Here is a 44,548-nt window from a genome sequence, read left to right on the forward strand (position 1 = left end):
CGCAAACGACGGCCTCTTCCAAAACCATTCGGCATAGTGCGGCAGTCGGCATAAACGGCAAAGCTCCACGAACTCGATCCGCAGGCCTATCTGGTCGATGTGCTGGAGCGCATCGTCTCCGGTCAGACCAAGAGCCACCAGTTGCACGAACTTCTCCCCTGGAACTGGAAGGCGGCCCGCGAGCTCAGCGCACGGGGCGCCGCATGAGCCGGCGCCGCCGTTCATCATCATCTTCATCATCGATGGCGGCAGCCGCGATGCCGCTCGACGAGCTTGAGCCTTGGCTGCAGGCTCGCGCCGAGCAGCATCCCGTCGCCACGAGTCTTCCCATGCTCGACGGCTATGTCGCCGCGATCGTGGCCGGGCCGGTGTCGATGAGTGCGCCCGACTGGATCTGTCCGCTACTCGCCATCGACGCCGACGCATTCAACCACGGCGGCACGCCGGAGTTCGCTGCGATTTCGGCCGTCGCGCTGCGCCACAACGACATCAGTAACGTTCTTTCCACCGCACCACATCGGTTCGCGCCGGTCCATGGCCGCAAGCCGAATGGCGACGTTGACGCGCGGCCCTGGTGCCGGGGATTCTATGCCGCCATGCGGCTGAGACTATCGGCCTGGGCCCCGCTGCTCGACATCAGCAACATGCACCACGGCTTGCTCCTGCCCATCCTGCTGCATTGCGTCGACGATCAAGGGCGTCCACTGCTTGGACCACCAAGGACAGGCCGCGAGACCGAGGAATTCCTGCGCAACGCCCATACCGACATTCCGGACGTCGTCGAGGCCATGCGCCAGTACTGGATGCCGACCCGCTACGCTCGCGCGCGCTGATCACTGCAGACGTGGGAGCTCATGCCGGTTACGCACATGCTGAAGGGTGGCATTAGCCGTTACCACCCTGATCCACCGGCGGCGTTGCACGAATGAGCTCGGCGCAGCATTGACAGTGGAGACCAAATCATTAAATACTGATCGCGCCTTGAATGGCCTCCTCTTTCCCTTGAGTGGGACAAACCAAGAAGGCTGACGCCTTCACCACACGGTTTTTAGGAGCAAATCCAAATGAATACCATTCATCGTCCGGCGTTCAGTTCGCCGGACCTTCAAGCTGCGCTCGACAAGGCACATGAGGCATTGGAAGGAGCCGACGAGGCTCGCAACCGTGTCTCGCAAGACATCAAAGCCCTTGAGAGCTATCTCGTCAGCCTCCGGTTGACCCCGCCGTTCCGATACGGCTTGGGCAAGGCCTTCGTGGCCGACGACGAGCAGCACGTCACCGCGTCGTTGGAGTACGGCTTGTCCGCCAGCGGGAAGATCCAGGAAGAAGCACTCGTTCTCGACGAGGACGCGCATGGCAAGGTGCGCTTGCTCTACGAGGTGAGCGAGTGGGACGGGTATGTTGACGTTGACGTGCCCGGAGGCCCGTTGTTCTGGGACGAGAGCACCCTTCAGCGAGACGACGTCAAACCTCTGATCGAGGCGAAGTTCGAGGTTCGCAAGCGGGTGTATAACCAACTTCCCGCGTTCGTTACCGCGCTGGCCAAACACTACGCGATCGACCCAAACAAACTGACCGATTGGGACGAGGAGATTCCGTTCTAGGCGATGCAACTACGAGCCGGGCGCTGTTCGCGCCCGGCTTAGCACTACTGATGGCATTCGCGTCGATTGCTCGAAAATGGCGTATGTCCGCCTAAGTCTCACAGAATGCTCGCTAGATGCGGCCCATCGCTGCAAGCTTCCGATAATGAGCGCCCAGAGCGCTCAGCCGACACGCTTTCGATTCCATTGCAGCGTAGTACATGTGGGTCGTACCGACGGGCGTAACCAAGCCGTGACGATAGCATTGCTGTAACTCCGCGAGCACCGCTTGGTGTGTCGGGTTTACTGGATATTTGTTCTTCGTCTCTTCGGTGAAGTTCGATCTATCCGGCTCGAAGGAAGGATCGAGCGGAAAGACATAAGCTGCATCAGGAAAGTATTGAGGGAGGCGGCGAAGCACGTCCATTGATACCTTCGGACTGACCTCCCGCAGGGTCACGAACGTTTGGACATTGGCTTTGTAGATGGGGCGCTGCTCCCATGGTCCCAATGTTTGATCAACGTGCGAATATACAGAAGCAGGGGTAATCCTCCCGCATACATCAGCAGATCCGCCGCTCAGCGCATCCAAAACAATGCTCGAGAACAAGCCGTATCCATTCAACTCGCTAGCGGTCTGCTCGCGATGACATGCCGTAAGGATTGTTACGCCTTCCCCAATTGCAGCAATGGATTGATTGCCGATGCCCTGGACTTCACCTGCGTAGCCAGAATGGCAACTGTCCAGAATCATGACGCTGGATTTGATCCGGGGTGCCGCTGCATTGGCCAAGCCTAAAATGTCTGCCAGCGAGATACCCCACGCTCCCTTCTTTCCGTCCTGGCTTACTAGGTAGCCTGCATTCGTCACGGGATCGATGATACCGTGGCCTGCAAAGAACAGGAGCGCGGTGTCGGCATCGCCCTTGAACAATTCGCCGATGGCATCATTCAATACGGCTGAGGTGATTTGGTCCTTGTCACTGGTCAGGAGTTTTATCGAAAAATTCGGCGACCCATCCCCGTTCTTCTCTAGCAGAGTTGCAATCGCCTCCGCGTCATTAACGCATCCGGCGAGAGGAGCGGTTGGATAGTGATCAACCCCGACGACGAGGGCTTTCTTCATTTCAACGGCCACCCCCGATTAAGGTTTTCAAGTTATCCCACGTCCAGTTGTACATTTTGTCGGTGGACTTAGCCGCCTTTGGGCGCTTGTTAGTCTTGTCCTTGTACCCAGCAAGCAGGAAATAGGAGACCTTTTCCTCTGCGATTGTGATTTCTGCACTCACGCCGGTTGCGCTATCGGTATGCTCACCGCAAATCACCGCAACGACATCGACCGATTTGATGCGCGTCCTAGCTTTCTCTTTCCAGTTGCCAGAGAGCGCTTCCTTGATGGACCAATCAGCAAGCTCAAAGGGGCTGTCCTTGAGCTTCGACTGTCCCACCAGAAATTCTTTCAACGTCTCGTCATGATCGTAATCAAAGCTCACAAATACCTTAGTCTTCGCCGCCATTTACGTTTCCCCCTATATTGATTATGTCAAACGTAATCGGATTGAAGTGAATAACTCTCTTTGAAAGCTTGGACGCATACGCAACTATGTCAGCGGTACCACCCAGCCCCTTTGCCCTTTGTCCGTCCCAAATAGCGAACAGAACATCGCAACGATCAACGACGAATTTCCCCGCGTCGAAAAAACTCTGCTCGTCATTTTCGGAGCCGGCCAACTGCACGATCTCTGAAGAAGCAAGCAGCCTCCTGTATTCAGTAAGACCGTCTCCGGAGAACAACCGCTCATATGCCAGCGTGGGAATGACGGCGACGTGAGGGATGCCCAAGGACATGGCTGTGCGCGCGAACATCTGATCGCTGCCTACAGCAAGCGAGCTAAACGCCTTCGTGACGAGCTGAAGCCGCGATAGCTCACTGCGAAGCCGATCCGCCACCCAATCCCAATCCAGGCCTTCGCGCTTCTGATGCCCCGTGACAGAAACTTGCATGGATGCTCAGATACAACCTTTGTTGGCATTAGTCCGCAGCTTTCTGGAACCCATCCACAGGCCCTACCCGCAACCCACAAGATGCGGGCGTGCGCGGGCCGCCGCGGTGGCGAGTGCAGCGGGTTCAACGGCGAAAAATCGCCGCTCTATACCCGGTCAATACCTGGTCGTTTGTTTCAGTGGAGGTGTATGGCCCAGCTAAGTGATTGTTTTTGCTGGCGCTCCCTAGGGGTATCGAACCCCTGTTTCAGCCTTGAGAGGGCCGAACTTTGATCCGTTTGATGCCAATCGCAAAGCGGGATCCGCGATTGAAAAAATATATCACTTCGACCCTGCCGACCATTCGTCCTATTTGTACGCCACAGCTACTCAGCCGCCGCACCTGCGGTTTAGATATCTTTTCTTCTTGAGAAACCTCGATCTTAGTTGATCGAAGACCGATCGGAGTTCGGGATTGAGGCATGCACGCGAAGGACGAAGAGACTCACGCCACGGCGTTTGGGTCGCCAGATAGTTGGAAAATACCGCGCGCCGCAAAGCGCCCCCGCAAGAACCGTGGCATGCCTCCGCCCGCGACTTTTGATATCGACACGCTGCCGGGCAGCTCCAATTTGACGGCATTGGAGGCGGCCGCAGTTATCCGGCGCACGCCGGGAGCACTGGAGCAGTGGCGGCGCGATCCGAACCATCCGCTGAAATGGCGCTATGTCGATGGCCGCCCCCTCTATCGTGTCGATGCGGTGCGTGACTATCTGGCCAAGTGCGACAACACGACTAAGACGCCTCAGCCGCATAATGCACGCGGAGACGGCCGAGGAGCTCGGCCTTGATCGGGTCAAGCGGATTCGTCCGCTGCAGGCGCACGATTTTGCCGACCCGTTTCGCGCCGACCAACTCCGCAATGTAGTCGTGAGCCGCTTCGAACGCCATCTTGCGAATGATCCACTGTTCGTCGTGGTTGTAGACCTGATCGATTCCGCTTGGCTTTTGCCCGACACACAGCCGCTGGATTTCGTTGTCGTAGCCGCACCGTGACATGATGGTTCGCAAGCTGCGCCTGAGATCGTGCATAGTGAACTTGGCAACTGCAGCTTCCTTGACCAAACGGTTGACCATTTTGGTGAAGCCCGACAACTGGCAGCCGGTTTTCGGTGAGGGGAAAACATAGTCGGACGTCGCGCGCTGGAAATGTTTCGCGGCCGCGAGCACCTCGTCAACGAGATGGGTGCGGGGCACGTCGTGATGTAATCCCATCTTTGTCCATGCCGCATCGAAGCTGACACGGTCATCCATGACGTGCTTTCGCCACTCGATCATGGTTGGTTCGCTGCGGCGCGGGCCCCCGAGCAGGCACATGCGTGTCAGCAGCCCAAAAGCCCCGAGCTTGCCGGATGCATGCCAGACCTTGATGATCTCTTCATCGGTCAGTGCGCGGCCCTTCGTTCGGCGTCCGACCCTCTGCGCACGGGTTTCCTTGGGTTCTCGATAGCCGGCAAGCGCGTTATGCTCGACGTAACCCTCGCCGACACACCATTCGAGGAAGGTGTGAACGTGCTTGCGCAAGTCCTTGGCGGCACCACGCTTGCCGGTCTTGGCAATCTTGTCGACCGCCGCCATGATCTGTCGCCGCGTAAGGTCTCCCACGCCGCTATCAGAGTGATCCTTCAGCCCGCGCCGAAGCGCTGACATGGCTGGCTTCCAGTTAACGACTTGGCGTCCGGTCAACGACGTCTGGTAGGGACCATCTTCAACGATGAGAGTAACCAGGGTGGTGCGCTGCTTCTCGGCCGCCTGTAGCCGCCTCGCCGCGCGTTTTGCGTCGTTGGGGTCCATGCCCTTGACCACCTCGCCAGCTGCGATGGTGGCGGCCTTGCGCGCGGCCTTCTCATTATACTTGGGCCACGGGCCCAGGGTCTTGCGCTGGGTTCCCCTCACCCCCGGCTTGGTAAAGAGGTAAACCCAAGTCCGGCCGCCAGTGGCGCGCATGCGCAGGGCGAGGCCGGGCAGCGTGTCGTCGTGGAGATAATGTTGCGCCTTGCCGAGCGGCAGCGTGGCGTTGCGGATCACCGCATCGGTGAGTGTCAGCAGATTGGTCGGCTCTGTCATGATCCCTTCCCCGCGTTTTGTGCCCCGGTGTGCCCCGCCGGGAAGCTTATCGTCCCCGATCAGAGAACCGGCCCTTAGAGCTTTCCCTCGCCGTGTGCCCCAAAGGAAAAACCGAAGACCCAAACAGAACCGGATCTCAGGCCTCCCTTCATGCCCCAAGGGAAAATCTGCGGCGGGCACAACGGGGGCACACAAAATGCAGTATGGCCACTTATGGGCCACTGAGGCGCAGATGGCCATAAGCCGTTGTAATACAACAAATTAAATCGACAAAACTGTGGCTACGTGTGGCCAGCCTGGATCTACGGATTGTGGTTCGCGTCGGAGAGGATCTTGCCGTGCTCGGAACTAATAACGGCTGCAAGCTCGTCGATCCGCTCTTCAGCAATCCGAAGGAAGCGATTGAGGATACGGGAGCGGCGCAGCGGAGACGTATCGGCCCAGCCGGGAGCGGCCTTCGCTGCGGAGGCAATTGCCTCGCTGACTTCGGCACTACTCGCCAGGCTGAGTTCGCCGGTCTGCTCTCCGGTGGCCGGATTGAAGACGGGCGCGATGCGCCGGCGCTGGCCGAGTATGCGGCGACCGTCGACATAGTGGGGAATCTGGGTAGTCGTCATTGTCGTCTCCGATTGAGATCACGTGCTCATTGTGGGTGGGACGACCCTTGCGCCTCAACGAGAAGCATTGCGGCTCCGTTGTGCAGAAATTAAAGTCGCGGCATGGACTGGGATCGAATCCGTATCTTTCTGGAAGTGGCGCGCACCGGTCAGATCTTGGGCGCCGCGAAGCGCCTGAAATTGAACCACGCCACCGTTGCTCGGCAGCTCACGGCGCTCGAGGAAGACCTGAAGACGAAGCTGGTAAATCGAGCGACCACCGGCTCGTCGCTGACGTCGGCCGGCGTGGCACTCCTTGGGGCGGCCGAAAGGGCCGAGTCCGAGTTCCTGCGGGTCGGCGCCGAGTTCATCCAGGCATCCGATCGCCTGGACGGCACGGTCAGGGTGGGAGCGCCTGATGGTCTCGGAAACTACTTCCTCGTGGACAAACTAGGAGCGTTCGCGGACGGAAAACCCAGGTTTCAAAATACAGTTGGCGCCGCTTCCCCGCACGTTCTCGCTTGCTAAGCGTGAAGCCGATATCGTGGTCATGCTCGAGAGGCCGGAGGAGGGAAAGCTCATATGTACGAAGCTCACCGACTACACTTTGAGCCTTTACGGAGCCGAAGAATACATTAAGCGGACGCCGCCTATCGCCCATCCGCGAGACCTGTCAGAGCACCTGCTGATCACGTACATCGACGACATCGTCTACAGCCCGGCACTCGACTACGCGTCGGGCTTTGAAACCCACACGAAACGGCGCTTCGAGTGCGGCAGCGTCATGGGTCAGGTCGAAGCTGTTAAAGCCGGGCATGGCGTGGGAATTCTGCATGACTACGCAGCCGCCCGGTACCCGGAGCTGCATCGAATCCTCCCCCACCAGAGCTTCACAAGGAGCTATTGGCTCGTTTCGCATCCCGACACGCATGAAACGCCGCGGGTACGGGCGGTCCATCGGCATATCGTTTTTTCGATCCGTCAAGCCAGGAAGGATTTCTTGGCTCATTAGGGGGCCAGGACCACCTGCTTCGCTTGGAGACTGCCGCGGTCATCCGGCGCACGCCCGGAGCGCTGGAGCAGTGGCGGCGCGATCCGAACCACCCGCTGAAATGGCGCTACGTCGACGGCCGCCCGCTCTATCGCGTCGATGCGGTCCGCGATTATCTGGCCAGATGCAACAAGGCAACTAAGCTGTCCCGGCCGCATAATGTTCGCGGAGACGGCCGAGGAGCTCGGCCTTGATGGGGTCGAGCGGATTCGTCCGCTGCAGGCGCACAACCTTGCCGACCCGTATCGCGCCGACCAACTCCGCGATGTAGTCATGAGCCGCTTCGAACGCCATCTTGCGGATGATCCACTGTTCGTCGTGATTGTAGACCTGATCAATCCCGCTTGGCTTCTGCCCGACACAAAGCCGCTGGATCTCGTTGTCGTAGCCGCAGCGTGACATGATCGTGCGCAAGCTGCGCCTTAGGTCATGCATGGTGAACTTGGCAACACCCGCTTCCTTGACCAAACGGTTGACCATCTTGGTGAAGCCCGACATCTGGCCACCTGTCTTCGGTGACGGGAAGACATAGTCGGACGTCGCGCGTTGAAAATGTTTCGCGGCCGCGAGTACCTCGTCAACGAGGTGTGTGCGCGGCACGTCATGGTGCAGACCCATCTTGGTCCACGCCGCATCGAAGGTGATGCGGTCATCCATAATGTCCTTTTGCCACTTGATCATGGTTGGCTCGCTGCGGCGCGGGCCACCGAGCAGGCACATGCGGGTCAATAGCCCGAAAGTCCCTAGCTTGCCGGATGCATGCCAGACCTTAATGATCTCCTCATCCGTCAGCGCACGCCCCTTCGTTCGGCGCCCGACCCTTTGCGCCCGAGTTTCCTTAGGCGCGCGATAGCCGGCGAGCACGTTGTGCTCGACGTAGCCTTCGCCGACGCACCACTCGAGTAAGGTATGCGTGTGCTTGCGCAGGTCCTTGGCTGCGCCGCGCTTGCCGGTCTTGGTAATCTTGTCCACCGCCGCCATGATTTGCCGTCGCGTCAGCTCAGCAATCGCGAGATCTAAATGATCCTTAAGACCGCGTCGCAGTGCCGACATTGCTGGTTTCCAGTTGACGACCTGGCGTCCGGTTAGGGAGGTTTCGTAGGGGCCCTCTTCGATGATCAGGGTCGCCAGCGTTGTGCACTGCCGCTCGGCCAGCTGTTGCCGCTTAGCCTCGCGCTTCGCGTCGTTCGGGTCCACGCCCTTCACGACCTCGCCAGCGGCGATGGTGGCGGCTTTGCGCGCAGCCCTCTCATTGTATCTGGGCCACGCGCCGAGGGTCTTGCGCTGGGTCCCCCTCACTCCCGGCTTGGTGAAGAGGTAGACCCAGGTCCGGCCGCCTGTGGCGCGCATGCGCAGGGCGAGGCCGGGCAGCTTGTCGTCGTGGAGATAATGCTGCGCCTTACCCGGCGGCAGCGTCGCGTTGCGGATCACCGCGTCGGTGAGTGTGAGGTGGTTGGTCGGCTCCATCACAATCCCTGCCCTTTCCCTATGCCCCAGTGTGCCCACAAGGACGACCAGCCCCGAACAGAACAGGGTCTTAGACCTTCCGCCGCTTATGTGCCCCAAGGGAAAACTCACGAAGGGCACAACAGGGGCATACAAAATGTGGGTAGGCCGGCTATGGCCAACTATGGTCCAGTATGGCCACAAATACCTGTATTACAATGATTTTATAAAGAAACACTGTGGCTTGATTAGGTTCACTCAGGTCTACGGATTGTGGTTCACACGGGAGAGGTCCAAGGTTCGATCCCTTGTGCGTCCACCATCAAAAGCCCCGGAGAATCGGGGCTTTTTGCGTTTTTGGGCCGGCCCCGGGGCGGCTGCGGTGCGCGAGCGTCCGGGCGCCGCTGGCGGCGTCCTGCCCAGATCTAGCCCCCGACCGCCGCTTCACAGATGAGCTTACTGGTGCGTGCGGCGTGGGGATGACGATTGCTCCGACGGGCGGCGGTTGAGTTCGCCGAGCAAGTCGCGGACCGCACCGTCGAATTGTTCGGACTGGAACGCTTGAGCCGGTTGGCCGCGACCTGACGGCTGTTGGCGGCGGCGCCCCGAGAGGTCGTCATTTGCGGCAACCAGAAGCCGCTCGAGATTGATCGCATCATCACGTCCCGTATCGGCAAGGGGTTGAGCCTTGGGAACGTCGCCCCGCGCGGCCCGACGCCGGCGGCGAGAGATCATCTCGCGGATGCCATATCCCGAACCGAAGCCGATCCCCAGCGCGACAAGGATAATCAGAAGTCCCAGCATTGCACCGTCCCATCATCGCCCTGCCGCAACGCAATAAGCCTGAGCAATGCGGCAGGGAGTTGACCGCCGAAGGGCCCTCCTCCGGCCAGGAGCGGCGGCGCTGTCGCCGCTCGCGCGACGCGGAATGCTACGGACTTTTATTTGTAATCCTCCTCGGCTACCTTCCGGGAACTCGCGGGGGCGGGGAATTTGATGCGCAAGAGTAACGACTACATTTTGAGGCTGCGGCCGTGGTCATTGGCCACGTTCGTCGCGGCGCTCCTGGCGGTGATGTTCGCCACCGCGATGCAGGAGCTGGTCGCCACCTTCGGCATGCAGCTTTATTTCGCGGGCTTCGTTCCCGCGATCCTGATTGCGGGGCTGCTCGGGGGTGCGCCGGCCGGCGTGTTTGCAACCGTGATCACGATTCCGATCGTGATATGGGCATTCATGCCGCCCTATTTCGAGTTCTCCTGGCCGACGGCCGCCGATTACGACAGTATCGCGACCTTCCTGTTGTCGAGCGCGCTCTTGGTCTGCTTCTCGCAGCTTTATCGCGAAGCGCTGGTCATTCTCCGGAAGTGAATTTGGATCACGGCTGGGCCGCGCGCGGCGCGGTCGATCAAGCCTGTTGCCGATCGGGATGTCGATGACCGCACGGAAATTGGCCATCCAGTTTGCCACCCTGGCCGGGGGCGCCATCGGGCTGTTCGCGCCGATCGGCGTCGTCAAATGGATCATGCGGGTCGAGCCGGAAGATGCGGGGATCCTGACGCTGTTCTTCGTTCCGGTCTGGTTCGCAATCGTCGTGCTGGGGCTCGTGGTCGGACGCAAGCTCGGCTTGCTTGCCACCGGCGGCAAGCGGGTGATGCAGAGATAGCGGCCCTCAGATCCCGAACATCCAGACCGCGACGATGGTGGCGAGCGTCGCGACCCCGCTGATGGTCCAGCCGGCGGCGTAGAATGTGCCCTCGTTGGCGGTGTCGAGCATCTCGTCCGTCGTTTCCGTCATTGATCGCCACTGCATGGCGCAGCTCCTGGGAACTCCTCCCCAGCCGAACAACGCAACGCCCGGGTTCCGGTTCCATGGATGTCGGCAGTCTCGACCGTGATGTCGCGCGCGCAATGCGCGGTGCCGACATCCCGGTTAAGGAAATCAGGTGCGGAGGGGGAGCGAAGACGAAGCGGAGCCGGTGATGCGCACCGCCATGGGATCGTACTGAAAATTGACCACCAGCTCCATTAATTGCTCCACCTGCCGCAGCTTCTGTTGTGACGTGGTGGTGGAGGCGATGCATGATCCAAACGGGCTATCACTGCAAACAGACGAAAGATTCCGGCCAGACTTAATGCTGAGAACGCCTCTCCGTGAGCCCGGTCACGCGCAGCCGCTCGCCGAACCAGATTGATGCCGGCCGATCGATCGCACCGCCGACATAGACTTCCGACGCGCTGACCCCGTACCGTCCGAGCGTGACCAGCACGCCGATCCAGTAGGCGAACCAGACATTCGGATCGGTCAGTGCCTCCAGCTTGTGCTGGTCGTGCTCGATCGACTGATGGTTGCTCTGCTTGCGCAGCTCGATGGCGAGCAGGTTGTTGGGAATGTCGCGCTGATGCACCACGATATCGGGATAGATCGACTTGCCGAGATGGTCGTCGGTCGAGATGACGCTGCCATGCGGCAGCCGCAGCGTGCGCTCGCCGAGCCGATCGTAGTTGCAATCGACCTGCCAGCCGGAAAACTGTCTCTCGACATACACCGCGAGCCGGTGAGTGAGTGTCCGCTCGCCGAGATCGCGCTCCAGCAGGAAGGTTTCCTGGGCGTAGAATTCCTGCAGGGCGACGATCACCTTGTTCAGCTCGGTCTGCATGAGGCCTCCGACCAGGGAATCGCCGCCGCGGCTACCAAATGGACATCTACATCTGCACTTCGATCAGCCGCGGGCCCGGCTCGGCCACGGCTTCCGCCAGCGCCTTGTTGAACTCGTCTGATGTTGTCACCGCGCGGCCCGGCACGCCCATGCCGCGGGCGAGCGCGACGAAATCGATGGTCGGGCGGTCGATCTTCAGCATGTCCTGCGCCCGCTTGCCCGGCTCGCCGGCACCGACCCCGTCGAACTCGCCGCGCAGTATCTGGTAGATCCGATTGGCGAACACGATGGTGACGACGTCGAGGCCCTCGCGGGCCTGCGTCCACAAGGACTGGATCGTGTACATCGCGCTGCCGTCGCCGACCATGCAGATCACCTTGCGGTCCGGGCAGGCGACCGCAGCACCGGTGGCGACCGGCGTCGAGAAGCCGATCGAGCCGCCCATGTTCTGCAGCCAGTCATGCGGCGCAGCGGCCGCCGTCGGCGGAAAGAAGCCGCGGCCGGTGGTGATGGACTCATCGACGATGATGGCGTTCTCGGGGATCGCACAGGCGATCGCCTGCGCGATCGTCGCGAAATTGAGCGCGCCGGTCGGCTTGGCCAGCTCCTGCAGCTTCTGCGGCTTGACGTCGGTCGGCTTGGCATGGAGCACGTTGGCGAGCGCTTCCAGCGCAGCGACCGAATTCTCGCCCCACGAGGTCATGCGATGCACCTCGCAGCCCTCCGCCTTCAACACGCTCGGCTTGTTCGGATAGGCGAAGAACGCCACCGGATCGTTGGCCTCGACCAGCACGATATGACGGAAATTCTGCAGGATCGGCAGCGCCTGCTCGATGACGTAGGGGATGCGGTTGATCGAGAAGCGGCCGCGGCCGCGCGCCATGCGGGGATGATAGGTCTGGCCCATCACCGTGCAGCCGGTCTTGCCGGCGATCCGCTCGGCGAGCGCGAGCCCGTGCTCGGTCAGCGCGCTGCCGGTGATCAGGAGCAGCGTGTGCGCGGCGTCGCCGTGCAGGATCCTTGCCGCGGTCTCGACCGCCTGCGGCGAATAGCTCGGGCGCTGCTTCTCGACCGGCATCTCGGCAATGCCGTCCGCCTCGTTCCAGGCGGTATCCGCGGGCAGGATCAGGGTTGCGATCTGCGGCGGCGCGCTCTTCGCGGCGGCAATCGCAGCCGCACCGTCTGCGGCAACCGACTTGGCATCCGGCGAGGTCCGCACCCAGGACGACATCGGCCGCGCCAGGCCTTCGATGTCTGACGTCAGCGGCGCGTTGTAGCCGATGTGGTAGGTCGCGTGCTGACCGACGATGTTGACGATGCCGGAATTGGCCTTCTTGGCATTGTGCAGGTTGGCAAGGCCGTTGGCGAGGCCGGGCCCGAGATGCAGCAAGGTCGAGGCCGGCGTGCCCTTCATGCGGAAGTAACCGTCGGCGGCCCCGGTCACCACGCCCTCGAACAGGCCGAGCACGCAGCGCATGCCCTCGACCCTGTCAAGCGCGGCGACGAAATGCATCTCGGACGTGCCGGGATTGGTGAAGCAGACGTCCACGCCGCCCGCGACCAATGTCCGCACCAGACTTTCCGCGCCATTCATGGTCTCTCTCCCGGAGATCTTGTTCGAGGTCAGGTCCAGATCAACCATTGTTCACCCGTTTCGTCAAAGGTTTAGCGGAACAATGCAGGTATCGCTTGCCGTGTGTTGCCTTTTTAAACCGTGTTGTCGGAAACTGCGGCGCTCACGGCTTCGTCGCTTGCGGATGGCGGGCGATTGTGGCCTGTCTTGCTCCATACTTGATGTGTCGCGAGGATGCCGATGATCCGCCCGATTGCCCTGATGTTTGCCGCCTTCACCATGCTGGCAACCGCCGGCCAGGCGCAGGCCGAATTCTTCGACTCCCGCGACATGATGAGCGGCCCGAACTTCTTCGGCACCGGCGCGAGCCCGATCCCGCGCACCACCGTCAACTACCCGACCAATTACGCACCCGGCACCATCGTGGTGAACACCGCGGAGCGCCGGCTCTATCTGGTGCTGCCCAACGGCCAGGCGCTGCGCTACGGCATCGGCGTCGGCCGCGACGGTTTCCGCTGGAGCGGCACCCACCGCATCAGCGCCAAGAAGGAGTGGCCGTCGTGGACGCCGCCGTCGCAGATGCTGCACCGCCGCCCCGATCTGCCGCGCCATATGGCCGGCGGCATCGAGAACCCGCTCGGCGCCCGCGCGATGTATCTCGGCTCGACGCTCTATCGCATCCACGGCTCGAACGAGCCCGAGACGATCGGCCAGGCGGTCTCCTCCGGCTGCTTCCGGATGACCAATGACGACGTCGCCGACCTCTACAATCGCGTGTCGGTCGGCACCACCGTCGTCGTGAAGAACTGATCGCGTCGTATTCAAGGGAACTTGACGCGGCGATGCGGCGCAGCGGTTGATCCGGCCTTGCGCGACCGGGCACCTTGCGGCAGCGTCGCCGGGATGCCCCGACACCGATCCTCGATTCTGCTGCTGCTCGCCGCGGCCCTTGCCGCGGCCGACGCCATCGTGGCGTCCGTCACGGCCGCCGAGATTCCTTCGATCGCGGCGCGGCAGCGCAACGAGAAGAAGGTCTTCACCGACAGCGAGATCGTCGAGGGTTTTCTGAAGACGGCGTTCGGCGCCGAATATCATCTCGCCGGCAAGGTCGACCGCATCCGCAAATATGACAGCCCGGTGCGCGTGTTCGCCGACGGCAGCCGCTCCGACCGCAAGGCCCAGCTCGCCAGGATCGTCGCCGACATCGGCGCCAAGGTCCAGCATCTCGACATCGCGATGACCGAGACCAGCGAGGCCGCCAACGTGCTGGTCAAGCTGGTGCGCGACCGCGACCTCTATCGCACCATCACCACCTTCTACGGCGCCGAGCGCGCACGCGAGATCCGCTCCTCGCTCGATCCGCAATGCCTGTCCGGCTTCCGCAAGAACGAGCGCTACGAGATCGAGCATTCCGACGTGATCCTCACCGTCGACAATGGCGACTTCGTCTTCTTCGATTGCGCCTATGAGGAGCTGTTGCAGTCGCTTGGCCCGATCAACGACACCGCGACCGTGCCCTGGACCATGTTCAACGACAGCGTCTCGATGGGCTATTTCGACGTCTACGACCAGTATCTCCTCAACCTGCTCTACGATCCCCGCATCAGGCCCGGCATGACCGTGCAGGAGGTCAAGGCCGTGCTGCCCGAGGTACTCGCCGACGTCCGCGCCTGGGTGACGAAGGTCAATCATCTCGCGGAGTGAGGTGGTTGAATTGGAATACAGCGGGCGCCGCGCATTCCGCTGTCGTCCCGGCGAAAGCCGATGCCAAACACCGTCATTGCGAGGAGCGCAGCGACGAAGCAATCCATGCCTCTGCATGCGGCGCGATGGATTGCTTCGCTTCGCTCGCAATGACGCTAAGGCATGCTTCCTCATTCTCGCGGCACAGAATGTCCGAGCTTTGCATCTCGTTTTCGCCCTCCTCTCAAGCAGAGGGCGCAGGGAAAGCCGGGGGCCGATTGCACCCATGGGTCCCGTGCAACAAAAAGCACGGGGGGTAGGACCACAGGTGAAACCGGAAAACACGCCGGCTTTCCCTGCGCGATGGTTGTACGGCTTGCTTCGTGCTCTCCCCGGCGAGACCGGGCTTTTTTGTCACCGTCATCCGCAAGACGTTTCGCGTCTTGCGAGGAGACACCTGCCACTGGGGCGTCAGGACCACACGACTTTCACCGTCCGCCTTGCGCGTGCTCGTCAGTCACGCATTCGGCGTCCACCGCATCTCGACCCAACACTCGTGACGATCGCGAAGCGCCCCTCAAGCGAGTGAGACGGGCGAATTCATACACTGATTTTCGATTCCGGAAAACGGAAATATTTCTCGCGCAGGGACTTGCGCCGTCGGGCAAATCAGTGCCAAGGGCCGCGGAGCCGTAGGGTGGGTTAGCGGAGCGTAACCCACCCTTTTCGCTCCACACAAAGCCTGTTGCTCTCCGGGATACCGGCGGCGGGTTACGCCTGCAGCTAACTCGCGCTACACAATCCCTCAACCCGCTTGACCTTGCCCCTGCGGCCGCCCCCATAAGGACGGCGGTCAGACGATGCGAGGTGATTCGATGAATGCTGCCGCAAGATTCCTGAGCCCTTCCGACGCCGCGAACCGGCTCGGCATTTCGGCGAAGGCGTTGCGTCTCTACGAGCAGCGCGGCTTGATCGCGCCACTGCGCACGCCGGCCGGCTGGCGCGCCTACGGGCCCGCCGAGATGGCGCGCTGCGCCGAGATCGTCGCGCTGCGCGCGCTCGGCCTCAGCCTCGGTGAAGTCGCGCGGGCTCTCCGCGGCGACGCCGACATCCTGGCGCGGGTGTTGGCCGCACACGAGGCCGTGCTCAAGGATCGCATCCGCCAATCCGGCGACAGCATCGTAAAGCTCCGCCGTCTCCGCGCCGACCTTGCCCGCGGCAAGACGCCCGCTATCGGCGACGTCATTCGCGCGATCAGGCCGCGGTCCGACATCGGCGTCGCGTTTGACCTGCCGTGGCCGTGGGGCGGCGAACGCTTCGAACTGCGCGAGATCCGCGCGCTGAACTACATCGTCGGGCCGCTCGGCAGCGGCAAGACGCGGCTGGCGCTGCGCCTTGCCGAAGCGCTGCCCGATGCGGCCTTCGTCGGGCTGGAGCGGCTGGCGGACGGGGCTGCGGCCGCTCGCGCGCGCATCGACGCCGACCCGGCGCTGAAGGCGCGGATCGACGAGCGCCTCGCTGCGCTTGTCGTCGACGGCGCGGTGGCGTCGCCCGCACTGATCGCCCTGCTCGCCGCGCTCGAATCCGATGGCCCAATCATCCTCGTGATCGACATGCTGGAACAGGGGCTCGATGCGCCGACCCAGGAGGCCCTGATCGCAAGCCTGCGCCGTCGCGGGCCGCGCGCGCGGCCGCTGTTCTTCCTCACGCGCTCCAACGCCATTCTGGATCTCGATACGATCGGCGACGACGAGGCGATCATCCTGTGCCCGGCCAATCACAGCCCGCCGATTCCGGTTGCGCCCTATCCGGGAGCGGTAGGCTATGAAGCGGTCGCGACCTGCCTGGCGCCGCCCGAGGTGCGCGCACGCACCGAAGGCATGATCGCGTGGCGGCCGGCCTGACGCCGGCATCTAAAGCGCGATGGGATTGGACGAATCGTCATCGCGCTTTTCTTTGCTTGAAAACCGCTACACACTTTTCCGGATCATGCTCTGGTGCAATTGGTCGACGGCAACGTCAGGTTTTGCCGACCAATCTCTGTAACCTTAAAGCGCGGTTCCGCTCTGATGCGCCAGCGGAAGTATGCTATAAGCCGGTGCAATGAACGAGCTCCCACGCACCCAGGCCTTGCGTTGCTTCATCACGGTCGCGCGTGAAGGCACCGTGTCACGCGCCGCGTCGGTGCTGAACCTGACCCAGCCGGCCGTCAGCCTGCAGCTGAAGGGGCTGGAGGAATGCACCGGCCTGCAGCTCTTCAACCGCACGCCGGGCGGCTTCACGCTGACCGAGGCCGGCGCCGCGCTCTTGCCGCTCGCGCACAAGGCGGTGTCGGCGTCGTCGGATTTCAAGGCGACGGCCGAAGCGCTGAAGGAAGCCGAGCGCGGGACGCTGCGCGTCGGCACCATCCTCGATCCGGAGTTCACGCGGCTTGGGCCGTTCGTGCGCAAGCTCGCCTCCGCCGAGCGGCAGACCGAGGTCTTCCTGCACCATGGCGTCAGCGACGACGTGCTCGCGCAGATCGGCCGCGGCGAGCTCGACGTCGGCTACTACGTCGATGCCACGCCACCCGAGCAGCTCGCGCATCACGCTTTCGCCGAGCGCACCATCGAGGGCGGCCGCTACCAGCTCGCGCCGCTCCTGAGCTACGACTACCGGATCATCGCGCCGATCGCGTGGAGCGAGAAGGTGATGGGCAAGGGCTGGGCCGAGCTCGCGCTTTTGCCCTGGCTCGCCACGCCGACGCATTCGGGGCACCGGCGGCTGCTCGACGATATCTTCCGCCCGCTCGGCGCGCTGCCGAAGCGCGTCGCCTTCACCGACCAGGAAGAGGCGATGATCGACTTCGTCGAATCCGGGATCTGCCTCAGCCTCGCGCGCGACAGCGTGCTCGCGCCACGGCTGGCGCGCCCGCACAATTTCGTCATCGCCGACAAGGTGAAGCTCACCTGCGACCTGAGCTTCGCCTGCCTCGCCGCGCGCCGCCACGAGGCCGCGATCGCGCACGCCTTCGCGACGGCGCGGGAGGTCTGGGACATCAAGCCGGCGATCGCGGGCGCCGGACCGGCGCGGACGCGCAAGGTCGCGAAGAACGCTTAGCTTAGGTGGCGGCTAGAGCCTTTTCCGTTCCGATAGAATCGGAACGGGGCTCTAGTTTCCTGTTTTGACGCGTTTTCTTGACGCGAACCGGTATCCACTTCGCTCGAAAACGCTCTAATTGCCCTCGTTCCAAATGTCGGTGGTCAGTTTCCAATCGTCTCCGACCTTCTCCCAAACCACGACGTACTTTCCAGTCACTTCCTTCGGTGTCGGTCCCTTGGTCTTGAGGGCGAACGTCCCAATCTCGCGTGCCGCGGAAGGGCCAAGCGGCTTAACGTCAAGGGTTGCGAGCTTCGGATCGCCAACTTGTTCCGCCATGCTTTTCCACATTGCCTCGATGGCTGATCGGCCGTGCACCATCGCAGAACCTGGCGGGAATGCGGTCGCATCCGTGCTGTAGAGTGACGCAATTCCAGAGAAGTCGCCCTTGTTGAACAATTCAATCCATTTCGCGTTGACGGCCTCAATCTCGGCCTTCTGAGCCGAAGCCGGTGCGGTCAACGAGATCACGAATGCAATTATCAGTGCGATGCTGCGCATGATCATCTCCAAACATAATGTTCGATGCGAATGCAGGGCGGAGGTTGTCTTGACTTGAACTGGATGCGTTGAATGCGGCATCCCAGACCGGGTTTGGCGCACCAGCAATTCCGGGGAATTACCGACAGCGACATTGACTAACCAGCGCAAGGCGCGCCTCACCTGCGACCTGAGCTTCTCCTGCCGCGCCGCACGCCGCCACGAGGGCCGCGATCGCGCACGCCTTCGCGACGGCGTGGGAGGTCTGGGACATTAGCCAGTGGTTGCGGGCGCCGGTTCGCCACGCACGCGGAAGGTCGCGAAGAACGCGTAAGCCGGGCGCGGTGTGGACTCATGGATATGCATGCGAACCGGACACGGCCGCACGGCACCTTGGCCACAGCTCCCCATCGAGCCCGATTGAGCCGGGACCTCATACCACCGAGCAGCTCGTCAAACTTTCCCGGCGCTGACGCTCATGGTCAACCCCGGTTCCCTGCACTTGTACGGCGACGGATCAGCCGCGACGATTCTTCCTTGCCTTCTTGCCGCGCGCGGCTTTCCCGGGCGACGTGTTTGCCCGCTGCGGTTGTCCGCCGTGACCGGACTTGTTCCGATGTTTCTTTTTCTTCCCGAAAGCCAGCTCGCCGGCGAATTTCGACCCGCTTTCACCGTGCGGCTTGCCGCGCTGCTTCGGTCCTGACTCGTCCCGAGAATGGTCCCTTCGACGAGCACGGTGATCGGTGTCGCCGGCGTCGCGCCACGGCGCGTGCGACCGCTTCTCCGAAGGCACCTGATCTCGCGGGATATCCGCCAGCGGCTCGATGCGGATGCTGTCTTCCTTGTCCGGACGTCGAATCTTGACGGCGAAAGATTCCGCGACCCGCTCGGCGATCTCGAACTCGGTGGTGGTGTCCATGATCCGGATCGCGCCGATGTCGCGCTTGTCGATGCCGCCACGACGGCAAATCATCGGCAAGAGCCAGCGCGCCTCGGCATTCTTTCTTCGGCCAATGGCCGCACTGAACCATACGCTGGCCTCCGCCATGCCGTGGCGCGACGATGATTTTCCCGTCTTCGATCGGGGCCCGGCGGGGCGATCATCGCCGCGCGACGTCCGGACGTTGTCTCGACCGCGATCGTCACGCGCCCGGCCGCTCCCCTCGCCGGGATCGAGAATGTCCTCGGGCGAGGGAAGCCGAGCGCGATAAAGCCGTGCGAGCGCCGCGGCGATATCCTCGGGCGAGCGCTCGGCGAGCAATGCCTGCGCCAGGATCAGATCGTCGGCGGTCGTCTCCTCGGTGAACACCGAATCCTTGAGCATGCGTTCACGATCGAGCTTGCGGATTTCATCCGCCTGAGGCGCCGTGCCCCAGATAGAATCAATGCCGGCCAGATTCAGCAGCAATTCCACGCGCCGTTTTCGCGCCGGCGGCACCAGCAGGATGCTGACACCCTTGCGGCCGGCGCGGCCGGTGCGGCCCGAGCGATGCTGCATGACCTCCGCGTCCTTTGGCGGGTCCGCATGAATGACGAGGTCGAGGCTCGGCAGGTCGATGCCGCGCGCCGCCACGTCGGTCGCCACGCAGACCCGGGAACGCCCGTCCCGCAACGCCTGCAGCGCCTGGGTTCGCTCGTTCTGCGTCATTTCGCCGGAGAGAGCTGCAACGGAGAAACCGCGCTCCAGCAACGCCGCCTGCAAATGCCTGACAGCCTCTCTCGTGTTGCAGAACACAAGTGCGCTCGGCGACTCGAAAAAACGCAACATGTTGACGACCGCGTGCTCGACATCGCCAGGGGCGATTCGGATGGCGCGGTACTCGATGTCGGCATGACCACCTTCGTCGCCAGCGACCTCGATCCGAAAAGCCTGTTGCTGATACTGTTTTGCCAGCGCAACGATGCTACGCGGAAAGGTCGCCGAGAACAGCAACGTGCGGCGCGTGTCCGGCGTGGTCGTGAGGATGAATTCCATGTCCTCGCGAAAACCGAGATTGAGCATTTCATCGGCTTCGTCGAGGACGACAGCCTTCAATTCCGAGATGTCGAGATGGCCGCGCCGCACGTGATCGCACAATCGGCCGGGCGTCCCGACGACGATGTGAGCGCCCGCGGCAAGCTCGCGCTGCTCGCGGCGCGGATCCATGCCGCCGACGCAGGAGACGACACGCCCATCCGCATATTGATAGAGCCATGCGAGTTCGCGTTGGACCTGCAAGGCCAGTTCGCGCGTCGGCGCGACGATCAAGGCAAGCGGTGCGGCTGCCTGCTCAAACCGCTCGAGCCTGCCGAGAAGATCATTTGCGATTGCCAGCCCATAGGCGACGGTCTTGCCTGAGCCGGTTCGCGCCGAAACGAGCAGGTCGCGGTCGACGGCTTCAGCCGCGAGCACCGCAATCTGAACAGGGGTCGGCCGATCGTAGCTGCGCTCGGCTAAGGCTCGGGCGAGCGGCGGACTTGTGGTGGGGAATGACACGAGATGGAAAACCTTGGTTGGCGCAGGACGTCGAGCCGAGTGACTTGAAGCTGCGTGGCCGGCAGACGGCACAGCCACTCGGGTGGCGATTTGATTCAGGTGCTTTACGCCAAGCGAGGTCAAATCACCATGCCGTGCGTGCCGCATCGCATGGCTGGCCCCCACCCACCGCTCAAAAAGGGAGCTCCGCTCGCCGCGCCCCCGCGGAGGGAGCGCCGCGACGACACAATCGCCGACGCAGCCCGCCTCACACCTTCCCTGCTCCACAAATCCCCTTCAGCGCCTGCCATTCGGCCGGCGTCAGCAGCGGCGCGCCGGTGACCGCGCCGTCGGCCTTGCTCATGCGGGCGAGGCGATCCTCGGTCAGCGGATGGCTGGAGACGAGCGAGAGGCCCGTGCCGCCTTCCTTGCCGGTGACGCGCAGCATCAATTCGCCCATCGGCTTTGCCGGCCGGCCGAGCCGGTGCATGGTCTCGATCGCGAACGTGTCGGCGTTGGTTTCGGCGTCGCGCGAATAGGACGAGGTCACCAGCGTGCGCGAGGCGAAGATCAGCGCGCCGGAGCCGGTGACGTCGCCGAACAACAGCCCGATCAGGAACGAGGTGCCGCCATTGTGGATCATTTCGCGCATGCTGTCGCGATGGCGGAGATGGCCGAGCTCGTGGGCCAGGACGCCGGCGATCTCGTCGGGGTTTTCGGCCTTCGCCAGCAATCCCTCGAACAGGTAGACCTTGCCGCCCGGCAGCGCGAAGGCGTTCGAAACCGATGATCCCAACACGCCTGACTGCACCGAATTGTCGAGCCCTGCGGTTTCCCTGAGCTTGCCGACCAGCTTCTCGAACGCGGCCTGGCCCGCCGCGTTGGTGCAGGGCTTGCCGTCGAACACCACCTTCACCTGCGCTTCCGCAACGTCGCCGAGCCGCCGCTCGAAGGCGTCGGGCACCAGCGGCGTCAGGCGGTCGGCAGCGAGCGGCACGCCGAACAGCACCACGAGCACGATCGAGGCCGCGGCCGCGATCGACCAGCCGACGATCGCGGCGACGCCGCGGCGGCCTGGCAGGTTGTCGTCCAGGTGCGCGCAGTGCGCGACGAGATCGGCCGCGAGCCGCGCATCGCGGATCTCGAGCCGCGCCAGCGCCGGCGCGGTGAGACAGCTCAGCCGCAGCACGCCGGTCGGGCTGTCGGCGCGGCGGATGTCGGCATAGGCCCAGCGTGCGATCGTCTTCCCGTCCTCGCCGATCTCAAGCGCGTCCGACAGCGTAAGCGCGACCACGCGGCGCCGGTTCGATGTGCCGTCGAAATAGACGCCACCCGGCGGCGCGGCGGAAGCGGCTTTGCTGCGATCCGTCTCCATGGCTCAGAAGCCCGCGACGTCGAGGCCGTCGGCAAAGCCTTCGCCAAGCGCGTTGGCGAGCTCGCCGCGCGCGGTGACGTTGGCGGCCGCCTGGATGTCGTGCACGATCGTCGACGACAGCACGCGGACCCAGAGATCGCGCATCAGATAGACGCGGATCACGACGTTGAGGCCGAGCGCGAAGGCGAGATAGCCGATGCCGGCGAGCACGATCAGGGGAATGCTCCTGGCGAACGCCTCGGTCTTGAAGAAGACGGCGACCGGGGTCGCATCCATGCTCGTGACCAGGACCACGCACAGCGCGAGATAGGCGGCGAACGCTACGCCGAGCAGCGCGATCCAGCCGATCACCTTCCAGTAGAGGCCGATCAACTTGCTGCGGCGGAGCGTCGATTCCAGGCGCACCTCGCCGAACCGGATGCCCGACAGCCACCAGCGCCACTCGATCGCCTTGAACGCCGCGTAGATGAACGGCAGGAAGATCGTCGCGTAGAGCGCAAGCGGCGTCAAAAGCCACAGCCACCAGCCCCGCTTGAAGAAGTCCCAGCCGCGGCCCACGAAGCTGCCCTGAAGATCACCGTAATAGGAATGCCGCATCTTGTAGCGCTCGAGCGCAGCCTCGCGCCACGGCAGCGCCAGGCCAAGCGTGGCGCCGACCAGAACGCCCCACAGCGAGGCCTGCAGGGCGTAGACCCAGCCCGAGCCGCTCATCCAGAAGCGGACGCCGCGCCACACCGTGCGCGTCAGCCGATAGCGCCGCGCGCGGTAGATCGCGAACTGGCCGAACAGATAGAAGAAGGCGACCAGCGGGATCGACGCGAACGCCCGGACGTGCTCGGCCTCGAGGCCAACCAGGAAATAGCCGAGATAGACCGGGACCAGGACCGCGAGCGCGATCAGGAAGCCGATCAGGAGCTCCTTGCCGCGCCCGGTATATTCCGCCGCATCGCCGTCGATATGCGTGTTCGACCACAGGTGACGGCGCATGTCGGTGGCGAGCCAGAACCGGTAGAAGCCGACCGTGACGAGCTCGAGCCCGGCCCCGCGCGCGACGAGGTGGAAGAAGTCGCGTCGGGCGCCGGAAAACGCCACCGGCATCGGCGGCGGCCCTGGCGGTTGCGGCGGTCCCAGCGGGGTCCAGCTCATGTCATTCACGGATCAGCTCCAGGGCTGTGGCGACGTCTGCGGGAACAAAGCACAGATTTGTCGTCGGGAGTGTGATCCAGGTTTCACACATCGTCGAGGGCATGGGTGGGGTTTGGGGCTTTGCATTAACGGGATGTTGCGATGAACAAGAAATCGGCGGCGTCGTGATGGGCTCGTTGATGCACCTCGCTATGTCATGTCAGCCGTCGCCCGGGGCCACCCCTCTCCCCGCCCTCCCCCGCAAGGGGGGAGGGAGCCCTTCCGCCGGTGCGTTCCTGACTGTTTGCGATGCCTCCTTGATCCGCACGGCAACGGGAAAGACGTGACGCGATGTAAGGTGAGCACACTGCTCAGGCTCCCTCCCCCCTTGCGGGGAAGGGTGGGGAGAGGGGTAGCCGCTTGCTCCTCTCTATCGATGAGCGCTTTATTCTTTAAACCCTATGCCGTCTTGTCGAACAGCTCGCGGCCGATCAGCATGCGGCGGATCTCGCTGGTGCCGGCGCCGATCTCGTAGAGCTTGGCGTCACGCAACAGCCGGCCCGTCGGATAATCATTGATGTAACCGTTGCCGCCCAGGAGCTGGATCGCGTCCAGCGCGCATTGAGTGGCCTTCTCGGCGGCGTAGAGGATCGCGCCCGCCGCGTCCTCGCGGGTGGTCTCGCCGCGGTCGCAGGCCTTGGCCACCGCGTAGACATAGGCGCGCGAGGCGTTCATCGTGGTGTACATGTCGGCGATCTTGCCCTGCACCAACTGGAAGGTGCCGATCGGCTGGCCGAACTGCTTGCGCTCGTGGACGTAGGGCAGCACGACATCCAGGCAGGCCTGCATGATGCCGAGCGGACCGGCCGCCAGCACCGCGCGCTCATAGTCGAGGCCACTCATCAACACGTTGACGCCGCGGCCGACGTCGGCGAGCACGTTCTCCGCCGGCACCTCGCAATCGGCAAACACCAGTTCGCAGGTGTCGGAGCCGCGCATGCCGAGCTTGTCGAGCTTCTGCGCGGTGGAAAACCCCTTCATGCCCTTTTCGATGATGAAGGCGGTGATGCCGCGCGGCCCGCCGGCAGGGTCGGTCTTGGCGTAGACCACGAGCGTGTCGGCGACCGGGCCGTTGGTGATCCACATCTTGTTGCCGTTGAGCACGAAGCGGTCGCCCTTCTTCTCGGCGCGGGTCTTCATCGAGACCACGTCGGAGCCGGCGCCGGGCTCCGACATCGCCAATGAACCAACATGCTCGCCGGAGATCAGCTTGGGCAAATATTTGCGCTTCTGCGCTTCATTGCCGTTGCGGCGGATCTGGTTGACGCAGAGGTTGGAATGGGCGCCATAGGACAGCCCGACCGACGCCGAGGCGCGCGAGATCTCCTCGACCGCGATGCAGTGCTCGAGATAGCCGAGGCCGCTGCCGCCATACTCCTCCTCGACCGTGATGCCGTGCAGTCCGAGCGCGCCGATCTTCGGCCAGAGGTCGCGCGGGAAGATGTTGGAGCGGTCGATCTCCGCGGCCCGCGGCGCGATCTCGTTTTGGGAGAACTCATGCACCGTCGCGCGGATCGCATCCGCGGTTTCGCCGAGATCGAAATTGAGCATCGTCAGCGCGTTAGGGATCATGGCGAGCGCCTCCGGCGGACTAAAACGTTGTTTCAAACAGAGTTAGTCCCGCTGCCTGCGCTTGTCACGGCCGAAACGGGTCGGATTCGGCCATTCCGGGGCCGCCACCGCTGCGGCCAAAATGCGCGCTGACGGCCCTTGCCAGAACGGGCGAATGGGAATGTAATTCGGTAAAACATCGCCGCGCCGGCCATGCCCCGGCGGCGGGACCATTGAGGGAGCCGCTCATGCACGGGACTATCGATCTCGCCAATCTGGACGCCGCGCGCGAGCGCGCCAATTCGCTTCCGCTGTCCGAGTTCAATCCGGGCGATCCGGAACTGTTCAAGACCGATTCGTTCTGGCCGTATTTCGACCGGCTGCGCAGGGAAGACCCGGTGCACTATTGCAAGGACTCGATATTCGGGCCGTACTGGTCGATCACCAAGTACAACGACATCATGGACATCGAGACCAATCACTCGGTGTTCTCCTCCGCGTCTTCCCTCGGCGGCATCACCATCCGTGACATCGCGCCGGATCTCCGCCGCGAAAGCTTCATCTCCATGGACCAGCCACGACACTCGGCGCAGCGCAAGACCGTGGCGCCGATGTTCACGCCGACGCATCTCGACGAGCTCGCGATCAACATCCGCAGGCGATCGACGGAGTGTCTCGACCATCTGCCGCGGAACGAGACGTTCGACTGGGTCGACAAGGTCTCGATCGAATTGACCACGCAGATGCTCGCGGTGCTGTTCGACTTCCCCTGGGAAGACCGCCGCAAGCTGACGCGCTGGTCGGATGTCGCAACCACCCTGCCCGGCGCCGGCGGGCTCGTTGCAACGGAAGATGAGCGGCTGGCCGAGTTGACGGAATGCGCGAGCTATTTCGCAAGGCTGTGGAAGGAGCGGATCAACCAGCCGCCGAAGAGCGATCTGCTCTCGATGATGGCGCACAGCGACGCCACGCGCGACATGGACCCGAAGAATTTCCTCGGTAACCTGATCCTGCTGATCGTCGGCGGCAACGACACCACGCGCAACACGCTGTCCGGCAGCATCTATGCGCTCAGCAAGCACCCGGAGCAGTATCGCAAGCTGAAGGAAAACCCCGCGCTGATCGACAGTTTCGTGCCCGAGGTGATCCGCTGGCAGACGCCGCTCGCCCATATGCGGCGCACCGCGCTGGCCGACTACGAGTTCCGCGGACGGCAGATCAAGAAGCGCGACAAGGTCGTGATGTGGTACGTCTCGGGCAACCGCGACGAGGAGGCGATCGAAAAGCCCTACGAGTTCATCATCGACCGCGCCCGTCCCCGCACCCACATCTCGTTCGGCTTCGGCATCCACCGCTGCGTCGGCTTAAGGCTCGCCGAACTACAGCTGAAGATCATCTGGGAGGAGATCCTCAAGCGCTTCGACAATATCGAGGTGGTTGCGGAACCGCAGCGGGTGTATTCGAGTTTCATCAACGGCTACGAGACGCTGCCGGTCCGCATTGCGGCCTGACCTCTCGACACGCCAACCGGGGTCCAAAGCCATGAACGTCCAAGCCGCCATCCGAGCCGACAAAGCCGAGCTGCAGCGCCAGGCCCGCGAGGAGGCCTATTCAACCCCGCTGAAGGATTTCCATCCCGGTGCGCCAAAGCTGTTCCAGAACGACACGCTGTGGCCATGGTTCGAGCGGCTGCGCAAGGAAGAGCCGGTGCATTACTGCACCAACGCGCCGATCGAGCCCTATTGGTCGGTGGTGAAGTACAACGACATCATGCATGTCGACACCAGCCACGGCATCTTCTCCTCCGACTCCACACTCGGCGGCATCTCGATCCGCGACGTGCCGCCGGGCTACGACTATCCGAGCTTCATCGCGATGGACCAGCCGAAGCACGCCCATCAGCGCAAGACCGTGTCGCCGATGTTCACGCCGACGCATCTCGACGAACTGGCAAAACTGATCCGGCAGCGCTCGGCCTCCGTGCTCGACAATCTGCCGCGCAACGAGACCTTCAACTTCGTCGACCGCGTCTCGATCGAATTGACGACCCAGATGCTGGCGACGCTGTTCGACTTCCCCTGGGAGGAACGGCGCAAGCTGACGCGCTGGTCCGACGTCTCGACCGCGCTGCCGAAGAGCGGCGTCGTGGACTCGCCGGAGCAGCGGCGCAAGGAAATGGACGAATGCTACGCCTATTTCTCCAGGCTCTGGAACGAACGCGTCAACGCGCCCCCGAGGAACGACCTCCTGTCGATGATGGCGCATAGCGACGCCACGCGGCACATGGACCCTGACAATCTGATGGGCAACATCATCCTGCTGATCGTCGGCGGCAACGACACCACGCGCAACACCATGAGCGGCTCGGTGCTGGCGCTGCACGAGCACCCCGAGCAGTTCAAGAAGCTGCGCGAGAACCCGGACCTGATCGACACCATGGTGCCGGAGGTGATCCGCTGGCAGACGCCGCTCGCGCATATGCGGCGCACCGCGCTCCAGGATACCGAGCTCGGCGGCAAGACAATCAGGAAGGGCGACCGCGTCGTGATGTGGTACGTCTCGGGCAACCGCGACGAGGAGGTGATCGAGCGGCCCAACGAGTTCATCATCGATCGCGCCCGGCCGCGCACCCATATCTCGTTCGGCTTCGGCATCCACCGCTGCGTCGGCATGCGGCTCGCCGAGCTGCAGCTCAAGATCGTCTGGCAGGAGATGCTGAAGCGCTTCGACCGCATCGAGGTGGTCGGCGAGCCGAAGCGGGTCTATTCCAGCTTCGTGCGCGGCATCGAGAACCTGCCGGTACGGATTCCGGGCTAGGGCGCGCGCTCGCCAAGACGCGGATATCGGGTTTCGGGGATCAAGCAGAAATCTTCTGCTCGATCGAAGGATTGCCGGTTATGGGCCCCTTTTCTGACATGCCGACGGATACTGACAATGTCCGTTGATGGGGGAAGACCGGAAGTGGCTGGCAGAAGGTCAAAACGGCGCTTTTGAACCGATGCGCATTTTTGAGGGAACGCCGCGCGAGGCGGGCGATCGGCTTTCCGGCCAATCTCAATGTCGCGGTCGCCTTGTCGCTCGCAAGGATCGGCGCGGACCGGATGACGCTCGAAATAGGGGCCGACCCGTCGCTCGAACGGGTACGTGCACCGGGTCGAGGCCGTCTCGGATTCCGCAAGCTTCTCGATGTCGATCGAAGACGTACCGTCGGACAATCCAAAAAACGGCCGTATCACCGCGCGTCTGTCATTTCACATTTGCGCAAACTGGGCGCGCCGTTGCGGGTCGGCTCGTGATGGATCGATCGCCAGGCCGCGCCGATCAGGCCCCGGCAGCGGCGCCCGCAAAAAACTCCCTGTTTCGTCCCGGAGCCGCGTCGAACAGCGCCTTGGTGTATTCGTGCCGGGGCGCGGCAAAAACCTCCGACGTCGTGCCCTCTTCGACGATGACGCCGCGCTGCATCACGGCGATGCGGTCGCAGACCTGGGCTGCGACCCGCAGATCGTGCGTGATGAACAGCACGGCGAGATTGAACTTGCGGCGCACCTCGTCGAGAAGCCTCAGCACCTGATCCTGCACCGAGACATCCAGCGCCGAAACCGGCTCGTCGCCGATCAGGAGTTCCGGCTCCATCGCGAGCGCCCGCGCAATGCAGATGCGCTGGCGCTGCCCGCCCGAGAACTGGTGCGGGTAACGGTCGAGCGCATCCGGCGACAGTTGCACCACCGCCATCAGGTCGCGCGCGCGCTGCAAGGCTTCCTTGCGCCCGAGGCCAAAATTCATTGGCCCCTCGATGATGGCTTCGCCGACCGTGCGGCGCGGATTGAGCGACCGGTAAGGATCCTGAAACACGAATTGCACCCGCCGCCGCATGGAGCGGAACTTCGCCTCCCTGATCGACGCGATGTCGACGTTGTCGATCCGGACCGCGCCGCTGGTCGGCTCCACCAGCCGCGCGACGCAACGCGCCACCGTCGACTTGCCGGAGCCGGATTCGCCGACGATACCGAGCGTTTCGCCGCGCCGCACTGTCAGAGAAACGTCGCTGACCGCGTTGACTATCCGCGCCTTCGGCTGGAACAGCGAGCGCCTGCCGTAGGTCTTGAACAATTTCTCTGTTTGCAGCACCACGGCTCCGCTCACCGGCGAGCGCATCGGCGGCGTCATGCTCGGCACCGCCGCCAGCAGCATTTTGGTGTAATCTTCACGCGGGTTGCGCAGCACCTCCTCGCACGAGCCCTGCTCCACGATCGAGCCCAGCCGCATCACCACGACGCGGTCCCCGATCTCGGAGACGACGCCGAAATCATGGGTGATGAACAGTACCCCGGTCTTCTTGCGGCCCTGCAATTCCCTCACGAGGTTCAGTATCTGCGCCTGCGTCGTGACGTCGAGCGCGGTGGTCGGTTCATCGGCGATCAGCAATGCGGGATCGAGCACCAGCGCCGCGGCGATCATGATGCGCTGGCGCTGGCCGCCGGAGAGCTGATGCGGATAGGCGTCGATCATCTGCTCGGGATCCGGCAGATGCACCGCGCGCATGATCTCCAGCACGCGCTTGCGGCGCTCGGTCGGGTCGAGGTCGGTGTGAACCTCCAGCACTTCGCCGATCTGGTCACCGACCCGCTCGACCGGATTGAGCGCGGTCATCGGCTCCTGGAACACCATGGCCATGCGCGTGCCGCGGATCGCGCGCAGCTCGGCATCCGATTTCGTGGTCAGCTCCTCGCCCTGCAACCGGATCGAACCGGTCTCGACCTGCATTGCGTTCCTCGGCAGGAGACCCATCACCGCCTGCGCGGTAACAGATTTTCCGGAGCCGGATTCGCCGACGACGCAGACGATCTCGTTGGCGCCGACCGTGATGTTGATGCCCCGCACGGCGTGAGGCCGGTCGCCACTGCCCCTGATGGCGACGGAAAGATTGGCGATCTCGAGGACGGGTCCGGCCATGTCAGACCCGCTTCGTCATCTTGGGATCGAGCGTGTCGCGCATCCCGTCGCCCAGCACGTTGACCGCGAGGATGGTCATCGCGAGGAACACGCCGGGATAGATGATATTATGGGGGAACAGGCTGAACACCTGTCTGCCCTCGGCCATGATGTTGCCCCAGGTCGGCACTTCCGGCGGCACGCCGATGCCGAGGAACGAGAGGATGGCCTCGACGAGAATGGCGGCAGCGCAGATGAAGGTGCCCTGCACGATCATCGGCGCGATCGTGTTAGGCAATACGTGGCGCCACAGCAATTTCGGGGTCGAGGTGCCGAGCGTCACCGCCGCCTCGACATAGGGCTCCTCGCGCACGCTGAGCACGATGGAACGCACCAGCCGGACCACGCCCGGGATTTGCGGGACCGTGATGGCGATGATCACCGTCAGCACGCTGGAGCGGAACAGCGACACCATGGCAATCGCCAGGAGAATGGCGGGAATCGCCATCAAGCCGTCCATGATGCGCATGATGATGGCGTCGAGAATGCGGAAGAAGCCCGCGAGCAGGCCGATAAACAGGCCACAAGCGACGCTAATCAGTGCCACCGAGACGCCGACCAGGAGCGAGATGCGCGCCCCATAGACTACCCGGCTATAGACGTCGCGGCCCAGCCCGTCTGTTCCGAACAGGGCAATCATCTTGATGCGTTCGCCGGTGTCGGTCCGCAGCGAGAACTCCGCGCCGGGGACTTTGTTGCGCGCGATCGGATTGATCGCGGTGGGATCGATGGTGCCGAGCCGCGGCGCGAGAAGCGCCATCAGCAATACGATTAGGATGACGGTCGCGCCGAACACGACACCCGGATTGTGCACCAGGTTGCGAAATGTCGCGGCGGGCTTCGCCGGTGCCGCGATCGGAGTGTCGAGGATCACGTCGGCCATCAGTAGCGAATCCTTGGATCGAGCAGCGTGTAGATCATATCGACCGCCAGGTTGATCATGACGTAGACGAACGAGAACAGCAGAATCACGGCCTGGATCGTCGGATAGTCGCGCGCCAGCACTGCGTCGACTGTCAGCCGGCCGAGACCCGGGATCGTGAAAACGCTTTCGGTGACGACAACGCCGCCAATCAAGAGCGCAACACCGAGCCCGATCACGGTGACGATCGGAACCGCCGCATTGCGCAGCGCGTGGCGGAACAGCACCTTGCGTTCGCTCTGTCCTTTCGCTCTCGCCGTGCGGATGTAGTCCTCGGACAGCACTTCAAGCATGCTGGTGCGGGTCATTCGCGCAATCAGCGCAACAAAAATGATCGACAGCGTCAACGAGGGCAGAACCAGCCCTCGCAGCCAGCCGCCTAGCCCTTCCGAAATCCGCTGATAGCCCTGTACGGGCAGCCAGCCCAGCCACACCGCGAACAGGTAGATCAGGAGATAGCCGATGACGAAGGACGGCATCGAAAACCCGAGCACCGAAAAGCCCATTACGATGCGATCGATCCACGAGCCGTGCCGATGCGCCGCCAGCACGCCGAGCGGAACGGCCACCAAAACTGCCAGCAACATCGTGATCAAGGCCAGCGAAAGCGTCGGCTCGATGCGCTCGCCGATCAGCGAGGCGACGGTCTTCTTGAAGAAGAAGCTCTCGCCGAAATCGCCGCTCAGCACCTTGCCGGACCAGATGAAGAACTGCTCCACCATCGGCCGGTCGAGGCCGAGCTGACCGCGGATCTTCGCCACCTGTTCGGTGGTGGCGTTGTCGCCGGCGATGATCGCCGCCGGATCCGATGGCGTCAGCCGGAGCATCAGGAAGATGAAGATGGCAACCACCAACATCACGGGGATCGTGCCGAGCAGTCGCCGGAATAGGTAGCCATACATCGATCGACCCTCGAAGCGAGACGGGCGGCGGAAAAACCGCCGCCCGCAGCCGTCACATCACTTCGTGATTTCCATGTTCCAGAATACCGGAACGGGCGCAATCACGAAGCCTTTGACATTCTTGCGCATCGCGGCCGGCTGGACGTACTCGCCGAGCGGAATCTCGGGCGTGTATTCGATGACACGCAATTGCACCGCCTCCGCGATCGCCTTCTGCTTGGCGGGGTCGGTCTCGCGGGCGAAGTCGTCACGCAGCTTCTCCAGTTGCGCGTCGCAGGGCCAGCCGAACGACGCCTTGTCGCAAGCCGCGTTCACATAGGCGGTGGAGACCGGGTTCATCACGTCAGCTGTGACCCAGGCCGTGAGGAAGGCATTCCAGCCGCCGGCGTCCGGCGGGTCCTTCTTGGCACGCCGCGCGACCAGCGTCTGCCAATCCATGGACTGCATGTCGACCTTGAATCCGGCCTTCTCCATCAGCGACTTCGCCACCGGCGCCAGATTGGTCAGGGCCTTGAGGTCGGTGGAGTGCATGAGCACCACCGGCGTGCCGTCGTAGCCTGCGTCCTTCAGCAACTCCTGAGCCTTCTTCGCATTGGAGGTCAGAAGTGCATCCATTCCCTTGGTGGTGGCCAGCGGCGTATCGCAAATGAAAAGCGCCTTGCATGGCTGGATGTAATTCTCGTCCCCGACGGTCGCCATCAGGAAGTCTTCCTGATTGAAGGCGTACCACAACGCCTGGCGAATCTTCGGATTGTCGAACGGCTTGTGCAGCGTGTTGGGGCGGAAGACGTATTGTGCCTTCAGCATCGGCGATGCCACGATATCGACGTTCGGATCCTTCTTCAGGGTCCCGAGCAGGTCGTGGCTGGGCTGTTCGACGAAGTCGATTTCGCCCTTCGAAAGGGCGTTGAGCGCCTGCTGCGCGTCTGAAATGGCGCGCCACTCGACGCGATCCAGCTTGGCGACCTTGCCGCCCGCCAGACCGGATGGAGGCTCCGGGCGCGGCTTGTACTTGTCGAACTTGACGTAGACGGTCTTGTCGCCGGGCTTCCATTCATCCCTGGCGAAGACGAAGGGTCCTGATCCCGTAAAATCCTTGATTTGCTTGTTGGGGTCCGTCTCGGCGACGCGCTTGGGCATCATGAACGGCACGTTGGACGAGGGTTTTGACAGGCCGAGCAGCACGAGACCGGTCGGTTCCTTGAGCTTGATGGTGAAGGTCTTGGCGTCGACCGCCGCGATCGAGTCGACGAAGGTCATCATCTTCTGACCGAGAGAGTCTTTGATTGCCCAGCGCTTGATCGAGGCAATGCAGTCTTCCGACGTCACCGGCTGCCCGTCGTGCCACAACAGGCCGTCGCGAAGCGTGAAGGTGTAGCTCTTGTTGTCGGGCGCGGTTTCGTACTTCTCGACCATCTGCGGTTGGACGACGCCCTTCTCGTCCTGCGCGAGGAGCGTGTCATAGATCATGTATCCGTGATTGCGGACGATATAGGCCGTGGTCCAGATCGGATCGAGAATTTTCAGATCCGAATGCATCACTGCGCGCAAGGTCGTCTGGGCAAGAGCCGGCGTTGTCGCAGCCGCAAGGCCGGCGGTACAGGCGGCAGCAAGAATGGCTTTTCTGAGCACGTGCATTTTTTTCACCTCCATTGTCGTCTCAAAGCCCCAAAAATTCCGCGCTCGGGACCTTGATCCATTTGCCCATCGAACCCGGGAGATCGATCTCCAGCGCCCTGGCCCGGCACGACGATCCCGGCCAATGAACTGACAAGATTGACACAGTACCCAACCGGCCAAGTCTGGCAGCGGCCGGCCGTCATGCTCCTGCACCACGCCCTCACTGCGCAGGTCCCCAACGACCACCAGGCCGGTGGCGATGGCGACCGCATGTGCAAAGCGGTTTCTGCGCCATCATCGAGCTTCGCCTCCGCCTCAATCAATTCCAGGCCAGCGCGCACCGCTCGCTCGGCATCTTCCTCGTGTGCCTGCGGATAGCCGAAATAGGCGAGTATGCCGTCGCCCATATATCTCGCGACGAAACCCCCGGATTTCGCGATGACCTCGGCGCAACGGCGTTGATAGGCGCTGATGATCTTTCGCAAGTCTTCAGGATCGAGCCGGGTCGAGAGCGCTGTCGAACCAACAAGATCAGCGAACATCACTGTGAGCTGACGCCTCTCGGCTTCGTCCCAGCGAGGCGACGCCGGCGTTATTCCAACCTCATCGAGCTCTGCAATCGCGCGCATTATTTTCTTGCGATGTCCCAGCGAAACTCCGATGTTTTCGAGGTCCTCGTCAGTCAGATTGCGGAGAATGCCCGCATCAATGTCGTTGTCGGCAAAACGCTGAGCGTATTGCCCGAGGCCAAGTGCATTGAGCCAGTGCGCAATCGGCTGCATGGCAACCACCGACTATTTCGGCGTGGCCTAAAGGAACCAACACTATATCCCATTCTCTTCTCGATAGCACGTCACGTGCCCGGTCATGGGCTCCCTTCGGGCCCTCGATACCGCGGGGGCCAGTTCGACCCAACCCGCAGACACCGCGAGGCTATGGCCGGCGACTCGATCGCGGCAGCGGGAGCGGCCTCGCCGAGGTCCGCTGATCATCCAATCCTAAACCCCAACGGTGACTCCTTGGAAATGTCCGGAGTTGGCCCCATCGCGACATATTGCACCGCCACAGGACCTCGGTCGCGAACGGGGCACAGCGGAAGTTGACGGATTGCCGAGTGTTGCAAAGGGCGACGCTCGTGCCCAACTCGGACATCGCGGGCAGCAACGACTTGTACTATAGTCCGTTTGAGCAGAGCGGAACGGCGGACCTGACATGAGCAGTCGGCCGTGTGCCGAACTTCCATGGTCACGCGCTTGTGCTCTCAACAGGCTGAGAACGCAGGAAGACTGCACAAAGATTGAGGACGAGCGTTCGATGTACGCTAGCAGTCCGACACCATCCATTTATTGGGCGGCCATCAAATTTAGAGGAAGCAGATCAACGGCGATGCCGCGTTCCCGTAAGGTTTAGAGGATTGGGAGATGACTCGTCGTCGCACCCGTTGCGCATGACGCATTGACCGACGACGCCCACGTCTGCTGCTGACGACTGCTCCACGTTAACTGGCACGCCCACGCCAGGCTGATACGGCTGGGGGATTGAGCGAAGTAGTACGCCCAGCCGCTGCGCCGGGGTAGTGGCGACAGCATGTACACAAGGAAAGCGTACGCAACACGGGAGGCCCTACGACGATGCAGAGTCATTGCGTGGATGGGAGAGCAACATTGACACACTCCACCCTTTCAAGCCGACGATCGCTGCTGGGCGCCTCCACCGGGTATTCGTTCCGCATCATGGCCGCAGGATTGGCCCTGGCGCTAGCCGGTGCGATGGCACACGCGCAGACGGCCAGCGATTCCAAGCCGGCATCGCCATCCACACTGGAGTTCAACAAGAACTCGACGGCCTCACTACCATGGTCTGACAGGGAAGATTTCGCAAACGCAAAGCGCGGCCTGATCGCGCGATTGCCGGACAACGGTGTCATCAGTGACAAGAGTGGTGGGAAGGTTTGGGACCTCTCAAGGTTCACCGGTTTCATCAAGGATGATGCGGCCGCGCCCGACACCGTCAATCCCAGTCTTTGGCGCATGTCGCAACTCCTGATGGAGGCTGGCCTCTATGAAGTGGTGCCCGGCGTCTACCAGGTGCGCGGGGCTGACCTGTCGAACCTGACCATCGTCGAGGGGGAGCAGGGCATCACGATCTACGACCCATTGATCTCAGCGGAAACCGCGCGCGCCGCGCTCGACCTTTACTACCAGAACCGGCCTAGGAAGCCTGTCGTGGCGGTGATTTATTCGCACTCCCACGTGGATCACGCCGGAGGTGTACGCGGCATTGTGGACGAAGCCGACGTGACATCGGGCAAGGTCAAGATTTATGCCCCCGAAGGCTTTCTGGAGAACTACGTCGCCGAGAATCTCTTCGCAGGCACCGCGATGGGGCGCCGCGCGTCCTACATGTACGGCAACCTGGTTCCCCCTGGCCCGCAGGGCACCGTGACGGCCGGTTTGGGCGTCACCACGTCGAGCGGCACGGTCACGCTGATTGCGCCGACCGACCTCATCACCAAGACCGGCGAGAAGCGGGTCATCGACGGCATCGAATACGAATTCCTGATGGCGCCGGGGTCGGAGGCTCCGTCGGAGATGATGTGGTATCTGCCGAAGTTCAGGCTGATCAATACGGCCGAGGATGCCACGCATACGATGCACAATCTCTACACGCTGCGCGGCGCCAAGACGCGGGACGCGCGGCTGTGGCCGATGTACCTGAACCAGGTCCTGCAGATGTGGGGAGACCGCTATGAAGTGCAGATCACGATGCACCATTGGCCGACCTGGGGGAATGCCGAGATCACGCGGCTGATCAAGGTGCAGCGCGACACCTACAAGTTCATCCACGACCAGACGCTGCATTACGCCAACATGGGCTATACCATGAACGAGCTGCCGGGCCTCGTGACGCTTCCCCAATCGCTCGCCAACCAATGGGCGAGCCGGGGCTACTATGGCAGCCAGAGCCACAATGTGCGTGCGGTCTACAATTTCTATCTCGGCTACTTCGACGGCAACGCCGCCACGCTGAACCCGCTGCCGCCGGCTGAAGCTGGAGCGAGGTATGTCGCGGCGATGGGCGGCCCGGAAGCCGTATTGAAGCTCGGGCGCGGGGCATTCAAGAATGGTGATTACCGTTGGGGCGCCGAGCTCGTGAACCACCTGGTGTTTGCCCAGCCCGACAATCAGGATGCGAAGAACCTGCAAGCCGATATCCTCGAGCAGATGGGCTACCAGGCGGAATCCGGCCCCTGGCGCGACTTCTACCTGACCGGCGCCGATGAGCTTCGACACGGTGTCAAGAAGCTGGCCACCGGCAACCCGGCGAGCGCCGACATCGTTGCCAGCATGTCGCCGGAGCTGCTGTTCGGTTACATGGGCGTGCAGCTGGACGCCAGGAAGGCCGACGGCAAGACGCTTGCCGTCAACTGGATCTTTCCTGACATCAACGAGAAGCACGCGCTCTTCCTGGAGAACTCCGTGCTCAACCATTGGCCCGATTACACCGATGCCAGGGCCGATGTCAGCATCACCGTGGATCGTGCTACCCTGACGAAAGTATTGACCAAGCAGCTGTCGTTCGAGGATGCGATCAAGACCGGACAGGTCAGGTTTGCCGGCAATCAGGCGAAGTTCGGCGAGCTGATGAGCTATCTCGTCAATCTCAACCAGTATTTCTGGTTCAACATCGTCACGCCACAACAAATAGGGGCGCGACAATGATACGGTCGCAACCAAGGTGGCGACCGATCTCGAACCTATGACGGATCGGCGGTGGCGCGAGCATGAGCCGCGCCATACGGGGCATCCGCCGTCCACCAGCAATGTAGTAGATTATCCTTGGCTGCAATCGCGATCGGCCCTATGTCTGCCGGGCGTGGTTGGTTGATGCGCCGTCCCAAACCGCCGCCTTTCGGTGTGCTGTTGGGCGGCGTTGCAGTTTGGACCAGTTGGCGGGACATGAACCGAAAAGAACGACGTGCGGCCAATAAGCGAGGCGACGAGGCCGCAAGGAGGCCAAACGCGCCTGCCTTCGGCCCGGCAGGCGCCAGCATCGTCGACCTCGCCGCCGAGGCAAGCCGTTTGCGCGGGGTGGGCCGCGTCAACGAAGCGCAGGAGATTTGCCGACAAATTCTCGCACGCGAGCCCGCACATGTGCAGACCCTGAATCTCCTCGGCCTGATAGCGCAGGCATCCGGCGATCACCGGGCCGCAGTGAAGATGTTCGCCAAGGCGATTGCCTCGGACGAGGTGAACGCCGCCTGCCACTACAATGCCGGCAATTCACATCAGGCGCTGGGCAACCGCAGCAAAGCGGCCGCGCATTTCAGCAAGGCGCTCGCGCTCGGCATGGACGAGAAGGCCGTCAGCTTCATCCTGCAGAGCCCCGTCGTCGCCACCTATGGCGCGCGGATTGCCGGCAAGTGGCCGCTACCGGTAACGACCGTCGAATTATTCGGCAGCGAGAGCGTCATCCCGCTTGCGCGCGACCTCTTCCTCTGCTGTGCGATGGAAGCGACGACGCTGCCAAGCATACAGCTTGAAGTGCTGCTCGGATATGCGCGCGCCGAGCTGCTGCGGCTTGCCGGCGAGCACCGCGAAGACAACGGCGAGATCGACGACGACATAATCCCCTTTGCCTGCGCACTGGCCCGGCAATGCTTCATCAACGAATATGTCTATGCACTGGCCGAAGCGGAAAGCAGACTTGCGAGCGTCCTCCGCGACCGATTGCTGCAGGACCTGGCCTCAGGGGCCGCCGTCACTCCGCTCACGCTGGCGGTCGTTGCGGCCTATTTCCCGCTTCACGCCATGCCGATGGCGGAAGCGCTCCTGCGCCGGGAGTGGCCTGCCAGCGTGGCGGGATTGCTAAAGGTGCAGCTTCGCGAGCCGCTGGAGGAAATGGCCGAGCGCAGCGCCATTGCGGCGCTTACCCCGATCAAGAACAGCGTATCGGTCGAAGTGATGCGCCAGTACGAGGAAAATCCTTATCCGCGCTGGACCATCAACCCGCTGACGGCATTCGCTGCCGATCAGGCGCGGGGAAAGATCATCCCGACAGCGGAACGGCAAGCCGAACTGGATATTCTGATCGCGGGTTGCGGGACCGGCTCGCACGCGATTCAGATCGCGCAAGTCTTTCCGAACGCCCGTCTGCTCGCGGTCGACGTCAGCCTGACCAGCCTCGCCTATGCGCGCCGAAAGACGCGGGAGCTGGGCCTGATTAATATCGAGTATGCACAGGCAGATATTCTGGAACTAGGCAGGATCGGTCGCACCTTCGATAGCATCGAGTCGGTCGGAGTGCTCCATCATCTTGCGGAGCCTGCGGCCGGGTGGCGCGTGCTGGTCTCGCTGCTGCGACCGGATGGCACGATGCGCATCGGCCTCTACAGCGAACTGGCGCGCCGCGTGATCGTGGAGGCCCGCGCCCGCATCGCGGCGCGCGGCTATCGCACGACGGCCGACGACATCAGAAGGTGTCGCCAGGACATCATCCGCGAGGCGGAACAGTGGAAACCGCTGATTGGCGCGAAAGATTTCTACAGCATGAGCGGCTGCCGCGACCTGCTGTTCAATGTCATGGAACATCGCCTTACCATTCCCGAGATCGCTGCATTCCTGAACGATCATGATCTGTCTTTCCGGGCCTTCGAACCCTTTGCTGATCCGACGGTGATCGAACAATTTCGCAAACAGTTTCCGGGTACGGCCGATGAGGCCAATCTCGATCAGTGGCACCGCTTTGAAGCCGATCATCCGGAGACTTTTTGGGACATGTACGTCTTCATGGTGGGCAAGAACGCGCACTGACCGACATTTCAGCGGCATTGATCTCAGTCGAATGTATGTACGATTTTAGACTATTCCTTGAGAATACGTTGGGCTGCAAAGCTTTAAAATGCCCTGCAGCCGAACACTTTGCGGCCAAACGATCATGGGAGATCGGAGGCGCAGGATTGCGGTCAGATCAAGCGCGAGGATACCCGCACCAAGGTCATTCGGGCGATTGGCGCCTGCTGCAGTGATGTGGCCGATTCTTCTCGCTGAGGTGCCGCTTGTGACAAGCGCGTCCGGCTGCTTTGCGAGCATGAACGGAAAGCGCAAGACTGAATTCGGAGCAATCTGTGAGCAAGGTCAAAACACCTCGGGAAAAAAAGCGACTGAGCTACGAACGCGACCGACGCAACACCTATGGCGAGAATCAGAAGAGCAGTCGAAAGAACATTCCGCGCAGCAAACAGCTCTCGCATCAAGGTGAGCGCCGCTCCGTGCGACAAGTTCTCGTCGCCGCGCAGGGGAGCGGTGCGAACGAAGTCGCCGACGAAGTGCAGTCGCAAGCATTGCGCAAAGGTCGGATGAAGCAGCTTAAGGCATTTCGTAAATCGCCGGATCGCCCGCTGGGGGAAGTCATTAAGCGACGAATGCGTAGGCGGACCAGCGGGCATGCTTGACGACGGGCTGCCGCCGTTGGAGCCATCTCATACCGTTTCGCTCGCGATGACGGCCGCCTATAAAATTTCGGCATAGCTGCGCGAACCAGATGCGAAGGGAGTTAAACCGCCCCGCGCGCTAAGGCTTCGGTGTGAGGACGCGTCACCGCGCGCCCCGGACCTGAGGCCAAGATGGACCAGATTGCCGTTCACCAGGACAGCGCGACCAGCCGGGACTGGCCGGTTGCGATCTACCGCACGCTGAAGCGCTTTGGCGTCACCCAGGTCTCCTATGTCCCCGACGCCGGACATTCCAAGCTGATCAAGCTGTCGCACGCGGACACGGCGATCAAGACCACCGTGCTGACGACCGAAGAAGAAGGCGTGGCGCTGGCAGCCGGCGCCTGGCTCGGCGGCGACCGCGCGGTGCTGTTGATGCAATCGAGCGGCGTCGGCAATTGCGTCAACATGCTGTCGCTGATGGCGAGCTGCCGCTTCCCGTTTCTGACGCTGGTGACGATGCGCGGCGAATGGGCCGAGTTCAATCCCTGGCAGATCCCGATGGGCAAGGCAACCGCGCAGGCGCTCGAGATCATGGGCGTCACCGTGCTGCGGCTGGAGGACCCCGACGACACCGAGGAGGTGATCTCGGCGGCCGCCTCGCTCGCCTATGACGGCGACCAGCAGGTCGCAGTGCTGATCGCGCAGCGGATGATCGGCCGCAAGAAGTGGAAGGAGACGCACTGATGTCCGCCAACTTTGGCTCGCTCGACCGCCGCGCCGGCGTGAAGGCGCTGCTCGCCGACCGCAGCGATCTGCTCGTGATCTCCGGGCTCGGCTCGTCGTCCTATGATGTGTTCGACGCCAGCGAGCATCCCGGCAATTTCTATCTCTGGGGCGCGATGGGGGGTGCTGCGATGGTCGGGCTCGGCCTGGCGCTGGCGCAGCCGAAGCGCCCGGTGCTCGTCGTCACCGGCGACGGCGAGCAGTTGATGGGGATCGGTAGCCTGCTGACGATCGCGGCGAAGAGGCCCGGCAATCTCTCGATCGCGGTGCTCGACAACGGCCATTTCGGCGAGACCGGCATGCAGGTCAGCCATTCCGGCCTCGGCGCGAAGCTCGAGGTGATCGCGAGCGGCGCAGGCATCGCCTCGGTTACCGAGATATCCGACATGACAGGCATCGAAAGCTTCCGTGCGAGCCTTCGCGACTTGCGCGGCGGACCGCGGCTGGCACGCATCAGGATTTCGGCCGGCGAAGTCGAGCGCGCATTGCCGCCGCGCGACGGCACGTATCTCAAGAACCGCTTCCGCGGCCATCTCGGCTTCGCGGTGACGTGACGCGCGGTGCGCTCAGGTGAGCTGGATATCCCACAGGCCCTCGGCGCGACAGGCGGCGACCTCGTCGCGCAGCAGCCTTGCGATCAGCGTGATCGCGTTCGAGCCGGGATGCTCGACCGGCGAGGCCAAGGTCAGCTCGCGCCGCGGCGCCGGACGCGCGATCGGCGCGGTCTCCAGCCGCCCCTCAGCGACCTCGCCGCGCACCGAGGACGGCGGCAGCAGCGTATATCCCAGCCCCTCCTCGACCAGGCTCGTCAGCACGCGGAACGAATCCGCCTCGAGCTTGACGTCGAGGTTCAGCTTCTTCTTCGCCGCCGCATGCTCGATCATCGCGCGGAGGCCGTGCGAATGACTTGGCAGCACCAGGCGCTGGCGCAGCAGCCAGCCGATCTCGACCTGCTTCTTCTGCTTCAGCCCAGAGCCGCGCGGCCCGACCGCGACGATGCTATCGCGGCCGAGGCTCTGCACCGCCAGATGCAAATCGACCGACGGTCCGTAGATCACGGCAAGATCCATCTCGCCGCGATGCAGCCACTCGATCAGATGGCCGCTGTAGCTCTCGACGATGCAGAGCGCGATGCCGGGATAGCGTTCCACCGTGCGCCGCGCCAGCCGCGCCGACAGCACGCAGCTCACCGTCGGCACCAGCCCGAGCACCACGCGGCCCGACGGCGCGCCGCCGGCGGACTGGATGTCGTCGCGGATCTGGTCGATCTGCCGCACGATACCGCCGGTGCGCTCGAGCAGGAGCCGGCCCGCATCGGTCAGCACCATGCCGCGCCCGGTGCGCGTGAACAATTCCGTGCGCAGCTCGTGCTCGAGCAGCTTGATCTGCCGGCTCAATGCCGGCTGCGCGACCCGCAAGGTATCGGAAGCTTTGCTCAGGCTCCCGAGTTCCGCTACGCACGCAAACGTCCTAAGCTGGCGGAAATCCATACTTGCCAATCCTGGAAGGCAGGTTCATACGCTATAACAAAAGAGCATAGGGAGTTTACCGGGGCCCCACAACAGCGGGCGCTTGGCCCGCAACAGGCGCAACCTCTCGACAAGAAGCAACAATGACCGCACACGACCCGCAGCACGACGATCATTCCGACATCCGCGACGCCGTCGCAAAGCTTTGCGCGCAGTTTCCCGGCGAATATTGGCGCAAGCTCGATCGCCAGATGGCCTATCCGAAGGAATTCGTCGATGCGCTGACGCAAGCCGGCTACCTCTCGGTGCTGATCCCCGAGGAATATGGCGGCGCCGGCCTGAAACTGTCGGCGGCAGCGGCGATCCTCGAGGAGATTCAGCGCGCGGGCTGCAACGGCGGCGGCTGCCACGCCCAGATGTACACGATGGGCACGGTGCTGCGGCACGGCAGTGACGCGCAGAAGGCAAAGTACCTGCCGAAAGTCGCGACCGGCGAACTGCGCTTGCAGGCGTTCGGCGTCACCGAGCCGACCAGCGGCACCGACACCTCGTCGCTGAAAACCGTCGCGCGCCGCGACGGCGACCATTACGTCGTCAACGGTCAGAAGATATGGACCAGCCGCGCCGAACATTCCGACCTGATGATCCTGCTCGCGCGCACCACGCCGAAGGAGCAGTCCAGGAAGCGCACCGACGGCCTCTCGGTGTTCATCGTCGACATGCGCGAGGTGAAGGGCAAGGGTCTGGAGATCCGCCCTATCAGAACCATGATGAACCATGCCACGACCGAGGTGTTCTTCACCGACATGAAGGTGCCGGCGGAAAACCTGATCGGCGACGAGGGCAAGGGGTTCCGCTACATCCTCTCCGGCATGAACGCCGAGCGCATCCTGATCGCAGCCGAGTGCATCGGCGACGCCAAGTGGTTCATCGCAAAAGCCACCAACTACGCAAAGGAGCGCAGCGTGTTCGGCCGGCCGATCGGGCAGAACCAAGGCATCCAGTTTCCAATTGCAAAAGCCTATGCCTCGATGCGCGCGGCCGAATTGATGGTGAAGGAAGCCACCCGCAAATACGAAGCCGGGCTCGACTGCGGCGCCGAGGCCAACATGGCCAAGATGCTGGCGGCGGACGCCTCCTGGGACGCGGCGAATGCCTGCGTGCAGACCCATGGCGGCTTCGGCTTTGCGGAAGAGTATGACGTCGAGCGCAAGTTCCGCGAGACGCGGCTCTACCAGGTGGCGCCGATCTCGACCAATTTGATCCTGTCCTACGTCGCCGAGCACGTGCTCGGCATGCCCCGCTCCTACTGAGACTGCCGCATGCTTCCGCTTGAAGGATTGACCGTCATCGCCGTCGAACAGGCGGTTGCCGCACCGTTCTGCTCGTCGCGCCTGGCGGACGCCGGTGCCCACGTCATCAAGGTCGAGCGTCCCGAGGGCGATTTCGCGCGCGGCTACGACGCCGCCGCGAAGGGCCAGAGCAGCTACTTCGTCTGGCTCAACCGCGGCAAGGACTCGGTCGTCATCGATCTCGCCACCAACGAAGGCCGCGCGACGCTAGAAAAGCTGATCGCAAGTGCCGACGTGCTGCTGCAGAACCTCAAGCCCGGCGCGATGGACAAGCTCGGCTTCTCGCGCGAGCGGCTGCGCAAGGACTATCCCAAGCTGATCATGTGCACGATCACCGGCTATGGCGATGAGGGACCGTATGCCGACCGCAAGGCCTATGACCTCTTGATCCAGGCCGAGAGCGGGCTCGCCTCGATCACCGGCGGGCCGGAAGGCGCCTCGCGCGTCGGCATCTCGATCGTCGACGTCGCGACCGGCGCCACGGCGCATGCGTCGATCCTCGAAGCGCTGATCGCGCGCGGCCGCACCGGCCAGGGCGCGGATATCCGAATCTCGATGTTCGACGTGATGGCCGACTGGTTGACGGTGCCGCTGCTCAACGCCGAGAACGGCAAGCCGCCACAACGCATCGGCCTCGCCCATCCGTCGATCGCGCCCTATGGCGTGTTCCCCTCCAGGGACGGCAAGGAGATCCTGATCTCGATCCAGAGCGAGCGCGAATGGAAGAAGCTGTGCGCCGAGGTACTCGGCCAGCCCGACCTGCCCGATGATCCCCGCTTTGCCAACATGGTCGAGCGCGTGCACAACCGCGCGCTGACCGATCAGATCGTCAGCGACAGCTTTGGCAGGCTGACGCGCGAGGAACTGCTGGCCAAGCTCGCCGACGCCGACATCGCCTTCGCCGAGGTCAACACCATGGCCGACCTCGCCACCCATCCGCATCTGCGCCGCATCGAGGTCGACACGCCGAAGGGCCGTGTCGCCTATCCGGCGCCGGCCGCGATCTTCGTCGGCGAGGACAGGCCGTATGGCGCGGTGCCTGCGATCGGTGAACACACCAAACGTTAGGATGTGATGACATCAGGCCAGATCGTAACCGCGAACGAGCCGCGCCCCCTCTCCCGCTTGCGGGCAGGGCTATCGCATGTGGCCGAGGAGTTCGAAGAGGAAGGCATCGTTCCACCCGGCG

General features: G+C 63.0%; 40 protein-coding genes, 1 tRNA gene and 3 pseudogenes. 22 read left to right on the top strand and 22 right to left on the bottom strand.

All coding sequences use genetic code 11. The features are described 5' to 3' along the window. Positions 1-54: 54 nt before the first annotated feature. The 3 genes and pseudogenes from ACFFWD_RS36690 to ACFFWD_RS36700 form a co-directional block, all read left to right on the top strand. Positions 55-207: pseudogene (locus ACFFWD_RS36690) on the top strand (transposase domain-containing protein); the annotation flags it as partial. Positions 208-257: 50 nt separating this feature from the next. Further along, on the top strand, positions 258-833 hold the full coding sequence (locus ACFFWD_RS36695; RefSeq protein WP_376974015.1) for a UPF0149 family protein: 576 nt from the start codon (positions 258-260) through the stop codon (positions 831-833). A 231-nt stretch (positions 834-1,064) separates the two neighbouring features. Further along, positions 1,065-1,604 (top strand): hypothetical protein, encoded by a 540-nt coding sequence (locus tag ACFFWD_RS36700; protein ID WP_376974017.1) that lies wholly within the window; start codon positions 1,065-1,067, stop codon positions 1,602-1,604. A 112-nt stretch (positions 1,605-1,716) separates the two neighbouring features. On the opposite strand, the gene ACFFWD_RS36705 is transcribed toward ACFFWD_RS36700, so the two are convergent. The 4 genes from ACFFWD_RS36705 to ACFFWD_RS36720 all read right to left on the bottom strand — a co-directional run bounded on the left by ACFFWD_RS36705 (position 1,717) and on the right by ACFFWD_RS36720 (position 3,875). Next, positions 1,717-2,709: a caspase family protein gene (locus tag ACFFWD_RS36705; RefSeq protein ID WP_376974019.1), complete on the bottom strand. Its 993-nt coding sequence runs from the start codon at positions 2,707-2,709 to the stop codon at positions 1,717-1,719. A 1-nt stretch (position 2,710) separates the two neighbouring features. Beyond that, complete coding sequence (locus tag ACFFWD_RS36710) at positions 2,711-3,100, bottom strand: TIR domain-containing protein (protein WP_376974021.1); 390 nt, start codon at positions 3,098-3,100, stop codon at positions 2,711-2,713. After that, positions 3,084-3,587 (bottom strand): hypothetical protein, encoded by a 504-nt coding sequence (locus tag ACFFWD_RS36715; RefSeq protein ID WP_376974023.1) that lies wholly within the window; start codon positions 3,585-3,587, stop codon positions 3,084-3,086. The genes ACFFWD_RS36710 and ACFFWD_RS36715 overlap by 17 nt, the downstream gene beginning before the upstream one ends. Before the next feature lie 216 nt (positions 3,588-3,803). After that, positions 3,804-3,875 (bottom strand) — tRNA-Glu (locus ACFFWD_RS36720). Between the two features lie 173 nt (positions 3,876-4,048). On the opposite strand from ACFFWD_RS36720, the gene ACFFWD_RS36725 reads away from it, so the two are divergent. Then, positions 4,049-4,417 (top strand): hypothetical protein, encoded by a 369-nt coding sequence (locus ACFFWD_RS36725; RefSeq protein ID WP_376974025.1) that lies wholly within the window; start codon positions 4,049-4,051, stop codon positions 4,415-4,417. On the opposite strand, the gene ACFFWD_RS36730 is transcribed toward ACFFWD_RS36725, so the two are convergent. Both ACFFWD_RS36730 and ACFFWD_RS36735 read right to left on the bottom strand, forming a co-directional pair. Next, positions 4,362-5,693: a tyrosine-type recombinase/integrase gene (locus ACFFWD_RS36730; protein ID WP_376974027.1), complete on the bottom strand. Its 1,332-nt coding sequence runs from the start codon at positions 5,691-5,693 to the stop codon at positions 4,362-4,364. The two genes, ACFFWD_RS36725 and ACFFWD_RS36730, sit on opposite strands and share 56 nt — an antisense overlap. A 317-nt stretch (positions 5,694-6,010) precedes the next feature. Continuing rightward, a pseudogene (locus ACFFWD_RS36735) lies at positions 6,011-6,310 on the bottom strand (aldehyde dehydrogenase family protein); the annotation flags it as partial. A gap of 102 nt (positions 6,311-6,412) precedes the next feature. Here ACFFWD_RS36735 and ACFFWD_RS36740 point away from each other — a divergent pair. Further along, positions 6,413-6,817, top strand: coding sequence for a LysR family transcriptional regulator (locus tag ACFFWD_RS36740; RefSeq protein WP_376974029.1), 405 nt, complete (start codon positions 6,413-6,415; stop codon positions 6,815-6,817). Next, complete coding sequence (locus ACFFWD_RS36745) at positions 6,783-7,301, top strand: substrate-binding domain-containing protein (RefSeq protein WP_376974031.1); 519 nt, start codon at positions 6,783-6,785, stop codon at positions 7,299-7,301. The genes ACFFWD_RS36740 and ACFFWD_RS36745 overlap by 35 nt, the downstream gene beginning before the upstream one ends. Positions 7,302-7,478: 177 nt before the next feature. Here ACFFWD_RS36745 and ACFFWD_RS36750 read toward each other — a convergent pair whose 3' ends face one another. Further along, positions 7,479-8,810: a tyrosine-type recombinase/integrase gene (locus tag ACFFWD_RS36750; RefSeq protein WP_376974033.1), complete on the bottom strand. Its 1,332-nt coding sequence runs from the start codon at positions 8,808-8,810 to the stop codon at positions 7,479-7,481. Between the two features lie 432 nt (positions 8,811-9,242). Next, positions 9,243-9,590 (bottom strand): hypothetical protein, encoded by a 348-nt coding sequence (locus ACFFWD_RS36755; RefSeq protein ID WP_376974039.1) that lies wholly within the window; start codon positions 9,588-9,590, stop codon positions 9,243-9,245. A gap of 192 nt (positions 9,591-9,782) precedes the next feature. Between ACFFWD_RS36755 and ACFFWD_RS36760 the strand changes: the two genes are divergently transcribed. After that, positions 9,783-10,154: a DUF4118 domain-containing protein gene (locus ACFFWD_RS36760; protein WP_376974041.1), complete on the top strand. Its 372-nt coding sequence runs from the start codon at positions 9,783-9,785 to the stop codon at positions 10,152-10,154. Between the two features lie 64 nt (positions 10,155-10,218). Then, positions 10,219-10,449 carry a hypothetical protein gene (locus ACFFWD_RS36765; protein WP_376974043.1) on the top strand — a complete coding sequence of 77 codons (231 nt, stop codon included), beginning with the start codon at positions 10,219-10,221 and terminating at the stop codon, positions 10,447-10,449. Positions 10,450-10,455: 6 nt separating this feature from the next. Here the strand turns inward: ACFFWD_RS36765 and ACFFWD_RS36770 are convergent, their stop codons facing one another. The 3 genes from ACFFWD_RS36770 to ACFFWD_RS36780 all read right to left on the bottom strand — a co-directional run bounded on the left by ACFFWD_RS36770 (position 10,456) and on the right by ACFFWD_RS36780 (position 13,037). Further along, positions 10,456-10,596: a hypothetical protein gene (locus ACFFWD_RS36770; protein ID WP_376974045.1), complete on the bottom strand. Its 141-nt coding sequence runs from the start codon at positions 10,594-10,596 to the stop codon at positions 10,456-10,458. A 319-nt stretch (positions 10,597-10,915) separates the two neighbouring features. After that, positions 10,916-11,443, bottom strand: a complete 528-nt coding sequence (locus ACFFWD_RS36775) for a hypothetical protein (protein WP_376974047.1) — start codon at positions 11,441-11,443, stop codon at positions 10,916-10,918. Positions 11,444-11,489: 46 nt separating this feature from the next. After that, complete coding sequence (locus tag ACFFWD_RS36780; RefSeq protein ID WP_376974093.1) at positions 11,490-13,037, bottom strand: acetolactate synthase large subunit; 1,548 nt, start codon at positions 13,035-13,037, stop codon at positions 11,490-11,492. Positions 13,038-13,256: 219 nt separating this feature from the next. On the opposite strand from ACFFWD_RS36780, the gene ACFFWD_RS36785 reads away from it, so the two are divergent. The 4 genes from ACFFWD_RS36785 to ACFFWD_RS36800 all read left to right on the top strand — a co-directional run bounded on the left by ACFFWD_RS36785 (position 13,257) and on the right by ACFFWD_RS36800 (position 17,798). After that, the gene (locus ACFFWD_RS36785) at positions 13,257-13,826 is read left to right on the top strand and encodes a L,D-transpeptidase (RefSeq protein ID WP_376974049.1); all 570 of its coding nucleotides are present in this window, start codon (positions 13,257-13,259) and stop codon (positions 13,824-13,826) included. Positions 13,827-13,919: 93 nt separating this feature from the next. Then, positions 13,920-14,720 carry a DUF2927 domain-containing protein gene (locus ACFFWD_RS36790; RefSeq protein WP_376974051.1) on the top strand — a complete coding sequence of 267 codons (801 nt, stop codon included), beginning with the start codon at positions 13,920-13,922 and terminating at the stop codon, positions 14,718-14,720. A gap of 854 nt (positions 14,721-15,574) precedes the next feature. Next, entirely contained in the window at positions 15,575-16,603 is a 1,029-nt protein-coding gene (locus tag ACFFWD_RS36795) for a MerR family transcriptional regulator (RefSeq protein ID WP_376974053.1), read from the top strand. A gap of 199 nt (positions 16,604-16,802) precedes the next feature. Further along, positions 16,803-17,798 (top strand): LysR family transcriptional regulator, encoded by a 996-nt coding sequence (locus ACFFWD_RS36800; protein ID WP_376974055.1) that lies wholly within the window; start codon positions 16,803-16,805, stop codon positions 17,796-17,798. Positions 17,799-17,912: 114 nt separating this feature from the next. On the opposite strand, the gene ACFFWD_RS36805 is transcribed toward ACFFWD_RS36800, so the two are convergent. The 5 genes from ACFFWD_RS36805 to ACFFWD_RS36825 all read right to left on the bottom strand — a co-directional run bounded on the left by ACFFWD_RS36805 (position 17,913) and on the right by ACFFWD_RS36825 (position 24,904). Then, positions 17,913-18,338 carry a YybH family protein gene (locus ACFFWD_RS36805; protein ID WP_376974057.1) on the bottom strand — a complete coding sequence of 142 codons (426 nt, stop codon included), beginning with the start codon at positions 18,336-18,338 and terminating at the stop codon, positions 17,913-17,915. Positions 18,339-18,834: 496 nt separating this feature from the next. Continuing rightward, entirely contained in the window at positions 18,835-20,793 is a 1,959-nt protein-coding gene (locus tag ACFFWD_RS36810) for a DEAD/DEAH box helicase (RefSeq protein ID WP_376974095.1), read from the bottom strand. Positions 20,794-21,040: 247 nt separating this feature from the next. Then, positions 21,041-22,147, bottom strand: a complete 1,107-nt coding sequence (locus tag ACFFWD_RS36815) for a M48 family metallopeptidase (protein ID WP_376974059.1) — start codon at positions 22,145-22,147, stop codon at positions 21,041-21,043. A 3-nt stretch (positions 22,148-22,150) separates the two neighbouring features. Continuing rightward, complete coding sequence (locus tag ACFFWD_RS36820; RefSeq protein ID WP_376974097.1) at positions 22,151-23,293, bottom strand: DUF898 family protein; 1,143 nt, start codon at positions 23,291-23,293, stop codon at positions 22,151-22,153. A gap of 438 nt (positions 23,294-23,731) precedes the next feature. Beyond that, positions 23,732-24,904 carry an isovaleryl-CoA dehydrogenase gene (locus ACFFWD_RS36825; protein WP_376974061.1) on the bottom strand — a complete coding sequence of 391 codons (1,173 nt, stop codon included), beginning with the start codon at positions 24,902-24,904 and terminating at the stop codon, positions 23,732-23,734. A gap of 227 nt (positions 24,905-25,131) precedes the next feature. Here ACFFWD_RS36825 and ACFFWD_RS36830 point away from each other — a divergent pair, with 227 nt between their 5' ends. From ACFFWD_RS36830 to ACFFWD_RS36840, 3 genes and pseudogenes are all read left to right on the top strand, one after another. Next, a complete protein-coding gene (locus tag ACFFWD_RS36830; RefSeq protein ID WP_376974063.1) occupies positions 25,132-26,394 on the top strand; it encodes a cytochrome P450 in 1,263 nt (420 codons plus the stop codon). Positions 26,395-26,425: 31 nt separating this feature from the next. Then, positions 26,426-27,700: a cytochrome P450 gene (locus ACFFWD_RS36835; protein WP_376974065.1), complete on the top strand. Its 1,275-nt coding sequence runs from the start codon at positions 26,426-26,428 to the stop codon at positions 27,698-27,700. A gap of 175 nt (positions 27,701-27,875) precedes the next feature. After that, a pseudogene (locus tag ACFFWD_RS36840) lies at positions 27,876-28,179 on the top strand (aspartate dehydrogenase domain-containing protein); the annotation flags it as partial. 25 nt (positions 28,180-28,204) lie between these two features. Here the strand turns inward: ACFFWD_RS36840 and ACFFWD_RS36845 are convergent. From ACFFWD_RS36845 to ACFFWD_RS36865, 5 genes are read right to left on the bottom strand one after another with little or no spacing between them, the layout of a single operon-like run. After that, on the bottom strand, positions 28,205-29,836 hold the full coding sequence (locus ACFFWD_RS36845) for an ABC transporter ATP-binding protein (RefSeq protein WP_376974067.1): 1,632 nt from the start codon (positions 29,834-29,836) through the stop codon (positions 28,205-28,207). 1 nt (position 29,837) lies between these two features. Further along, positions 29,838-30,758, bottom strand: a complete 921-nt coding sequence (locus ACFFWD_RS36850; RefSeq protein ID WP_376974069.1) for an ABC transporter permease — start codon at positions 30,756-30,758, stop codon at positions 29,838-29,840. Further along, entirely contained in the window at positions 30,758-31,699 is a 942-nt protein-coding gene (locus ACFFWD_RS36855) for an ABC transporter permease (RefSeq protein WP_376974071.1), read from the bottom strand. The genes ACFFWD_RS36850 and ACFFWD_RS36855 overlap by 1 nt, the downstream gene beginning before the upstream one ends. 57 nt (positions 31,700-31,756) lie before the next feature. Then, positions 31,757-33,337, bottom strand: coding sequence for an ABC transporter substrate-binding protein (locus ACFFWD_RS36860; RefSeq protein ID WP_376974073.1), 1,581 nt, complete (start codon positions 33,335-33,337; stop codon positions 31,757-31,759). A gap of 5 nt (positions 33,338-33,342) precedes the next feature. Next, positions 33,343-34,101, bottom strand: a complete 759-nt coding sequence (locus ACFFWD_RS36865) for an adenylate/guanylate cyclase domain-containing protein (protein ID WP_376974075.1) — start codon at positions 34,099-34,101, stop codon at positions 33,343-33,345. An 882-nt stretch (positions 34,102-34,983) separates the two neighbouring features. Here ACFFWD_RS36865 and ACFFWD_RS36870 point away from each other — a divergent pair. The 5 genes from ACFFWD_RS36870 to ACFFWD_RS36890 all read left to right on the top strand — a co-directional run bounded on the left by ACFFWD_RS36870 (position 34,984) and on the right by ACFFWD_RS36890 (position 41,092). Further along, positions 34,984-37,041 carry an alkyl/aryl-sulfatase gene (locus ACFFWD_RS36870; RefSeq protein WP_376974077.1) on the top strand — a complete coding sequence of 686 codons (2,058 nt, stop codon included), beginning with the start codon at positions 34,984-34,986 and terminating at the stop codon, positions 37,039-37,041. 117 nt (positions 37,042-37,158) lie between these two features. Beyond that, a complete protein-coding gene (locus ACFFWD_RS36875; protein WP_376974079.1) occupies positions 37,159-39,132 on the top strand; it encodes a class I SAM-dependent methyltransferase in 1,974 nt (657 codons plus the stop codon). Positions 39,133-39,446: 314 nt separating this feature from the next. Further along, a complete protein-coding gene (locus ACFFWD_RS36880) occupies positions 39,447-39,773 on the top strand; it encodes a hypothetical protein (protein ID WP_376974081.1) in 327 nt (108 codons plus the stop codon). 171 nt (positions 39,774-39,944) lie between these two features. Beyond that, the gene (locus ACFFWD_RS36885; RefSeq protein ID WP_376974083.1) at positions 39,945-40,499 is read left to right on the top strand and encodes a phosphonopyruvate decarboxylase; all 555 of its coding nucleotides are present in this window, start codon (positions 39,945-39,947) and stop codon (positions 40,497-40,499) included. Beyond that, the gene (locus ACFFWD_RS36890; protein ID WP_376974085.1) at positions 40,499-41,092 is read left to right on the top strand and encodes a thiamine pyrophosphate-dependent enzyme; all 594 of its coding nucleotides are present in this window, start codon (positions 40,499-40,501) and stop codon (positions 41,090-41,092) included. The genes ACFFWD_RS36885 and ACFFWD_RS36890 overlap by 1 nt, the downstream gene beginning before the upstream one ends. 12 nt (positions 41,093-41,104) lie before the next feature. Here the strand turns inward: ACFFWD_RS36890 and ACFFWD_RS36895 are convergent, their stop codons facing one another. Continuing rightward, positions 41,105-42,028 (bottom strand): LysR family transcriptional regulator, encoded by a 924-nt coding sequence (locus ACFFWD_RS36895; RefSeq protein WP_376974087.1) that lies wholly within the window; start codon positions 42,026-42,028, stop codon positions 41,105-41,107. 122 nt (positions 42,029-42,150) lie between these two features. On the opposite strand from ACFFWD_RS36895, the gene ACFFWD_RS36900 reads away from it, so the two are divergent. Further along, positions 42,151-43,320: an acyl-CoA dehydrogenase family protein gene (locus tag ACFFWD_RS36900; RefSeq protein WP_376974089.1), complete on the top strand. Its 1,170-nt coding sequence runs from the start codon at positions 42,151-42,153 to the stop codon at positions 43,318-43,320. A gap of 9 nt (positions 43,321-43,329) precedes the next feature. Next, complete coding sequence (locus ACFFWD_RS36905; protein WP_376974091.1) at positions 43,330-44,427, top strand: CaiB/BaiF CoA transferase family protein; 1,098 nt, start codon at positions 43,330-43,332, stop codon at positions 44,425-44,427. Positions 44,428-44,548: the final 121 nt, after the last annotated feature.

The organism is Bradyrhizobium erythrophlei, assembly GCF_042430365.1.
Classification (GTDB): Bacteria; Pseudomonadota; Alphaproteobacteria; order Rhizobiales; family Xanthobacteraceae; genus Bradyrhizobium; species Bradyrhizobium erythrophlei.

Bases quoted from the DNA above. Each gene is read 5' to 3' on its own strand.
- ACFFWD_RS36850 (WP_376974069.1), bottom strand. From the start codon at position 30,758: ATGGCCGACGTGATCCTCGACACTCCGATCGCGGCACCGGCGAAGCCC.
- ACFFWD_RS36815 (WP_376974059.1), bottom strand. From the start codon at position 22,147: ATGGAGACGGATCGCAGCAAAGCCGCTTCCGCCGCGCCGCCGGGTGGC.
- ACFFWD_RS36765 (WP_376974043.1), top strand. From the start codon at position 10,219: ATGACCGCACGGAAATTGGCCATCCAGTTTGCCACCCTGGCCGGGGGC.
- ACFFWD_RS36785 (WP_376974049.1), top strand. From the start codon at position 13,257: ATGATCCGCCCGATTGCCCTGATGTTTGCCGCCTTCACCATGCTGGCA.
- ACFFWD_RS36825 (WP_376974061.1), bottom strand. From the start codon at position 24,904: ATGATCCCTAACGCGCTGACGATGCTCAATTTCGATCTCGGCGAAACC.
- ACFFWD_RS36855 (WP_376974071.1), bottom strand. From the start codon at position 31,699: ATGTATGGCTACCTATTCCGGCGACTGCTCGGCACGATCCCCGTGATG.
- ACFFWD_RS36780 (WP_376974093.1), bottom strand. From the start codon at position 13,037: ATGAATGGCGCGGAAAGTCTGGTGCGGACATTGGTCGCGGGCGGCGTG.
- ACFFWD_RS36795 (WP_376974053.1), top strand. From the start codon at position 15,575: ATGAATGCTGCCGCAAGATTCCTGAGCCCTTCCGACGCCGCGAACCGG.
- ACFFWD_RS36845 (WP_376974067.1), bottom strand. From the start codon at position 29,836: ATGGCCGGACCCGTCCTCGAGATCGCCAATCTTTCCGTCGCCATCAGG.
- ACFFWD_RS36885 (WP_376974083.1), top strand. From the start codon at position 39,945: ATGGACCAGATTGCCGTTCACCAGGACAGCGCGACCAGCCGGGACTGG.
- ACFFWD_RS36890 (WP_376974085.1), top strand. From the start codon at position 40,499: ATGTCCGCCAACTTTGGCTCGCTCGACCGCCGCGCCGGCGTGAAGGCG.
- ACFFWD_RS36865 (WP_376974075.1), bottom strand. From the start codon at position 34,101: ATGCAGCCGATTGCGCACTGGCTCAATGCACTTGGCCTCGGGCAATAC.
- ACFFWD_RS36900 (WP_376974089.1), top strand. From the start codon at position 42,151: ATGACCGCACACGACCCGCAGCACGACGATCATTCCGACATCCGCGAC.
- ACFFWD_RS36715 (WP_376974023.1), bottom strand. From the start codon at position 3,587: ATGCAAGTTTCTGTCACGGGGCATCAGAAGCGCGAAGGCCTGGATTGG.
- ACFFWD_RS36710 (WP_376974021.1), bottom strand. From the start codon at position 3,100: ATGGCGGCGAAGACTAAGGTATTTGTGAGCTTTGATTACGATCATGAC.
- ACFFWD_RS36695 (WP_376974015.1), top strand. From the start codon at position 258: ATGCCGCTCGACGAGCTTGAGCCTTGGCTGCAGGCTCGCGCCGAGCAG.
- ACFFWD_RS36725 (WP_376974025.1), top strand. From the start codon at position 4,049: ATGCACGCGAAGGACGAAGAGACTCACGCCACGGCGTTTGGGTCGCCA.
- ACFFWD_RS36770 (WP_376974045.1), bottom strand. From the start codon at position 10,596: ATGCAGTGGCGATCAATGACGGAAACGACGGACGAGATGCTCGACACC.
- ACFFWD_RS36755 (WP_376974039.1), bottom strand. From the start codon at position 9,590: ATGCTGGGACTTCTGATTATCCTTGTCGCGCTGGGGATCGGCTTCGGT.
- ACFFWD_RS36800 (WP_376974055.1), top strand. From the start codon at position 16,803: ATGAACGAGCTCCCACGCACCCAGGCCTTGCGTTGCTTCATCACGGTC.
- ACFFWD_RS36820 (WP_376974097.1), bottom strand. From the start codon at position 23,293: ATGAGCTGGACCCCGCTGGGACCGCCGCAACCGCCAGGGCCGCCGCCG.
- ACFFWD_RS36835 (WP_376974065.1), top strand. From the start codon at position 26,426: ATGAACGTCCAAGCCGCCATCCGAGCCGACAAAGCCGAGCTGCAGCGC.
- ACFFWD_RS36905 (WP_376974091.1), top strand. From the start codon at position 43,330: ATGCTTCCGCTTGAAGGATTGACCGTCATCGCCGTCGAACAGGCGGTT.
- ACFFWD_RS36790 (WP_376974051.1), top strand. From the start codon at position 13,920: ATGCCCCGACACCGATCCTCGATTCTGCTGCTGCTCGCCGCGGCCCTT.
- ACFFWD_RS36805 (WP_376974057.1), bottom strand. From the start codon at position 18,338: ATGCGCAGCATCGCACTGATAATTGCATTCGTGATCTCGTTGACCGCA.
- ACFFWD_RS36760 (WP_376974041.1), top strand. From the start codon at position 9,783: ATGCGCAAGAGTAACGACTACATTTTGAGGCTGCGGCCGTGGTCATTG.
- ACFFWD_RS36830 (WP_376974063.1), top strand. From the start codon at position 25,132: ATGCACGGGACTATCGATCTCGCCAATCTGGACGCCGCGCGCGAGCGC.
- ACFFWD_RS36700 (WP_376974017.1), top strand. From the start codon at position 1,065: ATGAATACCATTCATCGTCCGGCGTTCAGTTCGCCGGACCTTCAAGCT.
- ACFFWD_RS36860 (WP_376974073.1), bottom strand. From the start codon at position 33,337: ATGCACGTGCTCAGAAAAGCCATTCTTGCTGCCGCCTGTACCGCCGGC.
- ACFFWD_RS36705 (WP_376974019.1), bottom strand. From the start codon at position 2,709: ATGAAGAAAGCCCTCGTCGTCGGGGTTGATCACTATCCAACCGCTCCT.
- ACFFWD_RS36740 (WP_376974029.1), top strand. From the start codon at position 6,413: ATGGACTGGGATCGAATCCGTATCTTTCTGGAAGTGGCGCGCACCGGT.
- ACFFWD_RS36895 (WP_376974087.1), bottom strand. From the start codon at position 42,028: ATGGATTTCCGCCAGCTTAGGACGTTTGCGTGCGTAGCGGAACTCGGG.
- ACFFWD_RS36730 (WP_376974027.1), bottom strand. From the start codon at position 5,693: ATGACAGAGCCGACCAATCTGCTGACACTCACCGATGCGGTGATCCGC.
- ACFFWD_RS36775 (WP_376974047.1), bottom strand. From the start codon at position 11,443: ATGCAGACCGAGCTGAACAAGGTGATCGTCGCCCTGCAGGAATTCTAC.